Here is a 57,067-nt window from a genome sequence, read left to right as displayed (position 1 = left end):
CAGCTGCTCGACCCGCACCCCGACGAGGCGTACACCGCCCGGCGGCAGCGCGACGTCGTCGAGGAGCGAGCGGGTGACGGCGAAGACGTCGTGCGCGACGTCCGTCGCCTCGGTGGCACGCGAGCGGCTGATCGTCCGGAAGTCCGAGAAGCGCACCTTGAGCGCCACGGTGCGGCCGACCATGCCGGCGGCGCGCAGCCGCGCGGCGGTGCGGTGCGCCTGGTCGAGGAGGACCGCCTCGAGGGTCGCCCGGTCGGTGACGTCCGCGGCGAAGGTCGTCTCGGTGCCGACGGACTTCTCCACCCGCTCCGGCTCCACGGCGCGCGGGTCGCGCCCGCCCGCGAGGTCGTGCAGCCGCTGCCCCGCCGCCACCCCGAGGATCCTGTGGAGCGTGCGCACCGGCTGGGCGGCGAGCGCCTCCACGGTGTCGATGCCGTGGACGTGGAGCCGCTCGCGCGTGCGCTCCCCCACGCCCCACAGCGCTCCCACGGGCAGGGAGTGGAGGAAGGGAAGCGTGGCCTCGCGCGGGACGAGGAGCAGCCCGTCGGGCTTCGCGTGGCTGGACGCGAGCTTGGCGACGAACTTGGTCGCCGCCACTCCCACGGACGCGGGAACGCCCAGCTCGCGGTGGATGCGCTCGCGCAGGGCACGGGCGATCGCCACCGGGGGGCCGAGCCGCCGCCGGGCGCCGGACACGTCGAGGAAGGCCTCGTCGATGCTCACCTTCTCCATGACGGGAGTGACGTCGGCGAGGATCGCCATGACCTGCCGCGAGACGCGGGTGTACGTGTCGTGGTGGGGCGGCAGGACGACGGCCTGCGGGCACAGCGCTCGCGCCCGCGACATCGGCATCGCTGAGTGCACGCCGAAGCGCCGGGCCTCGTAGGTGGCGGACAGGACGACGCCGCGCTGCTCGCCACCGACGATGACCGGCCAGCCGAGGAGGTCGGGACGGTCGAGGAGCTCGACGGCGGCGAAGAAGGCGTCCATGTCGACGTGGAGGACGCTCGTGCCCGTGTCGTCGCTGCCCCAGTCGCGCCGGGCCGCGGCGCTGCGCTCGCCTCTGCTCATGTCGTGTTCAAGGCTAGCCTGGGCGCATGCCCGAGCGCCCAGCCCTCCGACGGCGCGGCCGCAGCAGGCGTCTGCCCCTCCCCGACCTGCCCGAGGGCCCGGTCCGGACCTCCACCGGGGTGGTCGAGCTGCTGCGCGACCCCTCCCGGCCGTCGGCTGTCACCGTCTTCATCAACGACGCCGAGAGCTCCTACGTCGACCTCGCGGACCCGGCACACCTCGAGTTCGAGTACATGCAGCAGATGACGGTCGTCCTGGAGGAGGCGGGAGCCCCGGCACCGGAGCCGCTCCGCGCCGTCCATCTCGGCGGCGCCGGCTGCGCCCTGCCGCGGGCGGTGGAGGCGGCGCGCCCCGGGTCGACCCAGCTCGTCGTCGAGATCGACGCGGAGCTCGCCCGGCTGTCGCGGCTGTGGTTCGACCTGCCCCGCGCCCCCCGCCTGCGGGTGCGGGTGGCGGACGCGCGCGCCGCCCTCGGGACGCTCACGCCCGGGTCCTGGGACGTCGTCGTGCGGGACGTCTTCGCCGGCGTCGTCGTCCCGAACCACGTGCGGACGGTGGAGGCCGCCGAGGAGGCGCGCAGCGCACTCACCGAGGACGGCCTGTACCTCGTCAACCTCACCGACCGGCCGCCGCTCACGGTGGCCCGCACCGAGGTCGCCACGCTGCGGGAGGTCTACCCGCACGTCGCGCTCATCGCCGATCCCGCGATCCTCCGCGGCCGCCGCTACGGCAACGTCGTGCTCGTCGGCTCGGCGCACCCGGTCGCGACGCCGGGCCTGGCCCGGGCGTTGCGGGGGCTCCCGCTGCCGGTGCGGCTGGTGGCCGGGGAGGAGCTCGTCGACTTCGCCGGCTCACACGCCCCCCGCCACGACGACGTCCCGGTCGCGTCACCCGGCGAGTCCTGAGCCGGGGACGACGAAGGGGCCCGCACCGTCACCGGTGCGAGCCCCTCCACGGGTGTCAGAGCGGGCGGACGCTCTCCGCCTGCGGGCCCTTGGGGCCCTGCGTGATCTCGAACTCGACGCGCTGTGCCTCCTCGAGGGAGCGGTAGCCGTCGGACTCGATCGCGGAGTAGTGGACGAAGACGTCGGCGCCGCCGCCGTCCTGGGCGATGAAGCCGTAGCCCTTCTCAGCGTTGAACCACTTCACGGTTCCCTGTGCCATGTGAGTGTCCTTCCGGGGACGTTGTGGGACCGGCCGTGTGCCGGCTCCGTCGTGCCGCAATGCCTCGTCCCACGTCGTGCTAGGCCCAGCCATTGGCCAGGGTCATACGTAAGCGAACTGCAACTGCAACGCGGACAAGTGTGGCACGTCCGCGCCGTCGTGACTAGCGATCGGAAGGACGCCCGCCGGGGGCGCGACGTCGGCCGCTACGCGTCCTCGCGCGGCTCCGGGAGACCTTCACCAGCGGCGTCGTCGGGGTCCCCCGCGAGGTCCTGGTCGGCGAGGAACGCCTCGACGGCGGCACCGATCTCGTCGGCCGTAGGGAGGTCGACGGGCTGGGCGAGGAGGGTCGCCTTCGTCTCCTGGTTCACGCCGCGCATGAAGGCGTCGTACTGCTGCTCGAGGGCCTTGACGACCGCGGTGACCTCCGGCGACGAGGACACCTGACGCTCGATCTCGTTCGCGGCCTCGGTGGCCGCCTCCTCGAGGTCCCCGACCGGCAGGGCCAGCTCACCGGAGCGGGCGGTCTGGCGGACGAGCTCGGCGGCGGCCTGGTGGAAGTGGCTCTGGGCGAGGTAGTGGGGCACGTTGGCGGAGAAGCCGACGGCCTGGTGGCCGGCCTGGCCGAGCCGGTACTCGAGGAGCCCGGTGACGCTCCCCGGCACCTGGACGGTGCCGATGATCTCGGGCTGGGCCGAGATGAGGCCCGACTCGCTCGCGTGGGCGGTCACGGTCGTGGGCCTGGTGTGCGGCACGCCCATCGGCACGCCGTGAATGCTGATCGTGCGCTGCACGCCGTGGCGCTGGACGACGTCGATGACGGCGTCGACGAAGCCGTGCCACCGCAGGTCCGGCTCGGTGCCGTGAAGGAGGAGCAGCTCGGTGCCCTCGTCGTCACGCAGCACGTCGAGGACGACGTAGGGCTCCTCGTAGTCCGTCCAGCGCCAGTTCTCGAAGGTCATCGGCGGCCGGTGCGCCCGGTAGTCGATGAGCTCGTCGGCGCGGAAGGTGAGCAGGCGCTGGTGCTCGAGGGTGGCGGTGAGGTGGCGCGCGGCGAGCGCGGCCGCGTGCCCCGCGTCCATGGCGCCCGTCAGCGCGTTGACGAGCACTCGCGCGTGGACGTCCCCTGCCTCGGGGTGCACGTCGTACAGCTCCACCAGCGTTCTCCCTCCTCAGGCTTCGGTCACCGGGTGGAACGCGCGGGCCGCTGCCCGCATTCCCGGTGGCTCAGCGGCCGGGCAGCCGCACGACCGAGACGAAGAAGTCGTCGATCTTGCGGACGACCTCGATGAAGCGCTCGAAGTCCACCGGCTTGGTGACGTAGGCGTTCGCGTGGAGGTTGTAGCTGCGCAGGATGTCCTCCTCCGCGTCGGAGGTGGTGAGGACGACGACGGGGATGCGACGCAGCTCGGGGTCGGCCTTGAGCTCACCGAGCACCTCGCGGCCGTCCATCCGGGGGAGGTTGAGGTCGAGGAGCACGAGGTCCGGCGTCGGCGCGTCGGCGTACTCCCCCTCCTTGCGCAGGTAGGCCATGGCGGACTCACCGTCGGCGACGACGGTGAGCTGGTTGGCGACCTTGTAGTCCGCGAAGGCCTCCTCGGTCATGAGGACGTCCCCGGGGTCGTCCTCGACCAGCAGCACGTCGATCATGTCGGTCATCGGTCCACCTCACTCGTCTGCGGGCCGCCGGCGGCGCCCGAGGTCATGATGGCACGCTCGTCGCCCGTTCCTGTCCGCGGCTCGACGGTCGACAGCCCCCGGTGCGCGGACGCGGGGACCGTCCACCGGACGGCCGTGCCCTTGCTCGGGTCCTGGTGCTCCACCCAGATCCTGCCCCCGTGGTGCTCGACGATGCGCTTGCACATCGCCAGGCCGATGCCCGTGCCGCTGTAGGCGTCCTTGGCGTGGAGCCGCTGGAAGATGGCGAAGACACGCTCGGCGTGGCGCGGCTCGATCCCGATGCCGTTGTCGCTGCAGCGAAAGAGCCACTCCGAGCCCACCCGCTGGACGCCGATGTGCACGCGGGGGGTCTGGTCCGGGCGGCGGAACTTTACGGCGTTGCCGACGAGGTTCTGCATGAGCTGGGTGAGGAGCCCCGCGTGGCCGAGGACCTCCGGAAGCGGGTCGGAGGTGACCTGCGCGCCGGTCTCCTCGATCATCTCCGAGAGGTTGTCCAGGGCCTCGGTGAGGCAGTCGCCGACGTCCACCTGCGTCGGCTCCGCGTCACCGCGCCCGAGCCGCGAGAAGGCAAGGAGATCCTGGATGAGGCGCTGCATGCGCCGGGCGCCGTCGGAGGCGAAGGCGATGTACTGGTGCCCGCGCTCGTCGAGCTGGTCGCCGTAACGACGTTCGAGCAGCTGGGTGAAGGACGCGACCTTGCGCAGCGGCTCCTGCAGGTCGTGGGAGGCGACGTAGGCGAACTGCTCGAGGTCGCGGTTGGACGCCTCGAGCTCCACCCTCGCACGCTCCGTCGTCGCGATCTGGGTGACGAGGCGGCGGCGCATGAGGTCGACGTCGCGGGCGAGGGCGACGATCTCGTCGGGCCCGGAGACGGCCACCGGCCGCTCCAGCTCGCCCTCCGCGACGGCTCGGCTGCCCTCGGCGAGGTCCTCGAGCGGGTCGGTCACCCACCGGCGCAGGTAGCGCCACAGGAGGACGCCGGTGACGAGGCCGAGGACCGCGAGCGCCATGACGGAGCCCAGCAGCACCCGCTGCCACAGGGCCATGGCCGCGGCCCCCTCGGACCGGTAGTCGATGAGGTCGTCCAGGGCCGCGCGCAGCGACGTGCGCACCTCGCCGAAGAACACGGCACCGGGCTCCTGCCACTCCCCCAGCTCGACCTCGACGTCGGGCGAGCGGGTGGCGTCGATGAGGGGCTTGGCGTAGCCGGCGCGCCAGTCGTCGGTGGCGGCGGCGAGCGTGTCGAAGTGCCCGCTGAGCTCGGGCACCTGCGGCAGGATCTCGACGAGGCCGGCGCGCACACGGTCCGGCCGGCCGTAGGCGAGGTCGGTGTAGGGCTCGAGGAGGACCTCGTCGCCGCTCAGCGCGTAGGCGCGCACGGCGGCCTCGGCGTCGATGAGGTCGGCCTGCAGCTCCTCGAGCTCGACGACGGCGTTGAAGACGACGCCCGTCACCTCGTTCTGGTAGCGGGACAGCTGGCTGAACGCCCCGATCCCCACCAGCAGGACGAGCCCGAGCGAGATGCCGGCGGCGACGATCGCGGTACGCAGCCGGTTGCGCAGGGTCCACGCGACCCCGGTGGACCTCACGCGGGGGTCCAACCGAGCAGCGTGAGCTCGACCTGCCCGTCCGGCCCGTAGGCGCGCACGGCCCGCTCGACGGTGTCCGCGAGTGCGGCGTCGTCACCGGTGCCGCGGGAGGCGGCCTCGAGCACAGTGCCGAGCGAGGACCCCTCGGGTGCCGCGTTGGCCGCCTGGTCGAGCACGGCCGTGTGGAGCACGAGCAGCCGGTCCTGCGCACGCAGGTGCGTGCGGACGACGGGACGTGCGCCCGGTCCCGCGCCGAGCGGCGCACCGCGGTCGCCCGCCGCGGAGAGCGGGACGGCGTCCGCGGACAGGAGCAGGGGGGCGTGGTGACCGGCGAGGTGACACACCGCCTCGCGGCTGCCGGGAGCGAGCTCGACGACGACGGCGTTCACCACCCCCTCGTGGGCCGCCGCGAGGCGGTCGAGCACGGTGAGGACCTCGGGGACTGGCAGCTCGCTCAGCGCGAGCGCACGGAAGGCGGCGCGCACGTTCACCGCGAGCGCCGCCGCGGCCGGTCCGCTGCCCGCGGCGGTCCCGGTGACGCTGAGCACGGACCCGTCGGGACGTTCGACGACGTCGCACAGGTGGGGCGAGAGCGGTCCGCCGTCGTTGCTCCTGACGAGGACCCGCACCGGCGCGCCGGACAGGCGAGGCGACGGGCGCAGCGCGGAGGCGAGGCTCGAGACGGCCTCGACGTGGGCGCGCCGCTCCTCCTCGTTGCGCTTCTCGTGGTCACCACGGCGACGCTCGACGGCGTAGCGGAGCGCGCGGCCGAGGGCCTCGCCGCCCACCGTGCCCTTGACGAGGTAGTCGTCCGCGCCGGCGCCGACGGCCTCCAGGCCGCGGTCGGCGTCGTCGAGGCCGGTGAGCACGACGACGGCCGCACTGGAGGCGCTGCGCAGCTGGAGCAGCGCGTCCAGGCCGGAGGCGTCGGGCAGACCGAGGTCGAGGAGGATGCAGTCGACCGGCATGACGAGGGCGTCCAGCGCCGCCTCCAGGCTCCAGGCCCGGGTGACATCGGTGTCGATGCCGGCGTCGTGGAGGAGCTCCTCGACGAGCACGGCGTCGCCGTCGTCGTCCTCCACGAGAAGCAGGTGGAGGGCTGCGGAGGCCTCGCTGTCGGTCACTGTGGTCCTTCCGGTCGGTGGCGCCATCGTACGCAGCGGCGGGGAGGGCCTCGGACGCACGGCACGCGCGCCGTCGTCCATAATGGTCTGCCGGTCGAGACGGAAGCGGGGACGCGGTGCAGCCGAACGAGGCAGAGATGACGTGGCAGGCGGACCAGGAGTTCGTCGACCACGTCTACGGGCGCCTGGACGAGCTCCGGCGCCGCTACCGCCAGCGCCTGGAGGAGGTCCGGCGGCAGGGGGCGAGCGGCACGCCGCAGAACCGCTCGGAGCGTGACGCCTTCGCGGTCCACTACGAGGACACGCTGTCGCGCCTGGAGCAGGTGGAGAACCGGCTGGTCTTCGGCCGCCTCGACCTCACCGACGCCGCACGCCGCTACATCGGGCGCATCGGGATCGCCGACGAGGACCAGGAGTCGCTGCTCATCGACTGGCGTGCCCCGGCGGCGCGGCCCTTCTACCAGGCGACGGCGGCGCGGCGCGGCGACGTCGTGCGCCGGCGCCACCTCATGACCCGGGGGCGGCAGGTCACCGGGGTCGAGGACGAGCTGCTCGACACCGCGGCCGACGTCGAGGGTCTCACCGGTGAGGGCGCCCTCTTCGCGGCGATGGCCGCCGCCCGTGAGGGCCGGATGGGTGACATCGTCGCGACGATCCAGTCCGAGCAGGACGAGATCATCCGCGCGGAGTCCGAGGGCGTGCTCGTCGTCGAGGGTGGCCCGGGCACCGGGAAGACGGCGGTCGCTCTCCACCGCGCGGCCTACCTGCTCTACACCCACCGCGAGCGCCTCGAGCGCTCCGGCGTCCTCGTCGTCGGGCCCAGCCGCGTCTTCCTGCGCTACATCGAGCAGGTGCTCCCCTCGCTCGGCGAGAGCGGCGTCGTCGCGACGACGCTCGGTGACCTCCTCGCCGACGTCCCGGCGACCGGCAGCGAGCCAGAGGCGGTGGCCGAGGTCAAGGGCCGGGCCGTCATGGCGCAGGTGCTGCGTCACGCCGTGCGCGGGCTGCCCCGGCGCCTGGAGCAGCCGGTGCTGCTCGACGTCGACGGCGAGCAGGTGCGCCTCGAGCCGGAGGACGTGCGCGCCGCGCAGGAGCGGGCCCGCCGCAGCTCCCGGCCGCACAACGTGGCGCGCCGCACCTACGCGACCGCCGTGCTCGACGCGCTCACCCGGCGCTGGGCCGGGGAGAAGGGCCTGGACCTGGAGTCCGAGCAGGGCTGGCTGCTGCAGTCGCTGCGCGAGTCGCGCGACGCGCGCCGCGAGATCAACCTGCGGTGGATGCCCACCACGGCCGAGCAGCTGCTGCGTCGGCTCTACTCGGATTCCGCCTTCCTCGCGCGGCACGGTCGCGGCCTGAGCCTGGCGGATCGTCGGCTGCTCCGCCGCCCCGCCGACGCCCCGTGGACGCCGGCGGACCTGCCGCTGCTCGACGAGCTCGCCGTCCTCCTCGGGCGCCTGGAGAACCCGGAGGAGGAGCGTGCCCGGCTCGCGCGGGCCGCCGAGCGGGCGGCCGACGTCGCCTACGCCGAGCACGCGATCCGCGAGGACGGCATCGGGGGCGGGATGGTCGACGCCCAGACCCTCGCCTCGCGCTTCGCGGCACCGGAGGCGCGGCGCAGCCTTGCCGAGCGGGCGGCGTCCGACCGCGAGTGGACCTACGGGCACATCGTCGTCGACGAGGCGCAGGAGCTCTCCCCCATGGCGTGGCGCGCGCTGCTGCGCCGCAACCCCAGCCGGTCGATGACGCTCGTCGGCGACCTCGACCAGCGCTCGGGCCACCAGCCGGCGCGCAGCTGGACCGAGCTCCTGGGCACCGCGGCCAGCGAGCACGTGCGGACCGCGGCCCTGACGATCAACTACCGCACGCCGGCGGAGGTCATGGGCGCCGCCGTCCGGGTGCTGCGCGCGGCGGGCGGCGCCCAGGCCGCGCCGGCGCGCTCGGCACGCTCGGTCCCCGACTCGCTGCGCACGACGCGGGTGGCCGGTGACCATGAGGTGGCCGGCGTCGTCGTCGCGGAGCATGCGGCGATGGGCCGGGGACGCCTCGCGGTCCTCACGGGTCCGGGCCGCGTGCCGGCCATGCGCGAGCTCCTCGCCCCGCTGCTCGGCTCCGCGCTCGAGGCCCCGGGCGGCGACGTGCTCGCCGCGCCCGTCGTCGTCCTGGACGCCGTCACCGCCAAGGGGCTGGAGTTCGACGTCGTCGTCCTCGTGGAGCCGCAGGACATCGCCGCAGGAGGGCCGGGTGACCTCTACGTCGCGATGACGCGTCCCACGCGCCTGCTGCACGTCCTGCACCGCGGCGCACTGCCCCCGGGGCTGACCGACTGACGTCCGCAGGGCGGATCGGTTTTCCCGATCGTGCGCCGGTGCGCCACCATGGGCGGGTGCGCGCACTGCTACTGGAGAACCCCCACGAGAACGCCGACGCAGCCCTCGAGTCCGCCGGGCTGGAGGTGGTGCGCCACACTGGCGCCATGGACGAGGACGAGCTCATCGCCGCCCTCGACGGCGTCCAGGTGCTCGGTATCCGCTCGAAGACAACTGTCACGCGGCGCGTCCTCGAGGCCGCCCCGGACCTGCTGACGATCGGTGCCTTCTGCATCGGCACCAACCAGGTCGACCTCGCCACCGCGGCCCACCGCGGGGTGGCGGTGTTCAACGCCCCCTTCTCCAACACGCGCTCGGTCGTCGAGCTCACCCTCGCGGAGATCATCGCGCTCAACCGGCGCCTCACGGTCCAGGACAGCGCCTTGCACGAGGGGCGCTGGGACAAGTCGGCGGCCGGTTCGCACGAGGTCCGTGGCCGCACGCTCGGGATCGTCGGCTACGGCAACATCGGCACGCAGCTCTCCGTCCTCGCCGAGGCGCTCGGCATGCGCGTCGTCTTCTACGACACCGCCGAGAAGCTCGCGCTGGGCAACGCCCGGCGCATGGGCAGCCTCGAGGAGCTCCTCGAGATCGCCGACGTCGTCACCCTCCACGTCGACGGCCGGGCGGGCAACGCCGGCATGTTCGGGCGCGCGCAGTTCGAGCGGATGCGCCCCGGGGCGATCTTCCTCAACCTCTCGCGGGGCTTCCTCGTCGACTACGCCGCCCTGCGCGAGCGGGTGCTCGCCGGTGCGATCGCCGGTGCCGCCGTCGACGTCTTCCCCACGGAGCCCAAGCGCAACGGCGACCCCTTCGACTCCGAGCTGCGCGGCCTGCCCAACGTCATTCTCACCCCGCACGTGGGCGGCTCGACGGAGGAGGCGCAGGAGGGCATCGGCGCGTTCGTCTCGAACAAGCTCGCCTCCTACCTCCTCGACGGCACGACGACGATGAGCGTCAACGTCCCGCCGCTCGCCCTGGACCGCGCCCCCACGGCCCGCTACCGGGTCACCTACCTCCACCGCAACACCCCCGGCGCCCTCGCCCTCGTCAACCAGGCCTTTGCCGAGAGCGGGGCGAACATCGAGGGCCAGATCCTCGGCACGCGCGGCGACCTCGGCTACGTCGTCACCGACATCGGCGGGGAGCTGCCCGACGAGGCGCGCGTGGCACTGGACGAGGTCCCCGACACCATCCGGCTGCGGGTGCTCCTCGCCGGTCGGTGACAGCCCTGCCGCACTACCGTGTGGCCATGAGCTACCAGGCACACTCCGACCGATACGACTCGATGACCTACCGCCGCTGCGGGCGCAGCGGGCTCGACCTGCCGGCCATCGCGCTGGGCCTGTGGCAGAACTTCGGCCACAGCCACGCCGAGGACACCCAGCGCGAGATCGTCCTGCACGCCGTCGACCGCGGGGTCACGCACATCGACCTCGCCAACAACTACGGCCCGCCGCCGGGCGCGGCCGAGTCCTTCTTCGGGCGGCTCCTCTCCGAGGACCTCGCGCCCTACCGCGACGAGCTCGTCATCTCGACCAAGGCCGGCTACCGCATGTGGCCGGGCCCCTACGGCGAGTGGGGCTCGCGCAAGTATCTCCTGTCGTCCCTCGACGCCTCCCTGCGTCGCCTCGGGCTCGACTACGTCGACATCTTCTACTCCCACCGTGACGACCCGAGCACGCCGCTGCGCGAGACGATGGGCGCCCTGAAGACCGCCGTCGACTCCGGTCGGGCGCTGTACGCGGGCATCTCCTCCTACACCGCCGAGCGCGCGGCCGAGGCGGTGGCCGTGGCCGAGGAGATCGGCCTGACCCTCCTCGTCCACCAGCCCTCGTACTCGATGCTCAACAGGTGGGTCGAGGAGGGCACGCCCTCGGTGCTCGACGTCACCGAGGAGGCGGGCATGGGCAACGTCGTCTTCTCCCCGCTCGCGCAGGGGATGCTCACCGAGAAGTACCTCGACGGCGTCCCGGCGGACTCCCGCGCCGCCCGTGGCGGGTCGCTGAGCGAGGACTTCCTCACCGAGCAGACGCTCGCGCACATCCGCGCGCTGTCGGGGATCGCGAAGGAGCGGGGCCAGACCCTGGCCCAGCTCGCTCTCGCCTGGGTGCTGCGCGACCCGCGCGTGACGACGGCACTCGTCGGCGCCTCGAGCGTGGCCCAGCTCGACGACTCGCTCGCGGCGCTGGACAACGTCCACATCAGCGACGAGGAGCTGGAGCGGATCGACGGGCACGCCGTGGACGCCGGCATCAACATCTGGGCCAAGCGCTGAGGAGACCGGTGACGGTGGCGGCTTCCCCTCCGCCACCGTCACCGGTGGTCAGTGCGAGCCCGGCTCGCTGGGCCCCACAGTAGCGGAGTCGCCCTCGGTGACGGGGTCGATCGGGCGCTCCGCGCGCAGCGCTGCGATCGCCGCCTCGAAGTCCTCCAGCGACGTGAAGGCGGAGTACACGCTGGCGAAGCGGAGGTAGGCGACCTCGTCGAGCTCGCGGAGGGGCCCGAGGATCGCCAGCCCGACGTCGTGGGCGTTGATCTGCGCCGCCCCGGCCGCCCGCACCGTCTCCTCCACCTGCTGGGCGAGGAGCGCGAGGTCGTCGTCGGAGACGGGACGGCCCTGGCAGGCCTTGCGGACGCCGGCGACGACCTTCTGGCGGCTGAAGGGCTCGACGACGCCGGAGCGCTTGACGACCGAGAGGCTCGAGGTCTCGACGGTCGTGAAGCGGCGGTGGCAGGCCGTGCACTCGCGACGCCGACGGATCGCGGAACCGTCGTCCGCCGTCCGCGAGTCGATGACCCGCGAGTCCGCGTTCCGGCAGAACGGACAGTGCACGTGAGCTCCTCGCTGCTTGGGCAGGCCACCGCGTGGCACCGCTGGGAGCACGGTACGGGCGCCGCGGCGCGAGGTGCAAGGCTGCGCGGGCTCAGCCCGCCGGGACGACGAGCTGCTGGCCCACGACGAGGTCGCCCGAGGCGAGCCCGTTGAGCTGGAGGATCTCGTCGACCACATCCCGAACGTCCTGCCCCTCGGGCGCCGTGGCCGCGGCGATCGCCCACAGGGTGTCCCCCGTGGCGACGCTCACGCGCTCCACCGGGCCCTGGTAGCCCTGCGCGTCCGCCGTGAGGCTGCCGAGCCAGCCGCCACCGGCGACGGCAGCGGTGAGGGCGACGGTGAGCACGAGCACGGACCGCACGAGACGGCCGCGGGCGGTCAGGCGGACCGCCGGGCGGGCGGCCGACGCGGGCTCGGCGGGCCGCGGGGCCGGGGCCACGTAGCCGGGGCCGACGAGCTGGAGGTGACCCCGGCGCCGGCCGGGCACCTCTCGGACCGGGACCGCGGGAATCGCTAGTGCACTCATCGTCTCCTCCTTCGAACGTCTGTACGTCGAACGTCTGTGCGACACCGTACTACTCGGGACCGACACTGTCGACACGCCGTCGAACAGATGTTTGATCTCGGCCCGAGAGCCTTCTAGGCTGTTGAGGACGAGCCCATCACCGACCACTGACATTCGAGGAGCACGTGCCGTGAACCCAGGCCAGGACGAGCGCGACAGCGGCGCCACGGTGCACGAGCTCCCGGAGCAGGAGCCGCTCGACGGCGCGCTCACCGAGCGCCAGCGGCTCGTCCTCGAGACGATCCGGCGCAGCGTGGACGAGCGCGGCTACCCCCCGACGATGCGGGAGATCGGCACGATCGTCGGGCTGGCCAGCCCTTCCTCGGTCAAGCACCAGCTGACCGCCCTGGAGCGCAAGGGGTACCTGCGGCGCGATCCCAACCGTCCGCGCGCCATCGAGATCGTCGGGACCGAGGTCCGCGGGCCCGCGCTCGGCAACCCCGAGGACGCGAGCGACGCCCCGGCGCCCGCCTTCGTCCCGGTCGTCGGGAGGATCGCGGCCGGCGGCCCGGTCCTCGCGGAGCAGGCCGTCGAGGACGTCTTCCCCCTCCCCCGCCAGCTCGTCGGGGACGGTGAGCTCTTCCTCCTCAGGGTGAGTGGCGACTCGATGATCGACGCCGCGATCTGCGACGGCGACTGGGTGGTCGTCCGGCGCCAGCCGGTCGCCGAGAACGGGGAGATCGTCGCGGCCCTGCTCGACGACGAGGCCACGGTCAAGACCCTCCAGCGCCGCGACGGCCACGTGTGGCTCATGCCGGCGAACGAGGCCTACTCCCCCATCGACGGGAGCGCCGCCCAGGTGCTCGGCCGCGTCGTCTCGGTGCTGCGCAGCCTCTAGAAGCCGAGCTCGCGAGCCACGGCGCGGATGTGCTCGGCGCTGGCCCGCAGGCCGGCCTGCTCGCTCGGCGTCATGGGGGGCAGCAGACGCTCCTGGGCGCCGTCACCGCCGACGACGGTGGGCACCGACAGGCAGACGCCGGAGATGCCGACGTAGTCGGTGAGCAGGGTGGAGACGGGCAGGACCCGGTTCTCGGCCCGGAGCACCGCCTGGATGATGCCGACGGCGGCGAGGGCGACCGCGTAGTTCGTCGCACCCTTGCCCTCGATGATCCGGTAGGCCGCGGTGACGACCTCCTCGGCGATGGCCGCCCGGGAGGGCTCGTCGAGGAGCGGGGCATGGGTGCTGCTCCAGTCGAGGAGCGGCACGGCCCCGATCATTGCCGAGCTCCACAGGACGAGCTCGGAGTCGCCGTGCTCACCGACGACGTAGGCATGGATGTTGGACGCCGCGATCCCGGTCTCCTGGGCGATGCGGTAGCGCAGCCGCGAGGTGTCCAGCACGGTGCCGGAGCCGAAGAGCTGCTCGCGCGGGAGCCCGGAGATCGTCAGCGCGGCCTGGGTGACGATGTCGACGGGGTTGGTCACCATGAGGAAGATCGCGTCGGGGGCGACGGCGGTGAGGCGAGGGACCAGCGTCCGCATGAGCCCCACCGTGCTGGCCGCGAGGTCCAGGCGCGTCTGGCCGGCGCGCTGCTTGGCGCCGGCGGTGATGACGACGACGTCGGCGCCGCGGCAGGCCTCGACGTCGTCTGAGCCGATGATCTGGGCGTGCGGCATGAACTGGATGCCGTGGGCGAGGTCGAGCGCCTCGGCCTCGACCTTCGCGCGGTTGACGTCGTGGAGGACGACGCGCCGGGCCGCGCCCTGCATGAGTAGGGCGTAGGCGAGGGTCGCCCCGACTGCTCCCGCCCCCACGATCGCGACCGTGCTCGCTCCTGCGCGTGCCATGAACACTTCCTTCCGTCGCCGACGACTCCGAGCCTAGGGGGTCGGTGCGGGCTGCGCGGCCAGGCGCCGCAGGGCGGCACGGGCCACCTCTCCGTCCGTCGTCGGCCACAGCGCCGGCATCGAGCCGCGCAGGAAGCTGCCGTACCTGGCGGTGGCGAGACGCGAGTCGAGGACGGCGACGACGCCGCGGTCCTCGGTCGAGCGTATGAGGCGTCCGGCACCCTGGGCGAGGAGGAGCGCCGCGTGCGTCGCCGCGACGGACATGAAGCCGTTGCCGCCGCCCGCGGCGACGACCTCCGAGCGGGCCGAGCGGACGGGGTCGTCGGGCCGCGGGAAGGGGATGCGGTCGATGACGACGAGCCGGCAGGTGCGGCCGGGCACGTCCACGCCCTGCCACAGGGACAGGGTGCCCACGAGCGTGGCCGACTCGTCCGCGGCGAAGCGCCGCACGAGGGAGGGCAGCTGGTCCTCCCCCTGGCACAGGACCGGGGTGTCGAGCTCGGCGCGGAGGAGCTCGGCGGCCTCGTCCGCGGCCCGCCGGGAGGAGAACAGCCCGAGGGCACCGCCGCCGGAGGCCCGGACGAGCTCGACGAGCTCGCGCTGGGCGTCCTCCCCCGGCCCGTCCCGGCCGGGCGCCGGCAGGTGGCGGGCGACGTAGAGGATGCCCTGGCGGCCGTAGTCGAAGGGCGAGCCGACGTCGACCCCGTGCCACCTCGGGCCGGGTGCCGGCCGCGGGGCGTCGTCGTCGGGCTCGAGGTGGTCGAGGAGGGTGACCCCGAGCGTTCGGGCCACCGGCGCGAAGCTGCCGCCGAGGGACAGGGTGGCGGAGGTGAGGACGGCGGCCTTGCCGGCGAGCAGCTCGGTGGCGATGGGACGGGCGACGTCGAGGGGCGCGAGATGCAGGCGCGCGGCCTCGAAACCGGTGCGTCCACGCTCGCACCACAGGACCTCACGGCGCTGGGCGACGCCGTCGCCGAGGAGGCGCTCGGCGATCTCGTGGAGGACGACCATGGCCGAGCGCGCCATGAGGCGCCCACCGGGCTCGGCCTCGCTCTCCCCGCGCATCGCGCTGATCGCCTCGCGGCTGCCGGCCTCGAGCAGCGTGACGGCGTCGAGGAGCTCGACGGGCACCGAGCGCAGCCGCCCGCTGGGCGCCGTCTCGAGCCAGGCGCCGAGCGCGCGGCCGGCGGCGTCGAGCGCCTCGACGGCCACGCCGGCGTGCTTGCGGGCCAGCCTGGCGGTGCGGTCGACGACGGCGGTGGACAGCTCGAGGGTGGACTGCGCCGTCACGCGCTCGGCCAGCTCGTGGGCCTCGTCGACGACGAGGACGTCGTGCTCGGGCAGCACGCGGGAGGAGCCCGCGGCGGCGATGCCGAGCATCGCGTGGTTGGTGACGACGACGTCCGCCTCGTGCGCCGCGCGCCGGGCGGCCTCGGGGAAGCACTCCTCGAGCATGGGGCAGCTCGAGCCGAGGCACTCGAGCTTGGTCACCGAGACCTGACGCCAGGCGCGGTCACCGACGCCGGGGTCGAGGTCGTCGCGGTCGCCGGTGTCCGTCTCCTCGGCCCACTCGCGCAGCCGGACGACCTGCTCGGCGAGCGGCCCGCGGGAGGTGCTGCTCGCGGCGTCGGCGGTGGCGGCGTCGACGGCGAAGAGGCCCGGCTCGTCCTCCGTGGGGTAGCCTCCGGCGACCTTGTGCTTGCACACGTAGTTGTGCCACCCCTTGAGGAGGGCCACCTGGGGGCGGGGCGCGCCGGAGGCGGCGACGATGTCGGCGACGAGCGGGACGTCGTGGGTGAGCACCTGGCGCTGGAGGGCGAGGGTGGCGGTGGAGACGACGGCGCGCTGGTGGTGGCGCACGGCGTGGTCCAGGACGGGCACGAGGTAGCCGAGGGACTTCCCGGTGCCGGTGCCCGCCTGGACGAGCAGGGCGCGCGGCTCCTGGAGGGTGCGGGCGACCTCCTCGGCCATCTCGAGCTGGCCCGCGCGCTCCTTGCCGCCCAGGCGCCGGACCGCGGCGGCGAGCAGCTCGGGCGTGCCGCTCACGCCGACGCGGCGGCGGTGAGGTCGGCCGCGAGGGTCGGGTCGACGAGCGCGGTCAGCTGCGTGCCGTCACCGGTGTGCTCCTCCGCCAGCACCTCACCGGTGGCGTGGGCGCGCGAGACGAGGTCACCGCGCGAGTAGGGCACGAGGACGTCCACGCGCACCGAGGGGCGCGGGAGCAGCTCGGCGATGCGCTCGCGCAGCTCCTCGATGCCCTCGCCGGTGCGGGCCGACACGGCGACGGCGCCCGGGTAGCGGGTGCGCAGCCCCGCGACGGTGCCGGGGTCGGCGAGGTCGGCCTTGTTGAGGACGACGAGCTCGGGGATGTCCTCGGTGCCGGGGATGTCGGCGAGGACGTCGTGGACCGCCTTGACCTGGCCCTCGGGGTCGGGGTGCGCGGCGTCCACGACGTGGAGGATGAGGTCGGCGTCGGCCACCTCCTCGAGGGTCGAGCGAAAGGCCTCGACGAGCTCGTGGGGCAGGGAGCGCACGAAGCCGACGGTGTCGGCGAGGGTGAAGACGCGCCCGTCCGGCGCCTCGGCCCGGCGCACCGTGGGGTCCAGGGTGGCGAAGAGCGCGTTCTCGACGAGCACCCCCGCGCCGGTGAGCCGGTTGAGGAGGGAGGACTTGCCGGCGTTGGTGTAGCCGGCGATGGCGACGGCGGGGACCTGCGCGCGGTGCCGCGAGGAGCGCTTGGTCTCCCGGGACGGGGCCATCGCGGCGATCTGGCGGCGCAGGCGCGCCATGCGGGTACGGATACGGCGGCGGTCGAGCTCGATCTTCGTCTCACCGGGCCCGCGGGAGCCGATACCGGCGCCGCCGGCGACGCGGCCACCGGCCTGCCGGGACATCGACTCGCCCCAGCCGCGCAGGCGCGGGAGCAGGTACTCGAGCTGGGCGAGCTCGACCTGGGCCTTGCCCTCCCGGGACTTCGCGTGCTGGGCGAAGATGTCGAGGATGAGGGCCGTCCGGTCGATGACCTTGACCTTGACGACGTCCTCCAGCGCACGTCGCTGGGAGGGGCTGAGCTCGGAGTCGGCGACGACGGTGTCGGCGCCCACCTCGGCGACGAGATCGGCGAGCTCGGCCGCCTTGCCCGAGCCGAAGAAGGTGGCGGGATCGGGGGTGGCGCGGCGCTGGAGCACGGCGTCCAGCACGACGGAGCCCGCGGTCTCCGCGAGCGCCGCGAGCTCACGCAGCGAGACCTCGGCCAGCTCGGCCTGCGCACCGGACCACAGCCCGATGAGGACGACCCGCTCGAGGCGCAGCTGCCGGTACTCGACCTCGGTGACGTCCTCGAGCTCGGTGGACAACCCGCCCACGCGTCGCAGCGCCGAGCGCTCCTCGCGGTCGAGCTGGTCGCCGTCGAGCTCGTGGCCCCCGGCGTCCTCCGCCTGGAGCGCCGTCCCGGCGCGCGCGAGCACCCGTGCCACGACGTCCCGTGCAGGGTCGCTCTCCTGTACCGCGTCGTCGTCGTGATCGGCCATGGTCTCCCAGTCCTCGTCCACCACTCCCAGGGTCCCACGTCACCCCCGCCGCGGCGACCAGATATCCCCAGGGGCGGGGTAGGTTTCGGTGGGTGAGCGAGCACTACTTCACCGCGCAGCCGGCATCCCCCGGGGAGACCCGCACCATCGACGTCGTCCTGCGCGGGCGACCGGTCCAGGTCCGCACCGCGCCGGGCGTCTTCTCCGGCGACCGCCTCGACCTCGGCACCCGCGTGCTCCTCGACGCCGCGCCCGACCCCGTCCCCGCCGGGACGCTCGTCGACCTCGGCTGCGGCTGGGGGCCGGTGACGCTGGCGATGGCGGCCGCGTCCCCGGGGGCGAGGGTCCTCGCCGTCGACGTCAACGAGCGGGCCCGGGACCTCACCGCACGGAACGCCGCCGCACTCGGGCTGGGCAACGTCGTCGTCGCCGCCCCCGAGGAGGCCGCCGGCCTCGTCGCGGACGGGATCGACGAGCTGTGGTCCAACCCGCCCATCCGCATCGGCAAAGAGGCGCTGCACGAGCTGCTGCGCACGTGGCTGGGGCGGCTGGCACCGGACGGACGCGCCCGGCTGGTCGTGAGCAAGAACCTCGGGGCCGACTCCCTGCAGCGCTGGGTCGAGGCCGAGCTCGGCCTGCCCACCGAGCGGCTGTCGAGCGCGAAGGGCTTCCGCGTGCTCGACGTGCGCCGCGCCTAGCGCAACGTGACGCGAGCGACCAGCGTCGCGGGGCCGGTGAGGAGTGCGCGGCCGTCGTCGGTGAGCCGCACGACCAGCTCCCCGCCGGGCACGAGCACCCGCCACAGCCGGGGCGCCCCCGCCCCGCCCCACGCGTGCAGCGCGACGGCGACGGCGCAGGCCCCCGTACCGCACGAGCGCGTCTCCCCCGCGCCGCGCTCCTGCACGCGCATGCGCACGGTGCCGGTGGGCTCGCCGTCCGTCGTCGTCTCCCCGAGGGGGACGACGATCTCGACGTTCGTGCCCTCGGCGAGTTCGGGGTCGACGGCGACGAGCGGGCCGAGGTCCGCCGCCGCCAGCTCGTCCTCGTCGGGCAGGGCGACGACGGCGTGCGGGTTGGGCATGGTGACGCGCAGCCCGGCGCGGGTGCCCTCGAGTCCGCGGACCTGGACGGCGACGTCGAAGCCGCGGGTGACGGCGTCACCACCGCCGGGCAACTGCCACGGGCCCATGTCGACGGTCCAGCCGGTGCCGGCGCGGGTGACGCTCCGCACGCCGCCGCGGGTGCCGATGAGCACCGGCTCGCCGTCGGCGGGAGCGATGAGGCCCTCGTCGACGAGGTAGGTGGCGAGGAGGCGGGCGGCGTTGCCGCACATCTCGGCGACCGAGCCGTCCGCGTTGCGGTAGTCCATGAACCACTCCGCGCCCTGCGCCGCGGCGGCGCGGGCCTCCGGCGTGCCCAGGGCGGCCGACCGGACGGCGCGGACGAGGCCGTCGGCGCCGATGCCGGCGCGCCGGTCGCACACGGCGGCGACCGCGGCGGCGTCGACGTCGAGGCGGGCGTCGGGGTCGGTGAGGAGGACGAAGTCGTTCTCGGTGGCGTGCCCCTTGGTGAGCGGGACACCCCGGAGCGGGGCCAGCGGCGACATGCGTGCGAGCCTACGGGAGGAGGGCGGCGACCCGCTCCGCCAGGTCCGGCGACGGCGGGAGCCAGTGGACGCGCGGGTCGCGGCGGAACCACTGCTGCTGCCGGCGGGCGAGCTGGCGGGTGGCGATCGAGATGGCCTCGTGCGCGTCGGCGACGCTGAGCCGGCCCTCGAGGACGGCGACCGCCTGGGCGTAGCCGACGGCACGCGACGCGGTCCGGCCCTGGCCGAGCCCTGCGCCGAGGAGCTCGCGGGTCTCCTCGAGGAGGCCGCCGTCGAGCATCGCCCGGGCGCGCGCGGAGATGCGGGTGAGGAGCTCCTCGCGCGGGACGTCGATGGCCACCTGGACGGCAGGCAGGTGGTAGCGGTGCTCGGGCATCGTCGCGGAGTAGGGCCGGCCGGTCAGCTCGATGACCTCCAGGGCGCGCACGATGCGCCGGGTGTTGGCCGGCGGGATCCGCTCGGCGGCCGTGGGGTCGCGCTCGGCCAGCTCCCGGTACAGCATCCCGGGGCCCTCCTCCTCGGCGCGGGCCTCGAGGCGGCCGCGCACCTCGGGGTCGGTGCCGGGGAACTCGAGCTCGTCGAGGACCGCGCGCACGTAGAGGCCGGAGCCGCCGACGAGGACCCCGCGGCGCCCACGGCCGGCGACGACGGCGAGGTCGGCGCGCGCCTCGCGCTGGTAGGCCGCGACGTTCGCCTCCTCGGTGACGTCCAGGACGTCGAGCTGGTGGTGGACGACGCCGCGGCGCTCGGCGAGGGCGAGCTTGGCGGTGCCGACGTCCATGCCCCGGTAGAGCTGCATCGCGTCCGCGTTGACCACCTCGGCGGCAGCGGGGCCACCGAGGAGCTCGACGACGTCGAGCGCGAGGTCGGACTTGCCCGTCGCGGTGGACCCGACGACGGCGAGGACGGGAGGGCGCACGGCGCCCACGCTACGCGCCACCGCCCCCCTCACGCCGACAGCCGGATTCCTCCGCCGCCGATGCCGCCGAGAAGTCCGGCTCTCCGCACGGGAGAGGACCCCGGCCATCGCGGCGCGGCCGAGGAATCCGGCTGTCGGCGAGGGGGGCGGGGTGTCAGGGTGCGGGGGAGCCGGGGACGGTGGCGTCAGCGGGTGCGCAGGGTCGGCATGCCGAGCGTGACGGCACCACCCGCGGCCGGGGCGGCCCCGCCGCCGTGGTCGTGGTCGCCGCGCTGGGCTCGCTCCCACGCGTCACCGGCGCGCGTGCGGCGCAGGGCGTAGGTGCCGCCGAGCGCCGGGGAGTCGGCGACGAGGTGGTGCGGCGCGCCGTGGGTGACGGTCGCGGTGACCATGTCGCCGGGACGCGGGAGGTCGGTGACGCCGTCGGGAAGCGCGACGTGGACGAGCCGGTTGTCGGCGGCGCGGCCGCTGATCCGGGCCGTCGCGCCGTCCTTGCGGCCGCCGCCGTCGGCGACGAGCACCTCGACGGTGCGCCCGACCTGCCGCTCGTTCTCCTCGGTCCCGATGCGCTCCTGCAGGGCGACGAGGCGCTGGTAACGCTCGGCGACGACGTCGGCCGGGACCTGCTCGGGCAGGTCGGCGGCGGGGGTGCCGGGGCGCGGGGAGTACTGGAAGGTGAAGGCGCTGGCGAAGCGGGAGGCCTCCACGACGTCGAGCGTGGCCTGGAAGTCTTCCTCCGTCTCCCCCGGGAACCCGACGATGATGTCGGTGCTGATCGCAGCGTCGGGGATGGCGGCGCGGACGCGGTCGAGGATGCCGAGGAACTTCGCCGAGCGGTAGGAGCGGCGCATGGCGCGCAGGATGCGGTCCGAGCCAGACTGCAGCGGCATGTGCAGCTGCGGCATGACGGTGGGCGTCTGCGCCATCGCCTCGATGACGTCGTCGGTGAAGGCGGCGGGGTGCGGGGAGGTGAAGCGCACCCGCTCCAGGCCCTCGACCTGCCCGCAGGCGCGCAGCAGCTTGGCAAAGGCGCCGCGGTCCCCGAAGCCCACCCCGTAGGAGTTGACGTTCTGCCCGAGCAGGGTGACCTCGATGGCGCCCTGCGCGACGACGGCCTCGACCTCGGCGAGCACGTCGCCCGGGCGACGGTCGCGCTCCTTGCCGCGCAGGTGCGGCACGATGCAGAAGGTGCACGTGTTGTTGCATCCGACCGAGATCGAGACCCAGGCGGCGTAGGCGGACTCGCGCTTGGTGGGCAGCGTCGAGGGGAAGACCTTGAGCGACTCCTCGATCTCCACCTGCGCCTCGGCGTTGTGCCGGGCGCGCTCGAGGAGGGTGGGCAGGACGTCGAGGTTGTGGGTGCCGAAGACGACGTCCACCCACGGGGCCTTGTCGACGATCCCGTCGCGCATCTGCTGGGCGAGGCAGCCGCCGACGGCGATCTGCATGCCGGGCCGGGAGCGCTTGACCGACGCGAGCTGGCCGAGGTTGCCGAAGAGGCGGCTGGCCGCGTTCTCGCGGACGGAGCACGTGTTGATGACGACGACGTCCGCACCGGTGCCGAGCGCCTCACCGGCGCCCGCCTCCGCGGGCACGTACCCGGCACCCTCGAGCATGCCGGCGAGGCGCTCGGAGTCGTGGACGTTCATCTGGCAGCCCATGGTGCGCACGACGTAGGTGCGGGGCGCGCTCGCGGTGGCAGTCATCGTCGGCCAAGTGTAGTTGCGCCGCGCCGTGTCCCGACCGTGACCTCGATTTACATGACCGTCATCACAAGTGTGGTTAGGTTTGCCACTATGACTCAGCCGGGCACGGACTCCATGCCGCCTCCGACCACCGAGCCGCTTGTCGAGATGCGCGGGGTCAACAAGTACTTCGGCGAGCTCCACGTGCTCAAGGACATCGACCTCACCGTCCACCGCGGCGAGGTGGTCGTCGTCATCGGCCCCTCGGGATCGGGCAAGTCCACGCTGTGCCGCACGGTCAACCGCCTGGAGACGATCAGCTCCGGCGAGATCGTCGTCGACGGCACCCCGCTGCCCGAGGAGGGCAAGGCGCTGGCCCGGCTGCGCGCCGACGTCGGGATGGTCTTCCAGTCCTTCAACCTCTTCGCGCACAAGACGGTCCTCGACAACGTCACCCTCGGGCCGATCAAGGTCAAGGGCCTGAGGACGAAGGAGGCCAAGGACCTCGCGATGGACCTCCTCGAGCGGGTGGGGGTCGCCAACCAGGCGGGCAAGCTCCCCGCCCAGCTCTCGGGCGGCCAGCAGCAGCGCGTGGCGATTGCCCGGTCGCTGGCCATGCAGCCCAAGGTCATGCTCTTCGACGAGCCGACCTCGGCCCTGGACCCCGAGATGATCAACGAGGTCCTCGACGTCATGACCTCCCTCGCGCGGGACGGCATGACGATGGTCGTCGTCACCCACGAGATGGGCTTCGCCCGCAAGGCCGGCGACCGCGTCGTCTTCATGGACGCGGGCGAGATCGTCGAGGAGAAGACCCCCGAGGAGTTCTTCACCCACGCCGAGACGGAGCGTGCCAAGGACTTCCTGGGCAAGATCCTCACCCACTGACCCTCCGCACTGTCCGCACTTCGAAGGAGAACAGCATGCAGAAGACCCGAGTGATCGCGATCGCAGCCGCAGCGCTGCTGGCGCTGACTGCCTGCGGAGACGACGGCGGGAACGGGAACGGCGAGAGCGCCGACCCGGCCGACTTCCCCGAGGGCAGCACCATGGCGCGGATCGTCGAGGAGGGGACGATCACGATCGGCACGAAGTTCGACCAGCCGCTCTTCGGCCTCCAGGGCCCCGACGGCGTCCCCGTCGGCTTCGACGTCGAGATCGGCCAGCTCATCGCCGACGAGCTCGGCGTGGAGGCGGAGTTCGTCGAGGCGCAGTCCGCCCAGCGCGAGACGCTCATCCAGAACGGGTCGGTCGACCTCGTCGTGGCGACCTACACGATCAACGACGAGCGCAAGGAGCTCATCGACTTCGCCGGCCCGTACTACGTCGCCGGCCAGTCGCTCATGGTGACGGCGGACAACACCGACATCAACGGCCCGGACGACCTCGCCGGCAAGACCGTGTGCTCGGCGGACGGCTCGACGCCGGCGCAGAACATCCGCGACAACTACCCCGACGCCGAGCTCGTCACCTACGGCGCCTACACCGACTGCCTCGACCCGCTGAGCAGCGGCCAGGTGGACGCGGTCACCACCGACAACGTCATCCTCGCCGGCTACGTCAACGAGCAGCCCGACGACTTCAAGCTCGTCGGCGACCAGTTCACCGAGGAGCCCTACGGCATCGGCCTGGCCAAGGACGACGACGACTTCCGGACCTTCGTCAACGACACCCTCGAGGCCGCCTACGAGGACGGCCGCTGGGCGGAGGCCTGGGAGAACACCGCCGGCGCGGTGCTCGACACGCCCGAGCCGCCGGCGGTCGACCGGTACTGAGCCGACACACTCCCGCGGTCCGGGGCGCTGCGGCGCCCCGGACCGCACCCACGCTGATCGGGAACCTTGATGAACGTCGTCCTCGACAACCTGCCGGCTTTCTGGAACGGCTTCCTCACCACCCTGTACATCGCCGCGGTCAGCGGTGTCATCTCGCTGGTGGCGGGAGTCCTGCTCGCCGCGATGCGCGTGTCCCCCCTCTCGACGCTGCGCTGGGTGTCCACCGTGTGGGTCGAGGTCATGCGCAACACACCGCTGACCCTGATCTTCATCTTCGTCGCCGGCGTGCTGCTGACAATGGACATCCTCATCCCGATCGGGCGTACCCAGGCGATCGTCGCCCTCTCCGTGTACACCTCGGCCTTCGTGTGCGAGGCCGTCCGCTCGGGCATCAACAGCGTGGGGATCGGGCAGGCTGAGGCCGCCCGGGCCATCGGCCTCACCGGCGGCCAGTCGCTGCAGCTCGTCGTGCTGCCGCAGGCGCTGCGCACCGTCGTGCCGCCGCTCATCAACGTCCTCATCGCCATGGTGAAGAACACCTCGATCGCCGCGGGCTTCGCCTCGCCGGAGCTCGTGTCCGCCGCCCGCACGGTGTCCCTGGCGAACCCCGGCAGCGCACTGTGGGTGTTCAGCGGTATCGCGGTCTTCTACCTGCTCATCACGGTGCCTGCCGGCACCCTTGCCAACCGGGTCGAGCGAAAGGTGGCATTCGCACGATGAGTGACGTCAGCACCGTCCTGTACGACGCCCCCGGCCCGGTCACCCGCCGGCGCCAGCGCCTGCTCTCCGCCCTCGCCGGGCTCGTCATCGCCGCGGTCCTCGCCTGGGGCCTGTACGCGATGTACCGCAACGACATCTTCAACGACCGCTGGCTCGTGCTCGTCGATCCGCCGCGCGGCCAGTCCGTCCAGAACGTGTGGTGGGACTCGCTGCTGTGGGGTGGGCTCGTCCAGGGCACGCTCAAGGCGGCAGCGCTCGCCATGCCGTTGGCCGGTGTGCTCGCGCTCGTCCTCGTCATCCTCCGCACCACGCCGCGCCGGGCGGTCCGCACCCCCGCCACCGGCCTCATCGAGCTCTTCCGCGGGCTGCCGGTTCTCGTCCTCATGATGTTCGGGTACTTCGTCTTCGGCTTCAGCCCGTTCGCCTCGGTGGTGTTCGGGCTGGTGATCTACAACGCCGCCATCGTCGCCGAGATCCTCCGCGCCGGACTGTCCTCCCTCGCCAAGGGCCAGGCAGAGGCAGGCCTGGCGATCGGCCTGTCGTGGTTCCAGAACTTCTTCATCATCATGCTCCCGCAGGCGGTGCGGGTCATGCTGCCGAGCCTCATCGCCCAGCTGGTGGTGCTGCTCAAGGACACGTCGATCGGCTTCATCATCGCCTACCACGAGCTGCTCCGGGCGTCCCAGCTCAACTACAACTTCTTCGGCAACGAGAGCCGGCTGCCGTTCTTCGTCGCGACGCTGGCGATCTACCTCACCCTGAACTTCACGCTCACCCGGGTGGCGATCGTCGTCGAGAGGCGTCTGCGCCAGCGGGGGCAGAAGGTCGTGAAGCCGGGGTCCAGGGTGGCGGTGCGCTGAGCCGCCCCCGCCCGGCACGCGGTGCCGACCTGGGGTTCCTACAGCGCGTCGAGGGGGTCGCCGTCCGTTTCCTCGCCGTCGGCGGCGAGTGCCTCGTCGACGGCGCGCATCGCCACACCGGGTGAGTAGCCCTTGCGGGCGAGCATCCCCGCGAGCCGGCGGCGGCGCTTGTCGTGGTCCAGGCCGCGGCTCGCGCGAGCCTTGCGGAGGGCGAGGTCCCGCGCGGCCGTGAGCTCGTCCTCGTCGTCGATCTGCTCGAGGGCTTGCTCGGCGACCTCGGGGCTCACGCCCTTGAGCCGCAGCTCGTGGGCCAGCGCCCGCCGGGCCAGGCCGCGCTCCCCGTGGCGGGTGCGCACGAGCATCTCGGCGTAGGCGGCGTCGTCGACGAGGCCGACCTCCTCGAAGCGGTCGAGGAGCTGCTCGGCGATCTCGCCGGGGACGTCCTTCGCGGCGAGCTTCTCCGCCAGCTGTGCGCGGCTGCGTGGTGCGGCCGCGAGCTGGCGCAGGAGGATCGCACGGGCGACCTCCTCACCGGGAGGTTCGACGTCCTCGGCGGCAGCGCCCGTGGTCGGAGGCTCCTGCGCGGGCCTCCGACCACCGGGACGGGACGAGAGGCTCAGAAGTCGACCTTCGCCTCGGCGTCGGTGTCCTCCGCCTTGACCCCGATACCGAGCTTGTCGAGGATCTTCTTCTCGATCTCCTCGGCGAGCTCGGGGTTGTCCTTGAGGAACCGGCGGGAGTTCTCCTTGCCCTGGCCGAGCTGGTCGCCCTCGTAGGTGAACCAGGCGCCGGACTTGCGCACGATGCCGTGCTCGACACCGAGGTCGATGAGGCCGCCCTCGCGCGAGATGCCCTGGCCGTAGACGATGTCGAACTCCGCCTGCTTGAAGGGCGGGGCCATCTTGTTCTTGACGATCTTGGCCCGCGTGCGGTTGCCCACCGGGACGGTGCCCTCCTTGAGGGTCTCGATCCGGCGGACGTCGATGCGGATGGAGGCGTAGAACTTCAGCGCCTTGCCACCGGTGGTGGTCTCCGGGGAGCCGAAGAACACGCCGATCTTCTCGCGCAGCTGGTTGATGAAGATCGCCGTGGTGCCCGAGGCGGACAGCGCACCGGTGATCTTGCGCAGCGCTTGGGACATGAGGCGGGCCTGGAGGCCGACGTGGGAGTCACCCATCTCGCCCTCGATCTCGGCCTTGGGCACGAGCGCCGCGACGGAGTCGATGACGACGATGTCCAGCGCGCCGGACCTGATGAGCATGTCCATGATCTCCAGCGCCTGCTCACCGGTGTCCGGCTGGGAGACGAGGAGGGCGTCGGTGTCGACGCCGAGCTTCTTCGCGTACTCGGGGTCCAGCGCGTGCTCGGCGTCGATGAACGCGGCGATCCCGCCGGCCCTCTGCGCGTTGGCCACGGCGTGGAGCGCGACGGTCGTCTTGCCCGAGGACTCCGGGCCGTAGATCTCGACGACGCGGCCGCGGGGCAGCCCGCCGATGCCGAGGGCGACGTCCAGGGCCACCGACCCGGTGGGGATGACGGCGACGGGCGGACGGGTGTCGTCCCCCAGCCGCATGATCGAGCCCTTGCCGAACTGGCGGTCGATCTGGCTGAGCGCGGCCTCCAGGGCCTTGCTGCGGTCTGCTACGGGAGCGGCCATGTGGGTCTCCTTGTGTCGTGGCCGGCGGGGCGCGGCCGTGCGGGACGGGGCTGGTCTGTCAGGGCCCGCCCTCTCCGGACGGCTACCTGTGGGGAGGCTATGTCCGACCACTGACATCCGGGACGTGGGCCCCACCGGCTGTGGAGTTCCGCGGCTCGTCCTTCCCTGGGGACAAGCGTAAACCGAACGGACGTTCGACCGCCCTCCGACACGCGCGCAGATATTCAGCGGCGCCGGGGGTCCAGGGTGCCGCGGTGGCGCCACCGCACGCGCTCGTCCAGCTCCATCTCCACGCACACCGCGTCCCACACCTCGCGCGGCGCCACCCCGTCCGCGAGCGCCTGCTCCGGCGTGCGGTTGCCCAGCGGCACGAGGACGAGCTCGGTGGCCAGGGTGCGACCGTAGGCCGGGCCGAAGGTCTCCTCCAGCGCCTGCCGGAACTCCGAGTGCTTCACCGCACCAGCGTGCCACGCCCGCGGCGCCCACCGCTCCCGCTGCGGCACCAACGCGTGCATGTCACACCTGCCCTGCACAATGACGGCATGGTGGACGACGCGCTGGCAGGGTTCTCCGCTCCCACGCGCGCGTGGTTCGCCGGAGCGTTCGCCGCGCCCACCGCCGCGCAGACGGGCGCGTGGGAGGCGGTGCGAGCCGGGGACCACGCCCTCGTCGTCGCGCCCACCGGGTCCGGCAAGACGCTGTCCGCCTTCCTCTGGTCGGTGGATCGGCTGCTCACCGGCGAGGACCCGGCGCCCGAGCGGCGTGCTCGGGTCCTGTACGTCTCCCCGCTCAAGGCGCTGGCCGCGGACGTCGAGCGCAACCTCCGCTCCCCGCTCGTCGGCATCACGCGGGCGGCGGCCGCTGTGGGCACACCGGTCCGGGACGTGACGGTCGGCGTCCGCACCGGTGACACCCCGCCCGCCGAGCGGCGCGCCCTGGCCACCCGGCCGCCCGACATCCTCATCACCACCCCCGAGTCCCTCTACCTCGTCCTCACCTCCGCCGCCCGTGAGGGGCTGCGCGGGGTGGAGACGGTCATCCTCGACGAGGTCCACGCCGTCGCCGGCACCAAGCGCGGCGCGCACCTGGCCGTCTCCCTCGAGCGGCTCGACGCCCTGCTCCCCCGCCCCGCCCAGCGGGTCGGTCTCTCGGCCACGGTCCGTCCCGTCGAGGCCGTCGCCCGCTTCCTCGGCGGCACGCGCACCCCGGAGGAGGGCGGGCGCCCCGTGCGCGTCGTGCGCCCGGACATCGCCAAGGAGCTCCAGGTCGACGTCGTCGTCCCCGTGCCGGACCTCTCGGACCTGCCCGAGGCCCCCGGCCGCGAGTCCGCGTCCGGGGAGGACCTGTCCGGCAGCGCCGCGGGCCGGCTGCCCACCCAGCACCGCGCCTCCATCTGGCCGCACGTGGAGGAGCGGCTCGTCGACCTCATCGCCTCCCACCGCTCGACCATCGTCTTCGCCAACTCCCGCCGCGGCGCCGAGCGGCTCGCGGCGCGGGTCAACGAGGTCTGGGCCGAGCGCAACCGACCCGCCGACGACGCCGCTGCCCCACCGCCGTCGTCGTCCTCGCCCGGCTCGGGCTGGGCGGCCCAGGTGCCCGGCCAGTCCGGGACCGCCTCACCGGCCGCCGACGGCGAGCTCGCCCGCGCCCACCACGGCTCGATGAGCCGCGAGGAGCGGACCCGGATCGAGTCGGCGCTCAAGTCGGGAACCCTGCCGGCGGTCATCGCCACCTCCACCCTGGAGCTGGGCATCGACATGGGCGCCGTCGACCTCGTCGTCCAGGTCGGGTCCCCGCCGTCGGTCGCCTCGGCGCTGCAGCGCATCGGACGCGCCGGTCACCAGGTCGGGGCGCTGTCCCGCGGGGTCGTCCTGCCCACCCACCGCGGGGACCTCCTCGCCGCCTCCGTCACCTCCGTGCGCGCGCAGGAGGGGGCCATCGAGTCGCTCCAGGTGGTGGCCAACCCGCTCGACGTCCTCGCCCAGCAGATCGTCGCGATGCTCGCCGTCGAGGACTGGTCGGTGGACGAGCTCGCCGTGCTCATCCGGCGCAGCGCCCCCTTCGAGTCCCTGGGTGACGCCTCCCTCCACGCCGTCCTCGACATGCTCTCCGGCCGCTACCCCAGCGAGGACTTCGCCGAGCTGCGCCCCCGTCTCGTGTGGGACCGCGCCGCCGGCACCCTCTCCGCGCGGCCCGGCGCGGTCCGCCTGGCGACGACGAGCGGCGGCACCATCCCCGACCGCGGCCTCTACGGCGTCTTCCTCGCCGCCTCCGTGAGCGCCGACGGCGGCGACGGCGTCACCTCCGCCGGGCGCGGCGGGCGCCGGGTGGGCGAGCTCGACGAGGAGATGGTCTTCGAGTCACGGGTGGGGGACACCTTCACCCTCGGCTCGAGCACGTGGCGCATCGAGGACATCACCCCCGACCGCGTTCTCGTCTCCCCGGCACCGGGGCAGCCCGGACGCCTGCCCTTCTGGAAGGGCGACTCCCCCGGCCGCCCCGTCGAGCTCGGCCGGGCGCTGGGCGCCTTCGTCCGCACCACTGCGGCCCTGCCGCTCGAGCGGGCCCACGAGCGCCTCGCGGAGCACGGGCTGGACGAGTGGGCCCGGGACAACCTCCTCGGCTACCTCCACGAGCAGCGCGAGCACGCGCACCTCAGCGACGACCGCACGATCGTGCTCGAGCGCTTCCGCGACGAGCTCGGAGACTGGCGGCTGGTCATCCACTCCCCCTTCGGCTCCCGGGTCCACACGCCGTGGGCCCTGGTCCTGGCCGCCCGGCTGCGTGAGCAGCTCGGCATGGACGTCGCCGCAATGCCCGCGGACGACGGCATCGTCATGCGGCTGCCCGACATCGGTTCCGAGGGCGGTGAGCTGCCCGTCAGCGCCGAGGACCTCCTCCTCGACCCCGACGAGCTCACCGGGCAGGTCGTCGACGCGCTGGCCGGCTCCGCGCACTTCGCCTCACGCTTCCGTGAGGCCGCCGCACGGGCGCTGCTGCTGCCGCGCCGCCGTCCCGACCGCCGCCAGCCGCTGTGGCAGCAACGGCACCGGGCGGCGCAGCTCCTCGGTGTGGCCGTCGACCACCCCGACTTCCCCATCGTCCTCGAGGCCGTCCGCGAGTGCCTCCAGGACGACTTCGACACCCCCGCCCTCGCCGAGCTCATGGGGCAGGTTGCCCGCCGCGAGCTGCGCGTGGTCGAGGTCGCCACGCCCACGCCGTCGCCGTTCGCGCGCAGCCTCCTCATGGGCTACGTCGGCCAGTTCCTCTACGACGGCGACGCCCCCGCGGCCGAGCGCCGCGCTGCCGCCCTCACCCTGGACCCGCGCCTCCTCGCCGAGCTCATCGGTCCGGGCGCCACCGAGCTTGCCGACCTCCTCGACGCCACCGCCCTGGCCGAGATCGAGGCCGAGGTCGCCCTGCGCCGCTACCCCGCGCAGGACGTCGAGGCGGTCGCCGACCTCGTCCGCCGCCTGGGGCCCGTGACGACGGCGGAGCTCGCCACCCGCTGTGACCCGCCCACCGCGGCCGAGGGCTGGCTCGAGGAGCTGGAGGCGGCACGGCGCGTCATCCGGGTCACCGTCGCCGGCGGCACCCGCTGGGCGGTGCTCGAGGACGCCGGCCGGCTGCGTGACGCCCTCGGTGTCGCCCTGCCCGTCGGGCTCCCCGAGGAGGTCCTCGAGCCGGTGGCCGACCCGCTCGGTGACCTCGTGCGCCGCTACGCCCGTACCCACGGCCCCTTCCGGGCCGACGAGGCCGCCGCGTACCTGGGCCTGGGCACCGCGGCGCTGGCGCCGGTGCTGCGGCGGCTCACCGCGGCGGCCGCGCTCGTCACCGGGCGGCTGCGCCCCGGCTCGGAGTCGGCCGACGAGTACTGCGACTCCGAGGTCCTGCGACGGGTGCGCCGGCGCAGCCTGGCCGTGCTCCGCAGCGAGGTCGAGGCCGTGCCCGCGGCCACGCTGGGCGCCTTCCTGCCGCGGTGGCAGCAGGTGGGCAGGGCCGGCTCCGGCACGGCGGCGCTGAGCTCGGTCGTCGACCAGCTCGCCGGTGCCCGGGTGCCCGCCTCGGCCCTGGAGTCCCTCGTCCTGCCCGCCCGTGTGAGCGGGTACCGCACCGCCCTGCTCGACGAGCTCACCACCGCCGGTGAGGCCGTGTGGTGCGGCGCCGGCGCGCTGCCGGGCGTGGACGGCTACCTCGTCCTCGCCCCCGCCGACAGCCCCGAGCTCCTGCCCCCGCCGCAGGAGGTCGCCGACGACCCGCTCCAGCGGGCCATCCTCGAGGCGCTGGCCGGGGGTGGGCAGTTCTTCCGCGACCTCCTCGCCGCGTGCCGGGTGGAGGACATCCTCGTGAGCACCGAGCGGGTGCTCGACGCGCTGTGGGAGCTCGCGTGGGGCGGGCACGTCACCAACGACTCCCTCGGCCCCGTGCGCGCGCGGCTCTCCGGTGGCCGTCCGGCCCACCACTCGGCACGGCGGCCGCCGCGGGCGGGCGGTGCGCTGTCCCGCCGTCGCTCGCTCATGGCGGCGGCCGGCACCCGTCCGGGCAACCCGCAGCCCCCTGCGGCGGCCGGGCGCTGGTCACTGGTGCCGCGCGACGGGGACACCGCCACGGCGGTCCTGGCGCAGGTGGCCGCCCTCCTCGAGCGTCACGGTGTCCTCACCCGCGGCGCCGCCGGCCTCGAGGACCTCCCCGGTGGCTTCGGCACCGCCTACCCCGTCCTCACCCGGCTCGAGGACGCCGGCAAGGTCCGTCGCGGCTACCTTGTCGAGGGGCTCGGAGCCGCGCAGTTCGCCCTGCCCGAGTGCGTCGACCTCCTGCGCGACGCCGTCCGGCGCGAGGATGCCACCGCCCTCCTCCTCGCCGCGACGGACCCGGCCAACCCCTACGGCGCCGCTCTGCCCTGGCCCGGTGCGGTCACCGAGGGCGCGCGCCCCCGCCGGGCGGCGGGGGCCGTCGTCGTCCTCGTCGGCGGGGAGCTGTGCCTGTACGTCGAGCGGGGCGGCCGCACGCTGCTCTCTTTCACCACCGACGCCGCCCGGCTGACCGCTGCGGCGCAGGAGCTCGCCGCCACGGCGGAGCGCGGGACGCTCGGCCGCGTCACCCTGCAACGCGTGGACGGCGAGCCGGCGCTCGGCGCCGGCGGACCGGCGCGTGAGGCCCTCGAGGCCGCCGGCTTCTTCGCCACCCCGCGCGGGCTGCGACTGCGGGAGGACGGGCCGACACGCCGGGCGGCGGAGGGAGCCACCCGTGCCCGAGGGTGACATCGTCCTACGTGTGGCCCGCCGGATGGATGCCGCGTTGGCGGGACAGCGGCTCGTCCGCGGCGAGCTGCGCTGGGGACGGCTGGGCGACACCGACCTCGCGGGCGCCGTCGTCCTCGGCAACCACCCGGTGGGCAAGCACCTGCTCACCCGCCTCGACGACGGCCGCACCTTGCACACCCACCTGCGCATGGACGGCAGCTGGTGGATCACCCGCGCCGGTGAGGAGCGCGGCGCCGACCGTGCCCACCGGGTGCGGGCCGTGCTCGGCACCGAGCGGTGGACGTGCATCGGACGACTGCTCGGCATGGTCGACCTCGTCCGCACCCGCGACGAGCACCTCGTCGTCGGGCACCTGGGACCCGACCTCCTCGCCGACGACGTCGACCTCGAGGAGTGCGGCGAGCGGGTCCGGGCCCAGGGCGATCGCCCCATCGGCGCCGTCCTGCTCGACCAGACCGTCGTCGCCGGCATCGGAACCCTCTACCTCGCCGAGTCCCTCTGGGCCCACCGCGTCCACCCGCTGCGGCCCGCGCGGGAGGTCACCGAGCCGGTGTGTGCCACGGCGCGTCACCTCATGCTGCGCTCGGCCGACTCCCCGCTGCCCACGGCCACAGGGGAGACCGGACCCGGGCGGGGCAAGCACGTCCATGGCCGGCGCGGACGCCCGTGCCGACGCTGCGGCACGCCGATCGCCGAGCTCCAGGTCGGCCCGCCGGGCAAGGAGCGGCCCGGGTTCTACTGCCCGCACTGCCAGCCCGCGTAGCCGCGAACGACCACGCCCCCGGCGGTTCGAGAACCGGCGGGGGCGTGGGTGAGGCTGCGGGCGTGTCAGGCGACGCCGGCGAGCTCCTCACGGAGGGAGGAGACGAGCTCCTCGGGCACGGTGTCGGGGACGTGGACGCCCTCGGCGACTGCGATGCGGTCACTGACCTTGCGCAGGACGAAGGACATCGGGATGTTGAGAGCAGTACAGATGGAGGCGAGCAGCTCGGAGGACGCCTCCTTCTGCCCGCGTTCCACCTCGCTGAGGTAGCCGAGGGAGACACGAGCCGCGGAGGAGACCTCACGCAGCGTCCGGCCCTGGTGCTGACGCACCGTCCGGAGAACATCACCGATCTCACGTCGTAGGACGATCACCGGGGCCACCTCCTGTCGCTCGCCGAAAGTCGTCTTACCGTACCCTGACGCGGGCGAGGGCGCGGGTCGGGTGGGTCGCCGTCCCACAGGGCGGCGTGTCGGTCGCACCGCGGTGCGGCCCGGAGCACTGTTCGTCGTCATCACTGTGGTCAACGGGCACCCCCCGCAGTTTGTTCCCGGTCCTCCAGCAGCCCGAGGAGGACGGCGAGCCCGGCGCCGACGGCCGCGCGGCGCACGAGCGGCCGGGTGCCTGCGACAGCGAGGCGACGCGCCCGGACGGTGCCCGCGAGGCTGGCGGCGACGAACACGGTGCCCGCGGCGGCGCCGTCGGACGGGCCGGGCCCGGCCACGCCCGTGGTGCCGATCCCGCAGTCCGCGCCGAGGAGTCGGGCAGCACCCAGGGCGAGCTGCCGGGCGACCTCCGCCTGGACCGGCCCGCCGTCGTCCAGGACCGCTTGCTCGACACCGAGGACCTGCGCCTTGAGGCTCGTCGCGTAGGTGACCACCCCGCCGAGGACCGCCAGCGACGCGCCCGGGACGTCGACGAGCGCAGCGCTGACGAGCCCACCGGTGAGCGACTCCCCCGTCGCCACGGTGAGACCCGCGCGTCGCAGCCGCTCGACGACGGCGGCGGCGGTCACCGGCGCTCGACGGCCGGCGTCTGGGCGATCCGCACGGCCCGCACGACGTAGTCCAGGCCCGTGACCACCGTGACGACGACGGCAATGAGCATGACCCACCACGCGCACACGAGCAGGACGTCGGCCGCCGCCCGCGGCAGCAGGGACTCCCACGGGATGAGGTAGGCGGTGATGAAGACGATCTGCAGGACGGTCTTGAGCTTGCCACCGTTGGAGGCGGCCATGACGGCGCGGCGCACCATGGCGAAGCGCAGCGCGGTGATGCCGAGCTCGCGGACGATGATGACGACAGGCACCCACCACGGGATGGTCCCCTCGGCCCACAGCAGCAGGAGCGCCGCGATGACGAGGGCCTTGTCGGCGATCGGGTCGGCGATCTTGCCGAAGTTCGTCACCAGCCCGCGGCTGCGGGCGATGTGACCGTCCAGCTTGTCGGTGGCCGCGGCGGCGAGGAAGACGACGGTGGCTGCGACCCGCGAGGCGGTGGAGTCGCCGAGCATGAGGACGGCGAAGACGGGCACGAGTGCCACGCGCACCATCGTCAGCACGTTCGCCAGGTTCCACAGCGGGACGTGCGGGGAGCTCTCCGTCGACATGGGGTCCAGGGTACGGGCCACCGGGACGAGGTACCCGCCACCGCGCAGTACTCTCGGCGCCATGGGACGCCACGCCCTCCCCGCCCGCCCACGGACCGCGCCCTGGGCGGCGCTCGGCGTCGTCCTCCTCGTGACCCTCCTCGCCGCCGTCGCGCTCTGGCGGCCCTGGCAGGAGCGCCCGACCGCCGCTCCGTCCCCGACGGCGACGGCGACGGCGACCAGTGGACAGACCGCCACACCGGTGCAGACGCCGAGCCCGACGCCCGAGCCGCGTCCCGACGCGCGCTTCACCATCCTCGGCGGCGGCGACGTGCTGCCCCACACGACGGTCATCGAGACGGCGCGGACCGGCGACGGCTACGACTTCGTCCCCATGCTCGAGGCGACCGCGGAGTACACCCGCGGAGCGGACCTCTCGCTGTGCAACGCGGAGGTCCCCATCGCGCCGTCGGGCACCGAGCCGAGCGGGTACCCGATGTTCGGCGCCCCCGAGGAGCTGGCCGCGGACCTCGTCCGCCTCGGCTGGGACGGCTGCTCGACCGGCACCAACCACAGCCTCGACCGCGGGCTGGACGGCCTCACCCACACCCTCGACGTGTTCGACGACGCGGGCCTGGGTCACGTGGGCACTGCCCGCAGCCAGGCGGAGGCGGACAGCGCGCAGTGGTACGAGCTGGAGCGCGAGGGGCAGACCATCCGGGTGGCGCAGCTCGGCGCGACCTACGGCACCAACGGCATCCCGGTGCCCGCGGACAGCCCGTGGGCGGTGGAGCTCATCGACGCCGACCGGCTCGTGCGGATGGCGACGGAGGCGCGGGAGGACGGGGCGGACCTCGTCGTCGCGAGCATCCACTGCTGCAGCGAGTACAGCGGGGCGGTGCACCCTGACCAGGCGAGCCTCGCCGAGACCCTCGCCGACTCGGGCCAGGTCGATCTCCTCCTCGGTCACCACGCGCACGTCCCCCAGCCCATCGACCGGCTGCCGGGTGGACCCGACGGCCAGGGAATGTGGGTGGCCTACGGGCTGGGCAACTTCATCTCCAACCAGGACGAGCTGTGCTGCGTGCCGCAGACGGCCACCGGCCTGCTCGCCCTCGCACACGTCGTCAAGCCCGACGGTGAGCCGGCCCGGGTGGAGTCGGTGGAGTGGACGGCGGTCACGGTCGACCGCGTCGGCGACCAGCGGCTGCACGTCCTGTCCGACCTCGTCGCAGGAGAGCGCCCGGATGGCCTGGCCCTCTCCGAGCAGCAGATCACCAGCCGCTACCAGCAGGTCCTCGACATCGTCGGCGACGTCGCCTCCGAGCGCACCGAGCCCCCCGAGCCGACCGGCCCCCCGCCGAAGGTCATCCCCCGTCCCACCGACTGACTCGCTGGTCCCGCCCCGACACACCCCCTGTCGCCGAGCGCTGACTTGTTACCTGACAGCGCAGTGTCGACCCGGCGCATCGCGAACCTTGGCGAGGGCGAGCGGTAACAACTCAGCGTTCGGCGCGAGAGGGCTGGCTCGGCGCGAGAGGAGTGGCGACTGGGTCAGCGGGTGGTGAGGTTCCAGGCGTCCTCGTCGGAGGGTGCGTCGTCGTCGTAGTAGTCCTCGACGACCTCCGCGTCCCCCATGGGCAGCACCGTCGTGGCGTCCACCTCGGCGGCGACGTCGTAGGGGACGTCCTCCCCCGACGGTGCCGGCGTCTCCCCACGGAGCATCGCCAACGTGCCGGGCAGGTCGTCCGGCTGGACGAGCACGTCACGCGCCTTGGAGCCCTCGGACGGGCCGACGATCTCCCGCGACTCGAGGAGGTCCATGAGCCGACCGGCCTTGGCGAAGCCGACCCGCAGCTTGCGCTGGAGCATCGACGTCGAGCCGAACTGGGAGCTGACGATGAGCTCGGCCGCCTGGAGCAGGAGGTCGAGGTCGTCGCCGATGTCCTCGTCCACCTGCTTCTTCGCGGCCGCGACGACGACGTCCTCGCGGTAGCTCGGCTGCAGCTGGGTCTTGACGTGCTCGACGACAGCGTGGATCTCCGACTCCGTGACCCAGGCACCCTGGACACGCATCGGCTTGGGCGCGCCCATCGGCAGGAACAGCGCGTCACCCTGGCCGATGAGCTTCTCGGCGCCGGGCTGGTCGAGCACGACGCGGGAGTCGGTGACCGACGATGTCGCGAAGGCGAGCCGGGACGGCACGTTGGCCTTGATGAGTCCGGTGACGACGTCGACGCTCGGGCGCTGCGTGGCGAGCACGAGGTGGATACCGGCGGCGCGGGCGAGCTGGGTGATGCGCTGCACCGAGGCCTCGACGTCGCGCGGGGCGACCATCATGAGGTCGGCGAGCTCGTCGACGACGACGAGGAGGTAGGGGTAGGTCGAGATCTTGCGCTCGCTGCCGGGCAGCGGCTTGACCTTGCCGGCGCGCACGCCGGCGTTGAAGTCGTCGATGTGCTTGTAGCCGAAGGCGGCGAGGTCGTCGTAGCGTGCGTCCATCTCCCGCACGACCCACTCCAGCGCCTCGGCGGCCTTCTTGGGGTTCGTGATGATCGGGGTGATGAGGTGCGGGATGCCCTCGTAGATCGTCAGCTCCACCCGCTTGGGGTCGACGAGCACCATGCGCACCTCTTCCGGGGTCGCGCGCATCATGATCGAGGTGATCATCGAGTTGACGAAGCTCGACTTACCGGCGCCGGTCGCGCCGGCGACGAGCAGGTGCGGCATCTTGGCGAGGTTCGCGACGACGTAGCCGCCCTCGACGTCCTTGCCCACGCCGATGACGAGGGGGTGCTCGCTGCGGCGGGCGACGGAGGACCGCAGGACGTCACCCAGGGAGACGGTCTCCCGGTCCGCGTTGGGGATCTCGATGCCGATCGCCGACTTGCCCGGGATCGGGGAGAGGATGCGGACGTCGGCACTGGCGACCGCGTAGGCGATGTTCTTGCTCAGCGCCGTGACCCGCTCGACCTTCGTGCCGGACCCGAGCTCCACCTCGTAGCGGGTGACCGTCGGGCCGCGGGAGAAGCCGGTGACCTTGGCGTTGATCTCGAACTGCTCGAGCACGTTGCTCAGCGCCTCGACGACACGGTCGTTGGCGGCCGAGCGCACCTTGTGCGGGGCGCCCTTGACCAGGACGTCGTCGGTCGGCAGCTGGTAGACGATGTCCGGCGCGAGCTCGAGCTGCTCCGCGCGGGCGGGCAGCGGCTCGGTCGGCGGGGCGAGGAGCTCCTCCTCGGGCGCCTCCTCCGGCTCAGGAGCCGCGGCCTTCCGGCGCGGGCCGCGCTTGCGTCCCTGCTCAGGCAGGACGGTCGTCTCCTCCGCCGCGGCGGCGATCTCGGCGGCAGACGCGTACGGCTCGTCGGCCGCGTACTCCCCGGGGACGACCTCCGTCTCGGCCTTGGGTGCCCGACGACGGCGCGGCCTGGGCGGGCGGGCGGCGACGACCTCCTCCTCCTGCTGGGAGGGGGCGACGTCGTCGTCGTGCTCCTTGCGGCCGGTGAGAGCCCGCAGCTTGCGGGGGATCGCGGCTACCGGGGTGGCGGTGATGATGAGGAGGGAGAAGAAGGCGAGCAGCACGAGCACCGGGATGGCGACCCACTCGCTGAGCAGCACGGTGAGCGGGGTGCCCACGAGCCAGCCGACGACGCCGCCGGCGTCCTGCACGGCCGCGAACTCCTGCGTGGCGCTCGGCACGCCCTTGGCGATGTGGATGATGCCGGTGACGGCGACGACGGCGATCGCGACGCCGATGCTCACCCGGCCGTTGTCGTGGCCCCGCTCGGGGTGGCGCATGAGGCGCACGGCGAGCACGACGAGGGGCACGGGGAGCAGGACGGCGAGCACACCGACGCTCCCCGCGGTGGCGGCGTGGACGACGGTCCCGGCGGCGCCGGACAGGCCGAACCACTCACGCGCCGCGACGACGATCGCGAGCGCGAGGAGCAGCAGGGCCACCCCGTCCTTGCGGAGTGCCGGGTCAAGCCCGCGGGCACCACTTCCCATACGACGCAGCGTCCCTCCGATGACGTGGGCGATCCCCAACCACAGCCCGCGCACCGCCCGAACCGGCCACGGAGGCCGTGACGGGCTGGGGGCGCGGCTCGACCGTCCACCGGAGCGCGTGGCCGAGCTCGCGCTCGGCCTGGCGGGCCGGGCGGACCGTGCGGGGGAAGTCGTACGGGTCGCCATGTGTGTCCTCCAAGCGGTGCGTCACAGACGCACCTGCGGGTCCACTGAACCACACCCGACCTGCCGAGCGCCCGGTGGACACGCGGGCGCGGGCCCGTTTTGTGGCCCCGGCCCCCTACGCCTCGACGACGACCGGGATGATCATCGGACGGCGACGCAGCCTGCTGGACGCCCAGCGGCCCACCACCCGGCGCATCACCTGCTGCAGCTGGCGCGTGTCGGTCGCCCCGCCGCGTGCCGCGCTGGTGAGCTCCTCGGCGAGCTTGGGCAGGATGCCGTCGAAGACCGACTCGTCCTCGGCCATGCCGCGGGCCTGGATGTGCGGGCCGGCGACGACGGCGCCGGTCGCGGAGTCCACGGCGGCGAAGATCGAGATGAAGCCCTCCTCGCCGAGGATCCGGCGGTCCTTGAGCTCGGCCTCGGTGATCTCCCCGACGGACGAGCCGTCGACGTAGACGTAACGGCTCGGGACGGCACCGACGATGCGGGCCTTCCCGTCGATGAGGTCGACGACGACGCCGTCCTCGGCGAGCACGACCCGCTCGGCGGGCACGCCGGTCTTGACGGCGAGCGCCCCGTTGGCCACGAGGTGGCGGATCTCCCCGTGCACCGGCATGACGTTGCGCGGCTTGACGATGTTGTAGCAGTAGAGGAGCTCACCGGCGCTGGCGTGGCCGGAGACGTGCACCCGGGCGTTGGCCTGGTGGACGACCTTCGCGCCCAGACGGGTGAGCCCGTTGATGACTCGGTAGACCGAGTTCTCGTTGCCGGGGATGAGGGAGGAGGCGAAGATCACCGTGTCCCCGGGCCCGACCGAGACGCGGTGGTCACGGTTGGCGATGCGGCTCAGCGCCGCCATCGGCTCGCCCTGGGAGCCGGTCGCCATGAGGACGAGCTCGTCGTCGCGCAGGTCGTCGACCTGCTTGACGTCGACGACGGTGTCCTCCGGGACGTGGAGGTAGCCGAGGTCGGAGGCGATCTTCATGTTGCGCACCATCGAGCGCCCGACGAAGGCGACCTTGCGGCGGTGGGCGTAGGCGGCGTCGAGCACCTGCTGCACCCGGTGCACGTGCGAGGCGAAGGAGGCGACGACGATCTTCTGGGTGGCGTCGGCGAAGACGGCGTCCAGGACCGGGCCGATCTCCGCCTCGGCCGTGGTGAAGCCGGGGACCTCGGCGTTGGTCGAGTCGGTCATGAACAGGTCCACACCCTCCTCGCCGAGGCGGGCGAAGGCGCGCAGGTCGGTGATCCGGCCGTCCAGCGGCAGCTGGTCCATCTTGAAGTCACCGGTGTGAAGGACGTTGCCCGCACCGGTGCGCACCATGACGGCCAGCGCGTCGGGGATGGAGTGGTTGACGGCGACGAACTCGGTCTCGAAGGGCCCGAAGCGCTCGACCTGCCCCTCCTTCACCGCGCGGGTGCGGGGGGTGATGCGGTGCTCCTTGAGCTTGGCCTCGATGAACGCGAGGGTGAGCCGGGAGCCGATGAGCGGGATGTCCTGGCGCAGGCGCAGGAGGTAGGGCACGGCGCCGATGTGGTCCTCGTGCCCGTGGGTGAGGACGATCGCCTCGACGTCGCCCATGCGGTCGGCGATGTAGTCGAAGTCCGGGAGGATGAGGTCGACGCCGGGCTGGTGGTCCTCGGGGAAGAGCACGCCGCAGTCGATGATGAGCAGGCGGCCCTCGTACTCGAGGACGGCCATGTTGCGGCCGACCTCGCCCAGGCCGCCGAGGGCGACGATACGCAGCGCACCGGCCGCGAGCGGCCCGGGCGGCGTGAGGTCGGGGTGGGTGTGGCTCACAGAAGTCCTTCCTGGCGCAGCACCTGTTCCAGTGCCACGATCTCGTTCTCCGCGGCGCGCACGAGCGGCAGCCGCACGGCCGGGCTGGGCAGTCGGCCCTGGAGGTGAAGTGCCTCCTTGACCATGACGGCGCCCTGGCCACCTCCCATGATGGCATTGACCAGGCCCCGGGTGCGGTTCGCGACGGCGCGGGCGGCGACGAGGTCGCCGTCGTCGACCTCGGCAACCATCTCGGCGTACGCGCCGGCCGCGAGGTGCCCGACGACGCTGACGACGCCGGAGGCGCCGTGCGCGAGCCAGGCGAAGTTCAGTCCGTCGTCACCGGAGTAGTATTCCAGGCCGGTGCGGGCCATGCGCTCGAAGCCGTGCGGCACGTCCCCGGTCGCGTCCTTGACCGCGAGGATGCGGGGGTGCTCGGCGAGCCGGTCGAGGATCTCGTCGCCGATCGCGACGCCGGTCCGCCCGGGGATGTCGTAGAGCATGACCGGCAGACCCGTCGCGTCCGCGATGGTGCGGATGTGGGTGTGGACACCCTCCTGGGAGGGCCGGTTGTAGTACGGGGTGACGACGAGCAGCCCGTGGGCGCCGGTGCGCTCGGCGCTCTTGGCGATGCGCACGGCGTGGGCGGTGTCGTTGGACCCGGCGCCGGCGATGACCATGGCTCGCTCCCCCACGGCCTCGACGACGCCGCGCACGAGCGCGTCCTTCTCGGGCTGGTGGGTGGTCGAGGACTCCCCGGTCGTGCCGTTGACGACGAGGCTGTCGCAGCCGGCGTCGACGAGGTCGACGGCCAGCTGCTGCGCGGTGGGCACGTCGACCGTGCCGTCGGCGTGGAAGGGGGTCACCATGGCGACCGACACCGAGCCGAAGGTGCGCGAGGGTGCGGCGGCGTTCATGGGGACGACGGTACCGCCCGCGTGGGCCGGGGACCGCGGCGGTCCGCGCTGTGACCGCCCGCGCCGGTAGCCTGCTGGGGTGAGGATGGACAGCACGCCGCACGACGCGGACGACCTGCTCGGTGCCCTGGCAGCCGGCGCCCTGCCCGACGACGACCCGCACGCGGGTCACGACCACGGCCCGACGGCGGACCTTTCCGTGCGCCCGGCCGTCCCCGAGGACGCCCCTCTCGTCACCCGACTGCAGCTGGCGGCGTGGCGCGGGCGCGGGATCATCACCGAGGAGGAGCTCGGCGCGGTCGACACCTCCGCCGTGACCGCCCAGTGGCAGGCGGCCGTCAGTGCCCCGCCCAGCCAGCGCCACCGCGTCCTCACCGCCTGCGCGGGCGTCGAGGTCGTCGGCTTCCTCGCCTTTGCCCCGGCCGAGGGCGTGGAGCTGCCCGAGTCCGCCGGCGAGGCGCCGGTGGAGGTGCTGGCGCTGGAGGTCGAGGACTCTCACACGCGCGAGGGGCACGGCTCCCGGCTGCTCGCCGCCTGCGTCGACCTCGCCGGCGAGGCGGGCGCGACGTCGCTCGTCATGTGGGCGGGCCAGGAGGACGACGCCCGCACCCGCTTCCTCTCCTCGGCGGGATTCGCGCCGGCCGGGCCGCGCCGCGTCCTCACGACCGGTGCGGGAGACGTCGTCGAGAGCTGCTGGTTCGCCCAGGTCTGAAGCCTCCACCCGGGAACGTGTGAGAGGTCGGGGAACGACATCACGGGGAGCATTCTTTCCCCGTGCCCCGACGGCTGGACGGTGACAGGGACGAACAGCTCCTCGCGCCGCCCTCCCGCCGCAGGCATGGACAACCAGCGTGTCTCGCGGCATAGTCGGCGCCAGCAGAGCCGCCTACGGAGCCGGCCTGCGGAACGGGGGAGGTTCCGTCATGAGCGTCGACGACCGCAAGACCCAGCACGACGCGTCCAGGACCGAGATCGCCATTTCCAAGGGTTGGGTCCAGGGCGTCGCCCTCGTGCTCATCTTCGGCTTCCTCGTCATGGGGGTGCTGGCTTATCGCACGTACACGGACTCGATGCCCCTCCCGCAGCGGGCGGTCGACACCTCCGGTGACGCAGTCTTCACCGAGGAGGAGATCACCGAGGGACAGCAGATATTCCTGCGACGCGGGCTGCAGCAGTACGGGTCCATCGTCGGCCACGGCGCGTACCTGGGCCCTGACTACACCGCGGAGTACCTGCGCCTGAGCAGCGAGCACGTCCGTGAGTCCCTCGAGGGACAGGGGGTGGCGGACCCACAGACCACGACGACGCAGATGATGCGGACCAACCGCTACGACCCGCAGACCGGTGACCTGGTCCTCACCGACGAGCAGGTCGCCGCCTTCACGGACATCCGCAACTACTACGCCGACTTCTTCGGCGTCGACACCACCGAGCACGGGCTCCTGCCGAGCAAGATCACCGATCCGGAGGAGATCCACGCGTTGACGGCGTTCTTCGCCTGGACGGCGTGGGCGAGCGCTGCCGAGCGGCCGGGGCACGACTACTCCTACACCAACAACTGGCCGCCGGAGCCGCGCGTCGACAACAAGCCCACCGCAGACATCCTCGTATGGTCCGGCATCTCGCTGGTCGCGCTGCTCGCCGGCCTCGGCATCCTGTTTGCGCTCTACGGCCGATGGAGCAGGAACATCGGGTGGAAGGGCAGCGAGTCGCCGTCGCTGCGCTTCCTCCAGCCCGGGGCAGTGGGCATCACCAAGGCGCAGAAGGCCACGTCCTGGTTCTTCCTCGTCGTCTCGCTGCTCTTCCTCGTCCAGGCGACCCTCGGCGCCGCCGTCGAGCACTATCGCGTGGAGCTTAGCGGTTTCTTCGGACTCGACCTGGCCCAGGTACTGCCGTTCAACCTCTCCCGCACCTGGCACGTCCAGCTCTCCCTGCTGTGGACCGCAGCCGCGTTCCTCGCCGCCGCGATCTTCCTCGCCCCCATCATCTCGGGCCGGGAACCCAAGCGGCAGCACTGGCTGGCCTACGGCCTGCTGGGCGCGCTGACGCTCGTCGTCGTCGGGATGCTCGGCAGCACTGCCGTGAGCATCTTCGGGCCCGAGTGGGCCAAGGGCTCGATCTTCTTCGACCAGCAGTGGGAGTACCTGGACCTGCCGCGCTTCTGGCAAATCCTGCTGGTCATCGGGCTGTTCCTGTGGATCCTCATCATCTACCGGGCGATCCGCTCCCGGCTGCGTACCGAGTCGAAGTTCAACATGCCCTGGCTGTTCCTCTACGCGGGGCTGGCGATCCCCGCCTTCTACGCCGTCGGGCTGCTCGCCACCACCGAGACCCACCTGACGGTCGCCGAGTTCTGGCGCTTCTGGGTGGTGCACCTGTGGGTGGAGGACTTCCTCGAGCTGTTCACCACCGTGATGGTCGCCTACGTGTTCGTCATGCTCGGCGTGGTGAGGCGCAAGATCGCCATCCAGGTCATCCTCCTCGACGTGATCCTGTACTCAATGGGCGGGGTCATCGGCACGATGCACCACCTGTACTTCTCGGGCACGCCGGTCGAGCACATGGCCCTCGGCGCCTTCTTCTCCGCTCTCGAGGTCATCCCGCTGACCTTCCTCACCATCGAGGCCTGGACGTTCCTGCAGCTGGGAGCCAGGCAGGAGTCACGCAACAGCGCACCGTTCCCCCACCGCTGGGCGGTGATGTTCCTCGTGGCCGTCGGCTTTTGGAACTTTCTCGGCGCGGGCGTCTTCGGGTTCCTCATCAACCTGCCGATCGTGTCCTACTTCCAGATCGGCACTGCTCTGACGGCGAACCACGCCCACGGCTCGATGATGGGCGTGTACGGGATGCTGGCGATCGGGCTGGCGCTCTTCGCCTTGCGCTACATCATCCCGCCCGACCGATGGCCGGACAGACTGGCCAAGATCTCTTTCTGGTCACTCAACATCGGGCTGGCCTGGATGGTGTTCGCGACGCTGCTGCCGCTGGGGGTCATGCAGCTGTGGAACTCCGTCAACTTCGGCTACTACGAGGCCCGCACCCTCGGGTACATCACCCAGCCCGGCAACGTTGTCCTCGAGTGGCTGCGGATGCCCGGTGACGTCCTCTTCCTCCTTGGCGGCATTCTGCCGTTCGTGTGGATCTGCTGGCTGGGCGTCCGGCACGGGATCAAGGCCACCGTCACCCGGATGGAGCCGGAGACCCTCTTCGTGGAGGAGCACGAGGAGGCGCGCGAGGACCGCACCGGAATCACGACCGCGGGTCCGGCCCGTAGGACCCCTGGGAGCGGCTACGCCTCAGACCGCCGAGACGGCGCAGCGGGGAGGCCGAGCGATGAGTGAGCCCTGGGTGTGGATGGCCGCCGGCTACGGGGCGGTGCTGCTGCTGGTGGCCTACGGGATCGACCAGTTCGCCCGGCGGGCGCAGTCGGCCCACGAGAAGCAGCAGACGCCGGGATTCACGTACCACGAGGACCACGACGCCTGGCAGTGTCCCGAGGACCAGTGGTTGTGGCCGCAGTCCTTCGACCCGGACAACCGGGTGATGCGCTACCGCGGGAGTCCCACGATCTGCAACTCCTGCCCGGTCAAGGACAGCTGCACCACGTCCGACGACGGACGGGAGATGAAGCGGATGATCGACGTGTGGCCGGCCTCCGAGTCGGCCAGGTTCCACCGTGGCATCGCCTGCGCGGTCACCGTGCTGGCCGCGCTGTGGCCGCTGGCCACCGCGTTCACCGTCGACGGCTGGGCCGCGCAGCTGGTGCTGCTGGGGGCGACGTTCGTCATCGCCCTGGCCGCGCTGCCGCTGTGGTCCCACCTGCGGCGGACGCCGGCCGTTCCGGAGGGCGTGCGCTTCCAGACGCTGGACGAGAACCTCGCCGACCGCGGCGTGGTCGCCGAGGCGGTGGCTCGCCGGCGCACCAGCTACGCCTCCGACCGAAGGGAACCTGAGGATGGATGACACCCTGCTCATCGCCATCATGCTGACCGCCGTCGTCGTGGTGCTGGCCTTTCTCTCGCTGCGGATGGTCCGCGAGTACGAACGCGTGGTCGCGTTCCGGCTGGGGCGTCTGCGCGGCGCACTGGGCCCGGGCATCGTCGTCCGGCTGCCGTTGCTGGACACACTGGTGCCCGTGGACCTGCGCGTGGTCACCCTGACCATCCCGCCGCAGGAGGTCATCACGCGTGACAACGTCACCGCCCGGGTCAACGCCGTGGTGATGTTCAGGGTCGTCGACCCGGTGAAGTCGGTGATGACGGTGGAGAACCACGCGGTCGCCACCTCCCAGTTCGCCCAGACCACGCTGCGGTCGGTCGTCGGTCGCGCCGACCTCGACACGCTGCTGGCCCACCGCGCCGACCTCAACGACGACCTCCAGCAGTCCATCGCCCGCCAAGCCGTGCCGTGGGGTGTGGAGGTCTCCGTGGTGGAGATCAAGGACGTGGAGATCCCGGAGATGATGCAACGCGCCATGGCACGCCAGGCCGAGGCCGAGCGGGAACGCCGCGCCAAGGTGATCAGCGCCCACGGCGAGCTGGAGGCGTCGCAGGAGCTGCGGGACGCGGCGCTGACGCTCAGCGAGGCGCCAGCCTCCTTGCAGCTGCGCTACCTGCAGACGCTCCTCGAGCTGGGCGCCGACCAGAACTCCACCGTCGTGTTCCCGCTGCCGATGGACATCATCGGACCGTTGATGAACGCGTTCGGGCAGAGTCCACCTGCCGCGCGTGCACCCACCGCCGGCAGCCGCGACGAAAGGTCCGAGACGCGTGGGCTGAGCGTCGTCGACGACCACGCGGAAGGAGAGTCGCGATGAGCGAGTCCAGCGACGACCCGCTGCTGCCCGCCCCCGGTCGGCCAGTACGGCTCGTGCCCACCCCGCCCGGTTTCTGGAGGCTCGTGCTCGGGATCGGCACAGCGGCGCTCGCCCCGCTGTTCGGCTTCCTGGTGGGGTCCATCACGGGTTCGCAGGAGGCAGCCGTGGAGATGAACCCGCAGTACTGGGGGCTGTTCGGGGGATTCGTCCTGGGGGGACTGGGCCTGGGCATGGCGATGCTCGGAGTACGGCGGCTGTGGTCCCACTACCGCGGCCGCGCGGCACAGGAGGAGATGACATGACCACCTCCCAGGCGCCGGCCGTCGCCCCGCTCGCCGGCTTCCGCTCCGACCGCACCGCTGACCGGTACATGCGGCGCCTCCTCGGGGTCACCGGTGTTGACCGGAAGAGCGGCACCGGTGCGCACCGGGCCTTCCGCGTCTCGGTGGTGGTGTCGGCCGTCCGCTGCCTCATCACGTACCTGGCGGTGCCCCTCGCGGTGCCGGCGCTGAGTCTCGCTGGACGGGTGGCAGCACCGGTCGGTCTCCTGCTGTGCGTGCTCGCCGTGGTCAACGGGGTCGTCGCCGTCAGGCGGTTCTGGCTGGCCGACCACCGCAGCCGCTGGATGTACACCGCCTTCATGGGCGTCGTCTTCACCATCCTCACCATCGCCATGTACACCGAGATCCAGCGTTGGGTGGTGAACACATGAGCACGGAACCCACCGTCGGCGCCGAGCCCCCCGGGCCGGCACCCGACGAACAGGAGTACCAGGCCCCGAGCGAGCTGGAGAGCGCGTTGCTGACGCTCGTCCTCTTCGGCGGTCTCGTCGTCTTCGCGATCGGCTGCATGACGTTCCTGTGGTGACCGGCGGTTGCCGGCTCTCGCCTGAGCCTCGACCGAGCAGGTGCGCCGTCAGACCGCCGGGGACAGCTCGAGGATCGGCCTCGTCGCGTCAGGCTCCGGGCGGCTCACCATATTGCCCACTGGTCGCAGCGGGCGGTGCGGGAGCTTGACCTCTCCGCGCATGTCGGCGAGCACGTCACGCACCTCCGCGGCAGAGCAGCGACCGTTTGGCTCCTTGTGGAGCATCGCCGCACCCAGCTCGTCCAGACTCGGGGGGACATCGAGCACGAGCTCGCGCAGCCGCGGTGCCGCCGCCCGCACGTGGCGGTGGAGGATCTCCGTCGGCGAGTCCGCGGTGAAGGGTGGCCGGCCGGCGAGCGTCGCGGTGAGGAGGCAGCCGAGGGCGTAGACGTCGCTCGCACCGGTCGCCGGCGCCGACGCGACCTGCTCCGGGGCCATGTACGGTGCCGTCCCGAACGTCACGGGGCCGGCGCAGGAGGGCGAGGCGGCCGCGACGCCGAAGTCCACGAGCACGACGGCGTCGTCGGTGAGGACGACGTTCGCCGGCTTGACGTCGCCGTGGACCACCCCTGCGTCGTGGACGGCGGCCAGCGCGTCGGCGAGGTCGTGCACGATCCGCAGCGCCTCCGCCGGCGGCACCGGCCCGTCTTCCAGCACGGCGGCGAGGTCGGGCCCGCTGAGGAGGTCCATGACGAGATAGTCCATGTCGCCGTCGTGACCCGCGTCGTGGACCTCCACGACCCCCGGGTGGTCGACCGACGCCGCGAGCGCCGCCTCCCGCCGCAGCGCACCGGTCCCGCCGCGTACCGCCTCGGCGGTCTTGACGGCGACGTCGCGCCCGGAGTGCACGTCACGGGCCGCCCAGACACGTCCCATCCCGCCACGTCCGACGACGTGCCGCAGCTCGTACCTGTCCGCGAGACGACTCACGCCCGCCATCCTGGTACGGCGGGCCACGGGGCGCCTCTCGGGAGCCCCGCGACGGGCTCCTCAGGCCAGGTCGAGCATGTGCTCCAGGCCCACGGTGAGCCCCGGGCGGCCGCCGACCTCGCGGACGGCGAGGAGGACACCGGGCATGAAGCTCTCGCGGTCGAAGGAGTCGGTCCGGATCGTCAGCTGCTCCCCCGGGTTGCCGAGGACGACCTCCTCGTGGGCGACCAGGCCTCGCAGGCGGACCGCGTGGACGTGGACGCCGTCGACGACCGCGCCGCGGGCGCCGTCGAGCTGCGTCTGGGTGGCGTCGGGCATCTCGCCCAGGCCGGCGTCGCGGCGCGCTGCGGCGATGCCGCGGGCGGTGGCCAACGCGGTCCCCGACGGTGCGTCGACCTTGTTCGGATGGTGGAGCTCGATGACCTCGGCGGACTCGAAGTAGCGGGCCGCGGTGGCGGCGAACTGCATGGCGAGCACGGCGGACAGGGCGAAGTTCGGGGCGATGACCACGCCGAGCCCGTCGGTGCGCGCGAGGTGCTCCTCCACGCGGGCGAGGGCCGGGTCGTCCCAGCCGGTCGTGCCGACGACGGCGTGCACCCCGGCGTCGAGGAGCGCGTGGACGTTCGCCTCGGTGACGGAGGGGACGGTGAAGTCCACGGCGACGTCCGCCCGCCCGGCCAGCGAGGCGACGTCGTCGTCCCTTTCGAGACGGGCGACGAGCTGCAGGTCCGGTGCGTTCTCGACAGCGTCGCAGACGGTGGCGCCCATGCGCCCGTCGGCACCGAGCACGGCCACCTTGAGGGGTTCACTCATGCCCGCGAGCATAAGCCGCGCGGTCCCCGCCCCTCAGTACCGCCCACCCCAGCCGAGCGCTGAGGTGTTACCGAGCGCTCGTGCCGCTCACGGCGCACGTACCCGCCGTGCGGCGTGAGGCCGCTGGGAACAGCTCAGCTGTCGACGGCGAGGCGCGAGAGGAGCTGGCCGGCGAGGTCGTCCTCGAAGGGGCCGACGACGACGAGCGAGCGCGGCTTGGCAGCCAGCTCGACCGCCAGCGCCTGCACCTGCTCGGCCGTGACGCCTGAGACCCGCTCGAGCGTCTCGGCGACGGTGGTGAGCTCGCCGTGGACGATCTCCGCGCGCCCGAGCCGGGACATGCGCGAGCCGGTGTCCTCCAGGCCGAGGACGAGGTTGCCACTCAGCTGGCCGATGGCCCGCCCGAGCTCGTCGACGGGCAGCGGCGCGCCAGCGATGCGGTCGAGCTCAACGCCGAGCAGCTCGACGACCTGCACGGTGTTCTCCGGCGCGCAGCCGGCGTACAGGCCCACGGTGCCCGCCTCGGCGTAGGAGGAGGCGAAGGCGTAGGTGGAGTAGGCGAGCCCACGCCGCTCGCGGATCTCCTGGAACAGGCGCGAGCTCATGCCGCCGCCCAGCGCGGTCATGAGGACCGACAGCGCCCAGCGGCGGTCGTCGCCGGCGGGCAGGCCCTGGCAGCCGAGGATGACGTTGGCCTGCTCCGTGGTTCGGTGCAGCGTGAGGGCGCGGCCCTCGGAGGGCAGCGCGTCGTCGCCGGCGGAGCGGCGAGCGGCGGGCACGCCCGCCGGGTCGAGCTCCCACCCGCCTGCACCGACAGCCTCGAGGACCTGACGGCACAGCTCGTCGTGGTCGACCGCGCCCGCCGCGGTGACGACGAGCTCGCTCGGTACGTAAGTGCGCCGGTAGTGCTCGAGCACGGCCTGCCGCGGGACGCCGCGGATGGTGGCCGGGGTGCCGCCGATCGGCCGCCCGAGGGGGTGCGGCCCGAGGACCGCGGTGGCGAACTGCTCGTGGGCGACGTCGACGGGGTCGTCCCCCGCCATCGCCAGCTCCTCGAGGATGACGCCGCGCTCGATCTCGAACTCCTCGGCGTCGAGCAGCGCCGAGGTCACCATGTCAGTGATGACGTCCACCGCCATCGGCAGGTCGGCGTCGAGCACCCGCGCGTAGTAGCAGGTGTGCTCCTTGCCGGTGGCCGCGTTGGCCTCCCCGCCGACGGTGTCAAAGGCCACGGCGATGTCCATCGCGTCCCGGCGAGGGGTGCCCTTGAAGAGCAGGTGCTCGAGGAAGTGGGTCGAGCCGTGGTGGCCGTCGGTCTCGTCACGCGAGCCGACGGCCACCCAGGCCCCGATCGTGGCTGAGCGCTGGGCCGGCATGGCCTCGCTCAGCACGCGGATCCCGCCGGGCAGGACGGAGCGTCGGATGACGCTGCCGTCCTGCTCCAGCTGGATCTCGGTGCCCGGCTCGCCGGCCGGGCCCAGGGGAAGTGCCTCAGGCACCAGCGCTGTCGCCGTCCTCACGGGTACGGGGGCGACGCTCGCGACGGCGGCCGCCGCCCTCACGGCGCGGACGCTCCTCGCGCTCGCCCTGGTCCTCGCCGGACTCGGTCGCTTCAGCGGACTCGGTCGCCTCGGCAGCATCGGGCGCTGCGGTCTCGGCCGCCTCGCCCTCCTCGTCGTCGACGACGGCGTGCAGGGAGAGCTTGCCACGGGCGTCGATCTCGGCGAGCTCGACCTGGACCTGCTGGCCCACGCCGAGGACGTCCTCGACGTTCTCCACGCGCTTGCCGCCGACGAGCCGGCGGATCTGCGAGATGTGGAGCAGGCCGTCCTTGCCCGGGGACAGGGAGACGAAGGCGCCGAAGGTGGTCGTCTTGACGACGGTCCCGACGAAGCGCTCGCCGATCTCGGGCATCTGCGGGTTGGCGATGGCATTGACCGCCTGGCGGGCGGCCTCGGCCGAGGGGCCGTCGGTCGCGCCGATGTAGACGGTGCCGTCGTCCTCGATGGAGATGTCCGCGCCGGTGTCCTCCTGGATCTGGTTGATCATCTTGCCCTTCGGGCCGATGACCTCACCGATCTTGTCGACGGGGACCTTGACCGTGATGACGCGGGGCGCCGTCGGGGCCATCTCGTCGGGGGCGTCGATGACCTCCGTCATGACGTCGAGGATGTGCAGGCGCGCGTCACGGGCCTGCGACAGGGCACCGGTGAGCACGGAGGACGGGATGCCGTCGAGCTTGGTGTCCAGCTGGATGGCCGTGACGAACTCGCGGGTACCGGCGACCTTGAAGTCCATGTCACCGAAGGCGTCCTCGGCGCCGAGGATGTCGGTGAGCGCCGCGTAGCGGGTCTCACCGTCGACCTCGTCGGTCATCAGGCCCATGGCGATGCCGGCCACGGGGGCGCGCAGCGGCACGCCGGCGTTGTACAGGGACAGGGTCGAGGCGCAGACCGAGCCCATCGAGGTGGAGCCGTTGGAGCCCAGTGCCTCGGAGACCTGCCGGATCGCGTAGGGGAACTCCTCGCGGGAGGGCAGGACGGGCATGAGGGCGCGCTCGGCGAGGGCGCCGTGCCCGATCTCGCGACGCTTGGGCGAGCCCACGCGACCGGTCTCACCGGTGGAGTAGGGCGGGAAGTTGTAGTTGTGCATGTAGCGCTTGCGCGTCTGCGGGGAGAGGGTGTCGAGCTGCTGCTCCATGCGGAGCATGTTGAGCGTGGTCACGCCCATGATCTGCGTCTCGCCGCGCTCGAAGATCGCCGAGCCGTGGACGCGCGGGAGCACGTCGACCTCGGCGGACAGGGTGCGGATGTCGCGCAGCCCGCGACCGTCCATGCGCACGCCGTCGGTGAGGACGCGGCGGCGCATGAAGTGCTTGGTGGCGGCGCGGAAGGCGGCGGAGAGGTTCTTTGCGGCGTCCGGGAACTGCCCGGCGAGCGCCTCGAGGGTGGCCTTCTTGACCTCGTCGAGACGGTCCTCGCGCTCGTGCTTGCCCGCGATGGCGATGGCCTCGGAGAGGTCCGTGCCGGCGTGGGCGACGACGGCCTCGTACTCCTCGGTGGAGTAGTCGAGGAAGCGGGGCAGCTCGGTCGTCGGCTTGGAGGTGTTCGCCGCGAGCTCGCTCTGCGCGTGGCACAGCGCGAGGATGAACGGCTTGGCGGCCTCCAGGCCCTGGGCCACGACCTCCTCGGTCGGGGCGGTGGCGCCCTGCTCCTTGATGAGCGTCCAGGCGTTGTCGGTGGCCTCGGCCTCGACCATCATGACCGCGACGTCCTCGGTGCCCTGCGCGTCGGTGACGACGCGGCCGGCGACGACCATCGAGAAGACGGCCCGCTCGAGCTCGGAGTAGCGCGGGAAGGCGACCCACTGGTCGTCGATGAGGGCGATGCGGGTGCCGCCGATCGGCCCGGAGAAGGGCAGACCGGAGATCTGGGTCGACATCGACGCGGCGTTGATCGCCAGGACGTCGTAGGAGTCGTCGGGGTGGATCGCGAGGACAGTCTCGACGACCTGCACCTCGTTGCGCAGGCCCTTGGCGAAGGACGGGCGCAGCGGGCGGTCGATGAGCCGGCAGGCGAGGATCGCCTCGGTCGAGGGACGGCCCTCGCGGCGGAAGAACGAGCCGGGGATCTTGCCGGCGGCGTACTGGCGCTCCTCGACGTCCACGGTCAGCGGGAAGAAGTCGAAGTGGTCCTTCGGGTTCTTGCCGAACGTGGTCGCCGACAGCAGCATCGTGTCCTCGTCGAGGTACGCGACGGCGGAGCCGGCGGCCTGACGGGCCAGACGGCCGGTCTCGAAGCGGACGGTGCGGGTGCCGAACTTGCCGTTGTCGATGACGGCTTCGGCGGACGTGATCTCGGGTCCCTCCATGGGGCGCCCTCCTTCGTGGTCGTCGCGCGGCGCCCGGCGGCCTTCGATCGAGGCCCACGGACCACCGGCGAACCGGTCTTCCGGGGGCCACTACCGAAAACCGGCTCGGTACGTCCGGCGCGGTGGTGGTGTGTTGAGTTGTCGTCCGCCGGGCGGCGGACATTGCAAGGCCGGCCCGGACCCGTGAGGGTCCGAGCCGGCGCGAGTGTCAGCGACGCAGTCCGAGGCGCCCGATCAGGGTGCGGTACCGCTCGATGTCGACGCGCTGCAGGTACTTGAGCAGGTTGCGGCGCTGGCCGACGAGCAGCAGCAGACCACGACGGCTGTGGTGGTCGTGCTTGTGCATCTTGAGGTGCTCGGTGAGGTCGAGGATGCGACGGCTGAGCATCGCGATCTGGACCTCCGGCGAACCGGTGTCGCCCTCGTGGGTGGCGTACTCGGCGATGATGGACTGCTTGACGTCTGCAGCGAGGGGCACAGGTTCTCCTAGTGGTGTCGTTGCGCGGAGCACCGGGGCATGTCCACCCGGGCATGACGCATCCGCGGCCGATCTGACGGCAAGGGATGATGCTATCAGACGGCCGACTCGCCCAGCACGGCGAGCGCGTCGGTGACGTCCAGGCGCATCTGTGCGACGAGAGCCTCGACGCCCTCGTAGCGCAGGGTCGGGCGCAGCCGCTCGACGAACTCGACGACGACCTCCTCGTCGTACAGGTCGAGGTCGGTGCGCCCGATGACGTGGGCCTCGACGATGCGCTCGGCGATGTCCCCGAACGTGGGGTTGGTGCCGACGGAGATCGCGGCGGGCAGCCGCTCCCCCGTGCCCGCGTGGCGGCGCAGCCAGCCCGCGTAGACGCCGTCGGCGGGGATGGTGCCGGTCGCGGACGGGGCGAGGTTCGCCGTTGGGAAGCCGAGGTCGCGGCCACGGGCCTGCCCGCGGACGACGGCCCCGCGCATGCGGTGGGGGCGGCCGAGGACGGTCGCGGCGGCGGCCACGTCGCCGGACTCGACGAGCTCACGGGCCCAGCTGGAGGACCAACGCCGGTCCACACCGACGTCCGCGACGACGTCGACGGCGAAGCCGTGCTCCCGCCCCAGGGCCGCCATCGTGTGCTGGTCACCGGAGTTGCCGCGCCCGAATCGCGTGTCGTGGCCGACGACGACGGCGCGGGCCCGCAGCGCGTCGCGCAGGTAGCCGGTGACGAACGCCTCGGGCGTGAGCGCGGCGAGGTCGAGGGTGTAGTGGAGGACGAGCGTCGCGTCGATGCCGACCTCGGCGAGGAGCGCGAGCCGGTCGGTGAGACCGGTGAGGAGGGGCGGAGTCGTGCCCGGCCGGTGGACCTGCGCGGGGTGCGGGTCGAAGGTGAGGGCGACGGCGGGGACCCCGAGCGCGCGGGCTCGCTCCGTGGTGGCCGTGAGCACGGCCCGGTGTCCGCGGTGGACGCCGTCGAAGTTGCCGATGGTGACGACACTGCCGCTCAGACCGTCGGGGATCTGCTCGATGCCGTGCCACACCTGCACGCTGGGACTCCTTCTGTCGTCGGCGGTCGCTGGCTGCGGGCCGCAGCCGAGACTACCCCGGCTCAGCCGATGAGGATCCCGGCGATGGCCGCCGACAGGAGGTTGCCGAGCGTGCCCGCGAGGACCGCCCGCAGGCCGAGCGTGGCGATGACGCTGCGCTGGGTGGGGGCGATGCCGCCCAGCCCACCGAGGAGGATGGCGAGGGAGCCGAGGTTGGCGAATCCGGTGAGGGCGAACGTGATGACGGCCTGGGACTTCTCGCTGAAGTCCCCGGCGTTGGGCGCGAAGTCGGAGAAGGCGACGAACTCGTTGAGGATGACCTTCTGGCCGAGGAAGCTGCCGGCGTCGACCGCCTCGTGGAGGGGGACACCGACGGCCGCCATGATCGGGGAGAAGACGTAGCCGAGGATCTCCTCGACGCTGAGGTCCTCGTTCCCGAACCACCCGCCGATCCCACCGACGACGATGTTGGCCAGCGCGATGAGCGAGATGAACGCGAGGAGCATCGCACCGACGTTGAGCGCGAGGGTGAGGCCGTCCGACGCGCCGCGGGCCGCGGCGTCGATGACGTTGACGGGGGGCTCCTCCTCGTCCTCGTCGTCCGCGGTGTCCTTACCGCGGGCACGGCGGACCAGCTCGTCACGACCCTCGTGGGTGCCGCCCCGGCGGGAGCCGCGACGGAAGGCCGCCATGAGCCGGGAGCCGCCGCGGCGGGAGGTGTCGCCGTCGTCGGCGGCGTCGGCGTCGGCGGGGTCGGTGACGCGCGCGTCCGGGGTGGCGGCGCTCTCCGCGTTGGGGCCGATCCCCGCGACGGCGCCGGCGGGAACGAGCATCTTCGCCATGAGGAGGCCCGCGGGGGCGGCCATGAAGCTCGCGGCGATGAGGTACTCGAGGTTCGCGCCGAGCAGGGAGTAGCCGACGAGGACCGAGCCGGCCACCGTCGTGAGACCGCCGGCCATGACGGCGAAGATCTCCGAGGGCGTCATGTCCTTGATGTAGGGACGGATGACGAGCGGTGCCTCGGTCTGGCCGACGAAGATGTTGGCAGCGGCATTCATCGACTCCGGCCCGGTGGTGCCCAGGAGCTTCGCCAGGGCGCCGCCGATCCAGCGCGTGACGAGCTGGAGGAGGCCCACGTGGTAGAGCACCGCGGTGAGCGCCGCGAAGAAGACGATGACGGGGAGCACCTGGAAGGCGAAGACCGAGCCCTCGTCAGGCAGGATCGGGCCGAAAAGGAACTCGATGCCCGCGGCGGAGGAGTTGATGACCGACTGCACGCCCGAGGTCACCGCCTCGAGGACCCGCTGGCCGGCGGGCACGTAGAGGACGAGGACGCCGAAGACGACCTGGACGAGCAGCGCGAGGGACACGGTCCGGTAGTTGATCCGCCGTCGGTCGACCGACAGCAACCACGCGATCGCCAGGACGACGACCATGCCGCCCACTCCCCACAGCACCTGGAGCACCGCTCCCCCTCTCGTCGCACGACGCCGTCCGGGCAGGGTGGCACAGCCCGGCGGTCCCCGCGCGGAGAGGCTGCGCCTGAGGGCGGCTCACGCGGGGTCGAGGACGAGCACCGGGCGCGCCTGGGCGCCGCGGTCCTCGAGCAGGGCGACGACGTGGCCGTCCGGGGCCAGGGCCGCGACCGGGCCGGGCCGGCCGGTGGCGTCGACCCGCTGGCCGTAGCGCACGGCGGTGGTCTCACTGGCGGAGAGCTCGCGCAGGTCGAAGGCCGCGCGGCACGCCTCGGTCATGGAGAGCAGCTGCACGGGCCGGCCCTCCGCGTGCGCGGCGCCGAGGGTGTCGAGGTCCGCGGCGCCGTCGAGGGCGAAGGGGCCCACGTAGGTGCGTCGCAGCGCGGTGAGGTGGCCGCCGGTGCCGAGGGCAGCGCCGAGGTCGCGGGCGAGGGCACGGACGTAGGTACCCGAGGAGCACCCGACGACGACGTCCAGGTCGGTGACGGCGGTGCCGTCCTGCGCCGTCGTCGTCCGCTGCGCGAGCACGTCCAGGCGGTGGATGGTGACGGGTCGGGCCGCGAGCTCGACCTCCTCCCCGCCGCGGACGCGGGCGTAGGAGCGCTTGCCGTCGACCTTGATCGCGCTGACGGAGCTCGGCACCTGCTGGATCGGCCCGCGCATGGCGGCGACGGCCGCGGCGAGTGCGCCGGTGTCGACGTCGGGAGCACCGGGGGCGTCGGTGACGTCCCCCTCGGCGTCGTCGGTCACGGTCGCCTGACCGAGGCGGACGGTGGCGGTGTACTCCTTGTCCGCGCCGACGAGGTAGGTGAGCAGCCGGGTGGCGCGGTTGACGCCGAGGACGAGGACGCCGGTGGCCATCGGGTCCAGGGTGCCCGCGTGGCCGACCTTGCGGGTGCCGGCGAGGCGCCGCACGCGGCCGACGACGTCGTGGCTCGTCCACGCCGGCGGCTTGTCGACGACGAGGAGCCCGTCGACGGGGTCGGAGGCACCGGAGGGGGAACGTCGCTCAGTCATCCGGCGACGCTAGCAGCGCCAGCACCCCGCCCCGACAGCCGGATTCCTCCGCCGGGTGACGGGCATCCGCCCATCGCCGACAGCCGGATTCCGCCAGAAGCAAGCCCCCCTTTCGCCGACAGCCGGATTCCTCCGTACGCGCCGCCCGCGGAGGAATCCGGCTCTCGGCACAAGGAGGTGGGCTCCACCGCGCCGCCCGCGGAGGAATCCGGCTCTCGGCACAAGGAGGTGGGCTCCACCGCGCCGCCCGCGGAGGAATCCGGCTCTCGGCACAAGGAGGTGGGCTCCACCGCGCCGCCCGCGGAGGAATCCGGC

51 protein-coding genes (1 of these 51 cut by a window edge) are annotated in these 57,067 nt (G+C 72.9%); 20 read left to right on the top strand and 31 right to left on the bottom strand.

The window, feature by feature from the left end; genetic code table 11:
• Positions 1-1,071, bottom strand: partial view of a DNA polymerase IV gene (gene dinB, locus M3148_RS12625; RefSeq protein WP_251305055.1) — the 5' portion only. 252 nt of this gene lie to the left of the window's left edge; 1,071 of the gene's 1,323 nt are visible here — the first part of the coding sequence; its start codon is at positions 1,069-1,071; the stop codon falls past the left edge of the window.
• Between the two features lie 26 nt (positions 1,072-1,097).
• Here dinB and M3148_RS12620 point away from each other — a divergent pair, with 26 nt between their 5' ends.
• Positions 1,098-1,976 (top strand): spermidine synthase, encoded by an 879-nt coding sequence (locus M3148_RS12620; RefSeq protein ID WP_251305054.1) that lies wholly within the window; start codon positions 1,098-1,100, stop codon positions 1,974-1,976.
• 55 nt (positions 1,977-2,031) lie between these two features.
• On the opposite strand, the gene M3148_RS12615 is transcribed toward M3148_RS12620, so the two are convergent.
• The 5 genes from M3148_RS12615 to M3148_RS12595 form a co-directional block, all read right to left on the bottom strand.
• Positions 2,032-2,235: a cold-shock protein gene (locus M3148_RS12615; RefSeq protein WP_110852282.1), complete on the bottom strand. Its 204-nt coding sequence runs from the start codon at positions 2,233-2,235 to the stop codon at positions 2,032-2,034.
• Between the two features lie 206 nt (positions 2,236-2,441).
• A complete protein-coding gene (locus tag M3148_RS12610) occupies positions 2,442-3,392 on the bottom strand; it encodes a PAC2 family protein (protein ID WP_251305053.1) in 951 nt (316 codons plus the stop codon).
• Positions 3,393-3,462: 70 nt separating this feature from the next.
• On the bottom strand, positions 3,463-3,894 hold the full coding sequence (locus tag M3148_RS12605) for a response regulator (protein WP_251305052.1): 432 nt from the start codon (positions 3,892-3,894) through the stop codon (positions 3,463-3,465).
• On the bottom strand, positions 3,891-5,504 hold the full coding sequence (locus M3148_RS12600) for a sensor histidine kinase (protein WP_251305051.1): 1,614 nt from the start codon (positions 5,502-5,504) through the stop codon (positions 3,891-3,893). Before M3148_RS12600 ends, M3148_RS12605 begins: the two co-directional genes overlap by 4 nt.
• Entirely contained in the window at positions 5,501-6,628 is a 1,128-nt protein-coding gene (locus M3148_RS12595; protein ID WP_251305050.1) for a SpoIIE family protein phosphatase, read from the bottom strand. Before M3148_RS12595 ends, M3148_RS12600 begins: the two co-directional genes overlap by 4 nt.
• Positions 6,629-6,765: 137 nt before the next feature.
• On the opposite strand from M3148_RS12595, the gene M3148_RS12590 reads away from it, so the two are divergent.
• Genes M3148_RS12590 through mgrA form a run of 3 tightly spaced genes read left to right on the top strand, consistent with a single transcriptional unit; the run spans position 6,766 to position 11,272 of the window.
• A complete protein-coding gene (locus M3148_RS12590) occupies positions 6,766-8,955 on the top strand; it encodes a HelD family protein (RefSeq protein ID WP_251305049.1) in 2,190 nt (729 codons plus the stop codon).
• Between the two features lie 56 nt (positions 8,956-9,011).
• On the top strand, positions 9,012-10,220 hold the full coding sequence (serA, locus tag M3148_RS12585; protein WP_251305048.1) for a phosphoglycerate dehydrogenase: 1,209 nt from the start codon (positions 9,012-9,014) through the stop codon (positions 10,218-10,220).
• Between the two features lie 26 nt (positions 10,221-10,246).
• Positions 10,247-11,272, top strand: coding sequence for an L-glyceraldehyde 3-phosphate reductase (mgrA, locus tag M3148_RS12580; RefSeq protein WP_251305047.1), 1,026 nt, complete (start codon positions 10,247-10,249; stop codon positions 11,270-11,272).
• 48 nt (positions 11,273-11,320) lie between these two features.
• Here mgrA and nrdR read toward each other — a convergent pair whose 3' ends face one another.
• Positions 11,321-11,830, bottom strand: a complete 510-nt coding sequence (nrdR, locus tag M3148_RS12575) for a transcriptional regulator NrdR (RefSeq protein ID WP_251305046.1) — start codon at positions 11,828-11,830, stop codon at positions 11,321-11,323.
• A 91-nt stretch (positions 11,831-11,921) separates the two neighbouring features.
• Entirely contained in the window at positions 11,922-12,356 is a 435-nt protein-coding gene (locus M3148_RS12570) for a LysM peptidoglycan-binding domain-containing protein (RefSeq protein ID WP_251305045.1), read from the bottom strand.
• 208 nt (positions 12,357-12,564) lie between these two features.
• Here M3148_RS12570 and lexA point away from each other — a divergent pair, with 208 nt between their 5' ends.
• The gene (gene lexA / locus M3148_RS12565) at positions 12,565-13,233 is read left to right on the top strand and encodes a transcriptional repressor LexA (RefSeq protein WP_251305120.1); all 669 of its coding nucleotides are present in this window, start codon (positions 12,565-12,567) and stop codon (positions 13,231-13,233) included.
• Here lexA and M3148_RS12560 read toward each other — a convergent pair.
• The 3 genes from M3148_RS12560 to hflX are packed head-to-tail and all read right to left on the bottom strand — an operon-like array spanning position 13,230 to position 17,713.
• Complete coding sequence (locus tag M3148_RS12560; protein ID WP_251305044.1) at positions 13,230-14,183, bottom strand: L-lactate dehydrogenase; 954 nt, start codon at positions 14,181-14,183, stop codon at positions 13,230-13,232. The two genes, lexA and M3148_RS12560, sit on opposite strands and share 4 nt — an antisense overlap.
• A gap of 33 nt (positions 14,184-14,216) precedes the next feature.
• Positions 14,217-16,229, bottom strand: coding sequence for an ATP-dependent DNA helicase (locus M3148_RS12555; protein WP_251305043.1), 2,013 nt, complete (start codon positions 16,227-16,229; stop codon positions 14,217-14,219).
• Positions 16,226-17,713, bottom strand: a complete 1,488-nt coding sequence (hflX, locus tag M3148_RS12550) for a GTPase HflX (RefSeq protein WP_251305119.1) — start codon at positions 17,711-17,713, stop codon at positions 16,226-16,228. The genes M3148_RS12555 and hflX overlap by 4 nt, the downstream gene beginning before the upstream one ends.
• 92 nt (positions 17,714-17,805) lie before the next feature.
• On the opposite strand from hflX, the gene M3148_RS12545 reads away from it, so the two are divergent.
• A complete protein-coding gene (locus M3148_RS12545; RefSeq protein WP_251305042.1) occupies positions 17,806-18,411 on the top strand; it encodes a class I SAM-dependent methyltransferase in 606 nt (201 codons plus the stop codon).
• On the opposite strand, the gene dapF is transcribed toward M3148_RS12545, so the two are convergent.
• The 3 genes from dapF to miaB form a co-directional block, all read right to left on the bottom strand.
• Positions 18,408-19,319, bottom strand: coding sequence for a diaminopimelate epimerase (gene dapF, locus M3148_RS12540; protein WP_251305041.1), 912 nt, complete (start codon positions 19,317-19,319; stop codon positions 18,408-18,410). The two genes, M3148_RS12545 and dapF, sit on opposite strands and share 4 nt — an antisense overlap.
• A 10-nt stretch (positions 19,320-19,329) precedes the next feature.
• Positions 19,330-20,247 carry a tRNA (adenosine(37)-N6)-dimethylallyltransferase MiaA gene (miaA, locus tag M3148_RS12535; RefSeq protein ID WP_440136951.1) on the bottom strand — a complete coding sequence of 306 codons (918 nt, stop codon included), beginning with the start codon at positions 20,245-20,247 and terminating at the stop codon, positions 19,330-19,332.
• Positions 20,248-20,423: 176 nt separating this feature from the next.
• Positions 20,424-21,944 (bottom strand): tRNA (N6-isopentenyl adenosine(37)-C2)-methylthiotransferase MiaB, encoded by a 1,521-nt coding sequence (gene miaB / locus M3148_RS12530; RefSeq protein WP_251305039.1) that lies wholly within the window; start codon positions 21,942-21,944, stop codon positions 20,424-20,426.
• 114 nt (positions 21,945-22,058) lie between these two features.
• Between miaB and M3148_RS12525 the strand changes: the two genes are divergently transcribed.
• The 4 genes from M3148_RS12525 (at position 22,059) to M3148_RS12510 (ending at position 25,278) form a co-directional block, all read left to right on the top strand.
• Complete coding sequence (locus M3148_RS12525) at positions 22,059-22,811, top strand: amino acid ABC transporter ATP-binding protein (protein ID WP_251305118.1); 753 nt, start codon at positions 22,059-22,061, stop codon at positions 22,809-22,811.
• A 35-nt stretch (positions 22,812-22,846) separates the two neighbouring features.
• Positions 22,847-23,698, top strand: coding sequence for a glutamate ABC transporter substrate-binding protein (locus M3148_RS12520; RefSeq protein WP_251305038.1), 852 nt, complete (start codon positions 22,847-22,849; stop codon positions 23,696-23,698).
• Between the two features lie 69 nt (positions 23,699-23,767).
• Positions 23,768-24,418: an amino acid ABC transporter permease gene (locus M3148_RS12515; RefSeq protein ID WP_251305037.1), complete on the top strand. Its 651-nt coding sequence runs from the start codon at positions 23,768-23,770 to the stop codon at positions 24,416-24,418.
• Positions 24,415-25,278: an amino acid ABC transporter permease gene (locus M3148_RS12510; protein ID WP_251305036.1), complete on the top strand. Its 864-nt coding sequence runs from the start codon at positions 24,415-24,417 to the stop codon at positions 25,276-25,278. The genes M3148_RS12515 and M3148_RS12510 overlap by 4 nt, the downstream gene beginning before the upstream one ends.
• 38 nt (positions 25,279-25,316) lie before the next feature.
• Here M3148_RS12510 and M3148_RS12505 read toward each other — a convergent pair whose 3' ends face one another.
• From M3148_RS12505 to M3148_RS12495, 3 genes are all read right to left on the bottom strand, one after another.
• Positions 25,317-25,790, bottom strand: coding sequence for a regulatory protein RecX (locus tag M3148_RS12505; protein WP_440136949.1), 474 nt, complete (start codon positions 25,788-25,790; stop codon positions 25,317-25,319).
• Positions 25,791-25,894: 104 nt separating this feature from the next.
• Positions 25,895-26,935 (bottom strand): recombinase RecA, encoded by a 1,041-nt coding sequence (gene recA, locus M3148_RS12500; RefSeq protein WP_251305035.1) that lies wholly within the window; start codon positions 26,933-26,935, stop codon positions 25,895-25,897.
• 224 nt (positions 26,936-27,159) lie between these two features.
• Positions 27,160-27,390, bottom strand: coding sequence for a DUF3046 domain-containing protein (locus M3148_RS12495; RefSeq protein WP_251305034.1), 231 nt, complete (start codon positions 27,388-27,390; stop codon positions 27,160-27,162).
• A gap of 87 nt (positions 27,391-27,477) precedes the next feature.
• Here M3148_RS12495 and M3148_RS12490 point away from each other — a divergent pair, with 87 nt between their 5' ends.
• Together M3148_RS12490 and M3148_RS12485 are read left to right on the top strand one after the other, a co-directional pair.
• Positions 27,478-32,196, top strand: coding sequence for a DEAD/DEAH box helicase (locus tag M3148_RS12490; RefSeq protein ID WP_251305033.1), 4,719 nt, complete (start codon positions 27,478-27,480; stop codon positions 32,194-32,196).
• Positions 32,183-32,962: a DNA-formamidopyrimidine glycosylase family protein gene (locus tag M3148_RS12485; RefSeq protein WP_251305032.1), complete on the top strand. Its 780-nt coding sequence runs from the start codon at positions 32,183-32,185 to the stop codon at positions 32,960-32,962. Before M3148_RS12490 ends, M3148_RS12485 begins: the two co-directional genes overlap by 14 nt.
• A gap of 65 nt (positions 32,963-33,027) precedes the next feature.
• On the opposite strand, the gene M3148_RS12480 is transcribed toward M3148_RS12485, so the two are convergent.
• From M3148_RS12480 to pgsA, 3 genes are all read right to left on the bottom strand, one after another.
• Entirely contained in the window at positions 33,028-33,336 is a 309-nt protein-coding gene (locus tag M3148_RS12480) for a helix-turn-helix domain-containing protein (RefSeq protein ID WP_110852306.1), read from the bottom strand.
• A 149-nt stretch (positions 33,337-33,485) separates the two neighbouring features.
• On the bottom strand, positions 33,486-33,977 hold the full coding sequence (locus M3148_RS12475; RefSeq protein WP_251305031.1) for a CinA family protein: 492 nt from the start codon (positions 33,975-33,977) through the stop codon (positions 33,486-33,488).
• Positions 33,974-34,573: a CDP-diacylglycerol--glycerol-3-phosphate 3-phosphatidyltransferase gene (gene pgsA / locus M3148_RS12470; RefSeq protein ID WP_251305030.1), complete on the bottom strand. Its 600-nt coding sequence runs from the start codon at positions 34,571-34,573 to the stop codon at positions 33,974-33,976. Before pgsA ends, M3148_RS12475 begins: the two co-directional genes overlap by 4 nt.
• A 61-nt stretch (positions 34,574-34,634) precedes the next feature.
• Between pgsA and M3148_RS12465 the strand changes: the two genes are divergently transcribed.
• A complete protein-coding gene (locus M3148_RS12465) occupies positions 34,635-35,942 on the top strand; it encodes a CapA family protein (protein ID WP_251305029.1) in 1,308 nt (435 codons plus the stop codon).
• Positions 35,943-36,106: 164 nt separating this feature from the next.
• Here the strand turns inward: M3148_RS12465 and M3148_RS12460 are convergent, their stop codons facing one another.
• The 3 genes from M3148_RS12460 to dapA form a co-directional block, all read right to left on the bottom strand.
• Complete coding sequence (locus tag M3148_RS12460; protein WP_251305028.1) at positions 36,107-38,746, bottom strand: DNA translocase FtsK; 2,640 nt, start codon at positions 38,744-38,746, stop codon at positions 36,107-36,109.
• Between the two features lie 115 nt (positions 38,747-38,861).
• Positions 38,862-40,547, bottom strand: a complete 1,686-nt coding sequence (locus tag M3148_RS12455; RefSeq protein WP_251305027.1) for a ribonuclease J — start codon at positions 40,545-40,547, stop codon at positions 38,862-38,864.
• Entirely contained in the window at positions 40,544-41,443 is a 900-nt protein-coding gene (dapA, locus tag M3148_RS12450) for a 4-hydroxy-tetrahydrodipicolinate synthase (RefSeq protein WP_251305026.1), read from the bottom strand. Before dapA ends, M3148_RS12455 begins: the two co-directional genes overlap by 4 nt.
• 85 nt (positions 41,444-41,528) lie before the next feature.
• On the opposite strand from dapA, the gene M3148_RS12445 reads away from it, so the two are divergent.
• From M3148_RS12445 to M3148_RS12415, 7 genes are all read left to right on the top strand, one after another.
• Positions 41,529-42,155, top strand: coding sequence for a GNAT family N-acetyltransferase (locus M3148_RS12445; protein WP_251305116.1), 627 nt, complete (start codon positions 41,529-41,531; stop codon positions 42,153-42,155).
• Between the two features lie 211 nt (positions 42,156-42,366).
• A complete protein-coding gene (locus tag M3148_RS12440) occupies positions 42,367-44,784 on the top strand; it encodes a nitric-oxide reductase large subunit (protein ID WP_251305025.1) in 2,418 nt (805 codons plus the stop codon).
• Positions 44,777-45,406 (top strand): hypothetical protein, encoded by a 630-nt coding sequence (locus M3148_RS12435; RefSeq protein ID WP_251305024.1) that lies wholly within the window; start codon positions 44,777-44,779, stop codon positions 45,404-45,406. The genes M3148_RS12440 and M3148_RS12435 overlap by 8 nt, the downstream gene beginning before the upstream one ends.
• Positions 45,399-46,259: a slipin family protein gene (locus tag M3148_RS12430; protein WP_251305023.1), complete on the top strand. Its 861-nt coding sequence runs from the start codon at positions 45,399-45,401 to the stop codon at positions 46,257-46,259. Before M3148_RS12435 ends, M3148_RS12430 begins: the two co-directional genes overlap by 8 nt.
• Positions 46,256-46,561, top strand: coding sequence for a hypothetical protein (locus tag M3148_RS12425; protein WP_251305022.1), 306 nt, complete (start codon positions 46,256-46,258; stop codon positions 46,559-46,561). The genes M3148_RS12430 and M3148_RS12425 overlap by 4 nt, the downstream gene beginning before the upstream one ends.
• Positions 46,558-46,971: a hypothetical protein gene (locus M3148_RS12420; protein ID WP_251305021.1), complete on the top strand. Its 414-nt coding sequence runs from the start codon at positions 46,558-46,560 to the stop codon at positions 46,969-46,971. The genes M3148_RS12425 and M3148_RS12420 overlap by 4 nt, the downstream gene beginning before the upstream one ends.
• On the top strand, positions 46,968-47,126 hold the full coding sequence (locus M3148_RS12415) for a hypothetical protein (RefSeq protein WP_251305020.1): 159 nt from the start codon (positions 46,968-46,970) through the stop codon (positions 47,124-47,126). The genes M3148_RS12420 and M3148_RS12415 overlap by 4 nt, the downstream gene beginning before the upstream one ends.
• Before the next feature lie 48 nt (positions 47,127-47,174).
• Here the strand turns inward: M3148_RS12415 and M3148_RS12410 are convergent, their stop codons facing one another.
• The 8 genes from M3148_RS12410 to truB all read right to left on the bottom strand — a co-directional run bounded on the left by M3148_RS12410 (position 47,175) and on the right by truB (position 56,752).
• Positions 47,175-48,056, bottom strand: coding sequence for a serine/threonine-protein kinase (locus M3148_RS12410; protein ID WP_251305019.1), 882 nt, complete (start codon positions 48,054-48,056; stop codon positions 47,175-47,177).
• 60 nt (positions 48,057-48,116) lie between these two features.
• Positions 48,117-48,869: a 4-hydroxy-tetrahydrodipicolinate reductase gene (gene dapB, locus M3148_RS12405; protein WP_251305018.1), complete on the bottom strand. Its 753-nt coding sequence runs from the start codon at positions 48,867-48,869 to the stop codon at positions 48,117-48,119.
• Between the two features lie 134 nt (positions 48,870-49,003).
• Positions 49,004-50,368 (bottom strand): M16 family metallopeptidase, encoded by a 1,365-nt coding sequence (locus M3148_RS12400; RefSeq protein ID WP_251305017.1) that lies wholly within the window; start codon positions 50,366-50,368, stop codon positions 49,004-49,006.
• Positions 50,361-52,739: a polyribonucleotide nucleotidyltransferase gene (locus M3148_RS12395; protein WP_251305016.1), complete on the bottom strand. Its 2,379-nt coding sequence runs from the start codon at positions 52,737-52,739 to the stop codon at positions 50,361-50,363. Before M3148_RS12395 ends, M3148_RS12400 begins: the two co-directional genes overlap by 8 nt.
• Before the next feature lie 208 nt (positions 52,740-52,947).
• Positions 52,948-53,217, bottom strand: coding sequence for a 30S ribosomal protein S15 (gene rpsO / locus M3148_RS12390; RefSeq protein WP_251305015.1), 270 nt, complete (start codon positions 53,215-53,217; stop codon positions 52,948-52,950).
• Between the two features lie 95 nt (positions 53,218-53,312).
• Positions 53,313-54,260, bottom strand: a complete 948-nt coding sequence (locus tag M3148_RS12385; RefSeq protein WP_251305014.1) for a bifunctional riboflavin kinase/FAD synthetase — start codon at positions 54,258-54,260, stop codon at positions 53,313-53,315.
• A 62-nt stretch (positions 54,261-54,322) separates the two neighbouring features.
• A complete protein-coding gene (locus tag M3148_RS12380) occupies positions 54,323-55,726 on the bottom strand; it encodes a NupC/NupG family nucleoside CNT transporter (RefSeq protein WP_251305013.1) in 1,404 nt (467 codons plus the stop codon).
• 87 nt (positions 55,727-55,813) lie between these two features.
• A complete protein-coding gene (gene truB / locus M3148_RS12375) occupies positions 55,814-56,752 on the bottom strand; it encodes a tRNA pseudouridine(55) synthase TruB (RefSeq protein WP_251305012.1) in 939 nt (312 codons plus the stop codon).
• Positions 56,753-57,067: the final 315 nt, after the last annotated feature.

Source organism: Georgenia satyanarayanai (assembly GCF_023715365.1).
In the GTDB taxonomy this organism is placed as follows: domain Bacteria; phylum Actinomycetota; class Actinomycetes; order Actinomycetales; family Actinomycetaceae; genus Oceanitalea; species Oceanitalea satyanarayanai_B.
The sequence above is the reverse complement of the archived record's forward strand: the minus strand, read 5'-3'. Positions and strand labels throughout refer to the sequence as shown.

Coding starts and splice junctions, on each gene's coding strand:
- M3148_RS12620 (WP_251305054.1), top strand. CDS start 1,098: ATGCCCGAGCGCCCAGCCCTCCGACGGCGCGGCCGCAGCAGGCGTCTG.
- M3148_RS12615 (WP_110852282.1), bottom strand. CDS start 2,235: ATGGCACAGGGAACCGTGAAGTGGTTCAACGCTGAGAAGGGCTACGGC.
- M3148_RS12605 (WP_251305052.1), bottom strand. CDS start 3,894: ATGACCGACATGATCGACGTGCTGCTGGTCGAGGACGACCCCGGGGAC.
- M3148_RS12590 (WP_251305049.1), top strand. CDS start 6,766: ATGACGTGGCAGGCGGACCAGGAGTTCGTCGACCACGTCTACGGGCGC.
- mgrA (WP_251305047.1), top strand. CDS start 10,247: ATGAGCTACCAGGCACACTCCGACCGATACGACTCGATGACCTACCGC.
- M3148_RS12570 (WP_251305045.1), bottom strand. CDS start 12,356: ATGAGTGCACTAGCGATTCCCGCGGTCCCGGTCCGAGAGGTGCCCGGC.
- M3148_RS12560 (WP_251305044.1), bottom strand. CDS start 14,183: ATGGCACGCGCAGGAGCGAGCACGGTCGCGATCGTGGGGGCGGGAGCA.
- hflX (WP_251305119.1), bottom strand. CDS start 17,713: ATGGCCGATCACGACGACGACGCGGTACAGGAGAGCGACCCTGCACGG.
- dapF (WP_251305041.1), bottom strand. CDS start 19,319: ATGTCGCCGCTGGCCCCGCTCCGGGGTGTCCCGCTCACCAAGGGGCAC.
- miaB (WP_251305039.1), bottom strand. CDS start 21,944: ATGACTGCCACCGCGAGCGCGCCCCGCACCTACGTCGTGCGCACCATG.
- M3148_RS12525 (WP_251305118.1), top strand. CDS start 22,059: ATGCCGCCTCCGACCACCGAGCCGCTTGTCGAGATGCGCGGGGTCAAC.
- M3148_RS12520 (WP_251305038.1), top strand. CDS start 22,847: ATGCAGAAGACCCGAGTGATCGCGATCGCAGCCGCAGCGCTGCTGGCG.
- M3148_RS12515 (WP_251305037.1), top strand. CDS start 23,768: ATGAACGTCGTCCTCGACAACCTGCCGGCTTTCTGGAACGGCTTCCTC.
- M3148_RS12510 (WP_251305036.1), top strand. CDS start 24,415: ATGAGTGACGTCAGCACCGTCCTGTACGACGCCCCCGGCCCGGTCACC.
- recA (WP_251305035.1), bottom strand. CDS start 26,935: ATGGCCGCTCCCGTAGCAGACCGCAGCAAGGCCCTGGAGGCCGCGCTC.
- M3148_RS12490 (WP_251305033.1), top strand. CDS start 27,478: ATGGTGGACGACGCGCTGGCAGGGTTCTCCGCTCCCACGCGCGCGTGG.
- pgsA (WP_251305030.1), bottom strand. CDS start 34,573: ATGTCGACGGAGAGCTCCCCGCACGTCCCGCTGTGGAACCTGGCGAAC.
- M3148_RS12465 (WP_251305029.1), top strand. CDS start 34,635: ATGGGACGCCACGCCCTCCCCGCCCGCCCACGGACCGCGCCCTGGGCG.
- M3148_RS12460 (WP_251305028.1), bottom strand. CDS start 38,746: ATGGCGACCCGTACGACTTCCCCCGCACGGTCCGCCCGGCCCGCCAGG.
- dapA (WP_251305026.1), bottom strand. CDS start 41,443: ATGAACGCCGCCGCACCCTCGCGCACCTTCGGCTCGGTGTCGGTCGCC.
- M3148_RS12445 (WP_251305116.1), top strand. CDS start 41,529: ATGGACAGCACGCCGCACGACGCGGACGACCTGCTCGGTGCCCTGGCA.
- M3148_RS12440 (WP_251305025.1), top strand. CDS start 42,367: ATGAGCGTCGACGACCGCAAGACCCAGCACGACGCGTCCAGGACCGAG.
- M3148_RS12435 (WP_251305024.1), top strand. CDS start 44,777: ATGAGTGAGCCCTGGGTGTGGATGGCCGCCGGCTACGGGGCGGTGCTG.
- M3148_RS12430 (WP_251305023.1), top strand. CDS start 45,399: ATGGATGACACCCTGCTCATCGCCATCATGCTGACCGCCGTCGTCGTG.
- M3148_RS12425 (WP_251305022.1), top strand. CDS start 46,256: ATGAGCGAGTCCAGCGACGACCCGCTGCTGCCCGCCCCCGGTCGGCCA.
- M3148_RS12420 (WP_251305021.1), top strand. CDS start 46,558: ATGACCACCTCCCAGGCGCCGGCCGTCGCCCCGCTCGCCGGCTTCCGC.
- M3148_RS12415 (WP_251305020.1), top strand. CDS start 46,968: ATGAGCACGGAACCCACCGTCGGCGCCGAGCCCCCCGGGCCGGCACCC.
- dapB (WP_251305018.1), bottom strand. CDS start 48,869: ATGAGTGAACCCCTCAAGGTGGCCGTGCTCGGTGCCGACGGGCGCATG.
- M3148_RS12395 (WP_251305016.1), bottom strand. CDS start 52,739: ATGGAGGGACCCGAGATCACGTCCGCCGAAGCCGTCATCGACAACGGC.
- truB (WP_251305012.1), bottom strand. CDS start 56,752: ATGACTGAGCGACGTTCCCCCTCCGGTGCCTCCGACCCCGTCGACGGG.